Raw genomic sequence first — 57,671 nt, forward strand, 5'->3', positions numbered from 1 at the left:
GCGCCTTCTCGGCTTTGTCAAGCTCATCGTGCTGGCCGGTATGATCGGCCAGCTCGGCGATAGCGCCGATGCGTTCGCGCTGGCCAATCAGCTGCCCAACACCGTCTACGTCATCGTCGCCGGCGGAATCCTCACGGCTGTTCTGGTGCCGCAGATCGTGCGTGCCAGCCAGCACCTCGACGGCGGTACGGCCTACATCAACAAGCTCCTCACCCTCGCCCTGTCGATTCTCGCGGTGACGACGATTCTCGGCACGCTGTTCGCGCCGGCCATCACCGGATTCATCGGCATTAACCTGCCGGCCGACCAAAAGAACCTCGCCATCGCCTTCGCCTACTGGTGCCTGCCGCAAATGTTTTTTTATGGCCTGTACACGTTGCTCGGGGAGGTGCTCAACGCGCGGAAAATGTTCGGACCATTCACCTGGGTTCCGGTGCTCAACAACGTCGTGGCGATCGCCGGCCTGTTGGTGTTCGGCGCCATGTACGGTGCCGATGCCGCCGGCAACCGGGCGGCCGGTGAATTCAACCCGGCCATGATCGCGGTCCTGGCCGGCAGCGCCACCCTCGGCGTGATCGCGCAGGCCGTGGTGTTGTTCTACTTCTGGAAGCGCATCGGCCTGCGCTATCGCCCCGACTTTCACTTTCGCGGCGTCGGCCTCGGAGCCGCCGGCAAAATGGCCACCTGGACCTTCGGCATGCTGCTGCTGACCACCATCGCCGGGATCGTCGAGACGCAGGTCGTTTCGCTTGCCACCGGTGAGGCATCCATTGCGGTGCTCGCCACCGCCTGGCTCATCTTCATGTTGCCGCACTCGGTGATCACCGTCTCCGTCGCCACCGCCTATTTCACCCGCATGAGCGAGCATGCTGCGCTGGAAAAGTTCGATCTGGTCAGAACGGATGCGTCCTCCGCGATCCGAGGCACCACCCTGATCATCGTGCTCGCGACGGCCGTGATCGCCGTGTGCGCGTATCCGTTCGCCGCGGTATTCGTGGCACCGTTCGAGCAGGTTCAGGGCATCGGAAACGTCATCATCGCCTTCATTCTTGGACTGATCGCATTCTGCATCCTGTTCGTGCTGCAACGCACCTTCTACGCCCTCGGGGACACCCGTACGCCGTTCTTCTTCACTCTGTTCCAGGTGGTGCTGATTGTGCTCGGGGTCGCGGGCTGCGCGGGGCTGCCGGTGGAGTGGATCGCGGTCGGGATCGCCCTGGTCATCACCGTGTCCGGCGTGCTCCAGTGCCTGCTGGCCGCCGTACTGCTGCGCCGCCGTCTCGGCGGCATCGACGGCCGACGCATCGTGCGCAGCCTGGTGAAGTACCTCGCCGCAGCGATCATTCCGGTCGGCCTGGGAATCACACTGTTGTTCATTCTCGGCGGAAACGTCGAGGACGGATTTGCCGTCGCGTCCCGACTGACCGCCATCCTCTCTATGCTCCTCATCGGGCTCGTCATGGCCGCGGCGTACTTCGGCCTGCTCCTGGTCATGCGTAGCGCCGAGCTGACGGCCTTTCTCGCGCCCCTGCAGCGGCGCCTGGGCCGGTAAGGCCTTCGGTCCGGACACACGGCTCAGCGCTCCCGTGAGCGCTTCAGGATAGTCTTCCGCCAGCTGAACACCGCCTCGCAAGCTGAGAGGGCGTGGAATAGCATCCGATTAGGATGTGTTGTATCGAAATGTGAGGCGGGATATTGCCCGTCTCGCCCCCCCCACTGCAAGGAGCGTGCGCGTGCGTCAGATCATCATCATCGGTTCAGGACCGGCCGGTTATACCGCGGCGATCTATGCCGCCAGAGCCAACCTCAAACCGCTTCTGATCGCCAGCTCCGTTGAGGCCGGCGGCGAATTGATGAACACGACCGATGTTGAAAACTTCCCGGGTTTCCCGGAGGGCGTGCAGGGCCCCGATTTGATGACCAAGATGCAGGAACAGGCCGAACGGTTCGGCACCGAGGTCGTCTACGACGACGTCGAGTCGGTCGACCTGTCCGGCCCGATCAAGACGGTCACCCTCGGCAATGGCGATGTTGAACAGGCGCTCACGGTCATTTTCGCTACCGGTTCCGCCTACCGCAAGCTCGGTCTCAGCGACGAAGAGCGTCTGTCCGGCCGCGGCGTCTCCTGGTGTGCCACCTGCGACGGCTTCTTCTTCAAGGGCAAGGAAATCGCCGTCATCGGCGGCGGCGACTCGGCCATGGAAGAAGCAACGTTCCTGACCCGGTTCGCCTCCAAGGTGCACGTCATCCACCGCAAGGGTGAGTTGCGCGCCTCCAAGATCATGCAGGAGCGTGCCTTCGCCAACGACAAGATCGAGTTCATCTGGAACTCCGAAGTCGTCGGCATCACGGGCGCAGAGGCCGTCGATGGCCTGACCCTGCGCGATACCGTCTCCGGTACCGAGACCAGCCTCCCGGTCGGTGGCGTGTTCGTGGCGATCGGCAACGACCCGCGCACCCACCTCGTGCACAAGCAGCTTGACCTCACCCCCGAGGGCACCATCGCCGTCGCAGGCCGGTCGTCACTGACCAGCCAGCCGGGCGTGTTCGCGGCCGGTGACGTCATCGACTCCAGCTACCGGCAGGCCATCACCGCAGCTGGCTCCGGCTGCGCGGCCGCTCTCGATGCCGAGCACTACCTCAGCACACTTTCCCAGAACCTGCTGGCCTCGGCCAGCGAACCCGAGCTCGTTTAATTTACCCAAGAAGGAGATACACATGACTACACGCGCTGTAACAGAGGCCAACTTCGACCAGGAAGTCATTAACAACGAGAAGACCGTGCTGGTGGACTTCTGGGCCGAGTGGTGTGGCCCCTGCCGCGCCGTCAGCCCGATCCTCGACCAGATCGCGGCCGAGAACTCGGACAAGATCGACATCGTCAAGCTCAACGTCGACGAGCACCCGGCCCTGGCCGCCAAGTACCAGATCACCTCCATCCCCGCGATGAAGGTCTTCCAGAAGGGCGAGGTGGTCAAGACCGTTATCGGCGCCAAGCCGAAGCCCCAGCTGGAGAAGGATCTGGCCGATTACCTGGTCTAACTGATCCACCGCACCACCGACCCGCCCGGTTTCGACCGGGCGGGTTTTTTTGTGCCCGGTGTCACCCCATACGATGAAGTGAACAGCAGAACGGATGTGACGTGACAAATCAGGGTTCCACTGACGTCAGCGCTGTGCAGTCAAGTACTGTACAGGCCGGAAACAACCTCGACCCGTGGTACCACCACTACGCCGAACGAGCCGCGGGCCTGAAGGCCTCCGAGGTCCGTGCTCTCTTCGCCGTGGCCTCCCGCCCCGAAGTGGTGTCGCTGGCCGGCGGCATGCCGTACGTTGCGGCACTGCCCGAGGACCTCGTCATCAACGCCATGGACCGGGTCATGCGCGAGAAGGGTGCCACAGCCTTACAATATGGCTCTGGTCAGGGAATTCCATTATTGCGCGAGCAGATTCTCGACGTCATGGCGCTCGAAGGAATCAAGGCCAACGCCGATGATGTCGTCGTGACAACCGGCTCCCAGCACGCCCTCGAACTGGTCAGCAAACTATTTCTCGACCCCGGCGATGTCGTCATCTCCGAGGGCCCCAGCTACGTCACCGCCATGGTGATCTTCAAGTCTTACCAGGCCGAGGTCGACCACGTTCCGATGGACGAAAACGGCCTCATCCCGGCCGCGCTGATCGAGCACATCGCTGCCCTCAAAGCTGCCGGGCGCACGATCAAGTTTTTGTACACGATCCCAAGCTTTCACAACCCGGCCGGGGTCACCCTCAGCTGGGAACGCCGTCTGGAAATTCTCGAGATCTGCCGGTCGAACAACATCCTGGTCCTCGAGGACAATCCATACGGCCTGCTCTATTTCGACAAGCCAGCCCCGGATGCGATCCGCTCGCTCGAGCGCGACGGCGTCGTCTACCTGGGTACCTTCTCGAAAACCCTCGCCCCCGGCTTTCGGGTCGGCTGGGCGCTCGCCCCTCACGCGATTCGCGAGAAACTCGTGCTCGCCAACGAAGCCGCCGTGCTCTCCCCCAGCTCGTTCACGCAGATGGTCATCTCGGAGTACCTCTCCACGGCCGATTGGAAGGGCCAGATCAACACCTTCCGCGGCGTGTACCACGAGCGCAAGAACGCCATGCTCTCGGCGCTCGACGAGTACCTTCCCGACCTCACCTGGACCGACCCCACCGGCGGCTTCTACGTCTGGGTCACCCTGCCCGAACAGCTCGATTCGAAAGCCATGCTGCCCCGCGCGGTGAAGGAACTCGTGGCCTACACGCCCGGAACAGCCTTCTACGGCAACGGTGATGGTCGCCAGAACATGCGGCTCGCCTTCTGCTATCCCACGCCGGACAACATTCGGGTGGGTATCCGTCGGCTCGCCACGGTGATTCGCGGCGAACTCGACCTGCTCGACACTTTCGCCGGAACGGGCGCGCTCGGCGCAGCACCCGACCGGCCCGGAGCCAGGAATCAGCGCTTCGCTGGCCCGCCGGCCAATATCTCCTAAATTCACCACCTCACCCGTATTTAACTAGGAAAAGTCCTGATCATGAGCGAATTCATTTCCCTGAATATCACCATCCTGGCCGGTGGCATCTCGCACGAGCGCGACGTTTCGCTCCGCTCGGGCCGAAGGGTAGCGGATGCCCTCACTGACGCAGGTCACACGGTGACGGTGCTCGACCCCGGTGCCAACCTGCTCACGACCCTCACCGAACAAGCTCCCGACCTCATCTGGCCTACCCTGCATGGTGCCACCGGCGAGGATGGCGCCCTGCTCTCCCTGCTCGAAACAACCGGGATTCCTTTTCTCGGCTCCCGCGGGCCGGCCGCAGCCCTCGCCTGGAACAAGGCCACCGCCAAAGAACTCGTGCTGCGCGCCGGCTTTGCCACTCCCCCAGCCATAGCCCTCTCGACCGAGACCTTTCGGGATCTCGGCGCCACGAGCGTTCTCGAGCATCTGGTCAGCGCGATCGGCCTGCCCCTGGTTGTGAAACCAGCACAGGGCGGCTCTTCGCAGGGCGTCACGATCGTGCGTACGCCCGCTGATCTGCCCCGCGCCATGGTCGACGCGTACACCTACGCCGATACCGCCCTGGTCGAGGCGTACGTGGACGGCACCGAGGTCACCGTGGCTGTGATCGACTCCGGCGACGGCCCCACCGCCCTGCCCATCGTGGAAATCGTGCCCGTCGACGGCGTTTACAGCTTTGAGGCACGCTACAACGCAGGCGAAACGGACTTCTACACCCCCGCTCGCCTCGCCGACGCGGTCTCGGCAGCCGTCTCCGACACCGCAGTGGCAATTCACACCCTGCTCGGCCTGCGCCACCTGAGCCGAGTCGACCTCATCGTCGACGCGGCGGGCACCCCCTGGTTCCTCGAGGCCAATGTTTTCCCCGGTCTGACCGAGACATCCCTGGTGCCCCAGGCCATCGAGGCCGCCAAGCAGACCCTTGGCGCCACCTACTCGACCCTGGCCACCCACGCCCGCGTCGCCCAGTAACCCTCTTTCCTGCGTTTCACGTGAAACATCGCGGCAGCACCTTCCCCGGATCGTTTAACTGAGGGCGATGACGATCTCGGAAGGCTCGACCGACGGGATGGGCATTCGTGTACCTTCAGTCTGCCCAGCCTGCGGAACCGAGGCCACGCTACCGCGCAACCACCGTTGATCGAGCTTGCCGAGATTGAAATGCAGCCGCTTGACCGTGCTGACCGAATTCCGGGACAAACACACGCAACAAGAGCGGCATCAGCCATGTTTCACGTGAAACTTCAGTGACCACCTTGGCGCAGGTTCAGTCACCGAAAGTGCAGGCGGAATCAGGTCATGCGCCGGGTGCGAGTTTTCGGTGTTTGCGGGCAGTCTGCGCACGCTTTTCGCCAAGACTCCCCGCAAAGGCTAAATGTTCCAACTGAGGAGCGCGTTACCTTACACCGCAGACCAGAACGACTTTAACCGCAAAAATGCCTTTGCACAGCCAAAACGTGACGTTGCAGTGTTTCACGTGAAACACCACAACCGGATTCCCGCAAACAACTCACGCGAGGACAATGGCGATCTCGGCAGGCTCGACCAACGAAAATGGGCGGGTCTTGGAGATCACTCCGGGAGGACCATGGTGGTCTCAGGCGCAACCAACGAAACCGCCCCTTCCGGCAGGCAGCTCATGCGTCGCCGGTGGCGTTGGCGATGGCGCCAAAACCGACCAACGGATTGGGTACGTTTCACGTGAAACGTCGGTACGCGCTAGCTGGCGCTGAAGCCAGGCTCTCCCAAAACGGTCAGAATGCGATTCAGATCACCGATTGTCGCGAAATCTACTGTGATCTGGCCTTTTCGTGCGCCCAGATTGATCTTGACCCGGGTGTCGAGACGATCTCCGAGGTGTTCGGCGATCTCATCGAGGTGTCCCTGGCGCCGACCAGGCAACGGCTTCACAACAATTTTCTTGGGACCAGCCGACGCTGCCGCCTCCGCCGCACGAACCGACAGGTCCTCCTCGACAATCTTGTCGGCCAGGCGCAGCATGCCGGCCGGATCCCCGACCGAGAGAATGGCGCGAGCGTGACCCGCCGATAGCACCCCCGCTGCGACACGCAACTGGACCGGTTCCGGTAGTTTGAGCAGTCGCAAAGTGTTGGTGATCTGCGGACGCGAGCGCCCGATCCGGCTAGCCAGTTCTTCCTGGGTAATGCCAAAATCCGCGAGCAACTGCTGATAAGCGGATGCTTCCTCGAGCGGATTCAGCTGCGCACGGTGCAGGTTCTCCAGGAGTGCGTCGCGCAGCATGTCCACGTCGGCAGTGTCGCGAACGACGGCCGGGATAATGTCCAGCCCAACTTCCTTGGTGGCGCGCAACCGGCGCTCACCCATGACGAGCTCATACTTGCCGGGCTCGTTGGGCGCCGGGCGCACCACAATGGGCTGCAGCACCCCGACTTCGCGAATGCTGTTCACGAGTTCCGCGAGATCATCCTCATCGAAGATGGTGCGCGGCTGGGCCCGGTTGGGAACGATGTCCTGCGGGTTGAGGTGCGCGAGGCGCGCTCCGGGCACGGGAACCAGCACGGGGGAGGCATCCGCTTCAACGGTCACGGCGCGGGGAAAAAAGACGTCGACCGGACGCGGAGCCGAAGCGTCATCCTGCACCGGAATGAGTGCACCAATACCGCGGCCAAGCCCGGTTCTCTTTGCCATCAGTATTGCTCTCTCTTGTGGGGATTTTCTTTCGATTGGGGCTGATCTGCGGTTCTCGGCGCCCCCCGATGGGCCATTTCTGCTGCTGCTTCGAGATAGGAGAGGGATCCTGCCGAGTTCAGGTCGTAGCTGACGACGCTCTGACCGTAGCTCGGGGCCTCAGAAACCCGCACAGAGCGCGGAATTGCCGTATTAAGGACCTCTTTGGGGAAGTGATCGCGCACTTCCTTGGCTACCTGGGTCGCCAGATTGGTGCGGCTGTCGTACATGGTCAGTAGAATCGTCGACACGACCAGATCCGGGTTGAGGTGTTTCTCGATGAGCTTGATGTTTTTGAGCAGCTGGCTCAGCCCCTCGAGCGCGTAGTACTCACACTGAATGGGAATGAGCACTTCTCGCGCCGCGACAAACGCATTGATCGTCAGCAGCCCCAGGGACGGCGGGCAGTCAATGAAGACATAATCGTAGGGCTCGGTCATTTCGGCGAGGTACAGGTCGAGAGCACGACGCAGGCGCTGTTCGCGCGCAACCAGGGAGACCAGTTCAATCTCGGCACCGGCCAGGTGAATCGTGGCCGGAACGCAGAACAGAGCACCGAATTCGGGGCTCTTCTGCACGACCTCGATCATGGGCATGTCGTTAATGATGACGTCGTAAACGCTGGGCGTTTCGGCTCGGTGCTCAACACCAAGGGCGGTTGAAGCATTGCCCTGCGGGTCAAGATCGATGACCAGCACCCGGGCTCCCTGACGCGCGAGGGCCGCGGCAAGGTTGACAGCGGTCGTGGTCTTGCCAACCCCGCCCTTCTGATTGGAGATGGTCAGGACCCGGGTTTTCTCGGGTTTGGGCAGTTCGCCGGCAGCAATGACCTGGCGCCGGCGGGTCAGCTCAGCGATTTCGCGGGCGAGTGGCGGTGCAGCATCGATCCCGGCCGCCTTGGCAACGCGCTGATCTTCAGCAGGATGTTTCACGTGAAACCTTTACGTTCGACGGATGATGAGCCACCCGAAAGGGACCCCCGAACACCAATTCTTGAGGCATTCGGGACTAGTCCACTGTAGCCCGGATGACCCGGGTTACCTCCGGCAGCACGCCAGCACCGAGGGTAATGACCTCGACATCGCGCAGGCCGTACTTGCGAATGGCCTTCGCTGCGGCCTCAATTTCGCGCTGGGCGCCCTCGCCCTTCATGAGGATGAGCTCCCCGCCAGAGCGCACCAGGGGAGCGGTCAGTGGGATCAGCTTACCGAAAGCACTCACGGCTCGTGCCGTGACCTGATCAAGCGGATGCTTCAGGCGCGCTTCCTCCGCACGCGCCCGCACCACAGTGACATTCTTCAAGCCGAGCACCGCCACCTGGTCGTTCAGCCAGGCGACTCGCCGTTCCATCGGTTCGATCAGAACGAAGTTCACGTCGGGGCGAGCGATGGCTAGAACGAGGCCGGGGAGGCCGGAGCCGGAGCCCACGTCGCCCACGACGCCGGGGCGCAGCAGGGGCGCTACGATGGCGCAATTAAGAATGTGACGCGACCACAACCGGGGGAGTTCCAGCGGGCCGATCAAGCCCAGTATTTCCCCCTGATCAGCCAAATTACCCGTAAAAGCTCGGATCAGAGCGAGTTGGGCTCCGAACAATTTCGCAGCCTCCGCCGGTTCCTTCTCGAGTTCAACGAGCTCAGGCTCGGCAGTCCCCGGTGTGCGGGATTCGGGCACGCGCGGTCCCGGTGTGGCTGACTCCGACATAACGGCCGGAAACTACGCTGCAGTAATGACGGTATGGCGATCGCGGCCCTCGCCAGACGACTCGGATCGGTATCCGCTCGCCGACACGATGTCGTGCACGAGTTTGCGCTCGTAAGAGGACATGGCAGGCAGGTCGGCCTCGGTCCCGCCGGCTTCGATGCGGGCAATGGCACGGACAACGAGCGCCGCCAGCTCAGCTTCACGAGCCTCACGTGATCCGCCGATGTCGAGAATGAGACGGGAAAATGATCCCGTCTTGTTCTGCACCGCGAGGCGGGTCAGCTCCTGCAGCGCATTGACTGTTTCTGGCTTGGACAACACCCGCAGGTTGTCCGCGTCGGACGCCTTGACCGAGAGATAGGCCCGACCATTCCGAGCATCAATGTCGATGTCTCCATCGAGGTCGCAGATATCAAGGAATTCCTCGATATAGTCCGCAGCGATGTCGCCCTCACGTTCGAGTTGATCGGTCGTGAGGGGAGCCTCGATGCTCGCGACGGAACCCGTTTCTGGAACGTCGGGGAACGGATCCGTTGCAGCAATACCACTGGGGAACGCCGCGCTGTCGCCTTCGACAGCAGCGGCCGCAGTGATATCGGCCTCAGCGTTGTTGACCTCGGTGAGGTCGATCTTTTCCGTCACGGTGATCTCCACTACTTTTTCGGGCCGGTTTGCTTCTTAGCGCGGGCCTTGCCGACCGGCTGCTGACGCTGTACCGGCTTGGCGGGCTCGTCAACCACAATGATGTCACCATCGGTCGCGATGAGCTTGCCCTTGCGGGCCATGCGCTCTTCGCGAGCCTTGGCGGCCTCACTGCCGGGCGTCGGCATGTTTCGGATCACCAGGAACTGCTGAATCATGGTCCAGAAGTTGGAGGTGAGCCAGTAGAACATGACGCCGAGCGGGAACGCGACACCGGAAAAGGCGAAGACCAGGGGGAGCAGGTAGAGCATGATGCGCTGCTGCTTGAACATGGGGCTCGCCTTGGTTTCCGGCGACATGTTCTTGGAGACGATCTGCAGCTGGGTGATGAACTGCGACGCTGTCATCAGCACGACCATGGTGGCCGCGATGATCATGACGGTGCCGTTGAAGGGGTCACCCGCAGTCCACAGCGACCACTGGGAGGCGAAGGTGTCGTGCAGGGGTGCATTCCCAAAGAGGGTGGCATTGCCGAAGCTCTCGGCGAGGCTCTGATTGAGCGGTCCGACGCCGGCGTTGGCGCGCTGGGCGTCGTTGAGCACCGAGAACAGTGCGAAGAAGATTGGCATCTGCAGCAACAGCGGCAGGCAGGAGCTCAGCGGGTTGGTACCCGTCTTCTTGTACATCGCCATGGTCTCGCGGGACATTGCCTCACGGGAGAACTGGTCCTTCTTGCCCTTGTACTTGTCCTGAATCTTCTTAAGTTGTGGGGCGACCTCGAGCATCTTGCGCTGGCTCTTGATCTGCCGCACGAAGATGGGAATGAGGGCGGCACGCACAACCAGAACGAGGCCGACGATGGACAGCACCCACGTGAGACCGTCGTCGTAGCCCAGTCCCGCGATTCCGATCTGGGAAAACAGCCAGTGGAAGGCTACGAGCAGCAGCTCGACCACCCATTTCAGAGGCCAGAGGATCGTACCTATGAGGTCCATACTGTGGGTTAGCCCTTTCCGTGGCTGGGTGCAACGACAAAACCGAACGACGTCAAACGAAAGCGACGCGTGCTTTTGAGAGGTACATCATCGATGCCGCCTTCAGACCACGGATGACAGTGGCTCAGTCTCCGTGCAGCGAGGACGCTTCCCCACGCTAGTCCGTGTTCCTGAACGGCCCCCAGTGCGTAGGCCGAGCAAGACGGGTAAAACCGGCACACATCCCCGTAGAGGGGAGAAATCACGCCCCGATACACGCGAAGAATTAGCACGCCCACATTGCGCGGGAGCAGAATAATCGTCGCGAGTACGGGGTTCATCGGCCCGGGTTGCCTTTTCGCATCGGGAGGGGGCGAGACAGGGAACGTTGAACCTCGTCGTACAGCGTCTGCCACGCCGCATCGCGCGCCGTCGGCAAAGCCCGGATGACGATATCCGTTCCCGGCGTCACCGCGGGGAGCAGCTCGAACGTGACCGCCTTGAGGCGGCGGCGAACGAGATTGCGCCTCACGGCGTCACCCACATTCTTAGCGACGATGAATCCGAAGCGAACCGGGTCGACACTATCCGTTTGAGCGGATCCGGGCCGACCGTCACTTTTGCGTATGTACAAAACGGTGTGCGCACCAACGATCCGCACACCGCGCCGAACGACGCCCTGGTAATCACTGCCGCTCGTGATGCGATTTACGTGAGCAAGCACGAGAACCTGGCGACCACGAGAACTTACGCGGAGAGTTCGGTGCGACCCTTGCGACGGCGAGCACCGAGGATGGCGCGGCCCGCACGGGTGCGCATGCGCAGGCGGAAGCCGTGCACCTTGGCACGACGGCGGTTGTTCGGCTGGAAGGTTCTCTTGCTCATAGTTCAATCTCCACGTATTTGAATCACCGCTGGCCAATTTCTCTTCGGCCAGAACAGCGGCGCGCACAGAAGTTGGAAGCCCGCGGGATGGGGTCAACTGATTAAAACTACGGCCTCGGTAACGTCTGGTCAAACTCAGCGCCCGAATCGAGTGATTCTCCACAATAATGACTCCAACGCAGAAACCGAACGGTCGGGCGCAGGAACAGTAAAATTAGCCTCCACGACCGGGATTGACTACCGTAAAGTCAAGTTATCCACAGGCTTGTGCCCTAAACCTGAGAATTCGGCCGGTTTTATACACAAGCGGTGGATAACTTTGATCCAGTCCTGACGAACGCACCGGTACCACCCGAACGAAGGCGCGCCGGTCGTCACAGTTGAACAGAGATATCCCGAACCACACAGATTGTAGGAACCATGGCAGACGTTGAAGCGCCGATAGCCGAAACCTGGCGGTCCGTTCTGACCACCCTGGAGTCCGACGCCACGATTACGCCCATGCTCTACGGCTTTCTCAGTCTGGTCGAGCCGAAAGGTATCGCCGCTGGCACCTTTTATCTTGAGGTGCCCAACGAGTTCACGGCCAGCATGCTCAATCAGCGGATGCGGGTTCCCCTGCTCACCGCAATGGGTCAGCTCGACGAGGCTACCGCGGTGTCCACCTTCTACGTCGTCGTGAATCCCGAACTCGAGCAGGAGTCGTTGCGCCCGGTTCAGCAGACAATGACCCCGCCCGACGTCATTACACCGGCACCGCCGCAATCGGTGTTCGAGGGTGCCGCCCCCGCGGGGCCGCACGAGACGCGACTCAACCCCAAATACAGTTTTGACAACTTCGTCATCGGGCAATCCAACCGCTTCGCTCACGCGGCCGCTGTTGCCGTGGCCGAAGCCCCGGCCAAGGCCTACAACCCGCTCTTCATCTACGGATCGTCCGGGCTGGGCAAGACCCACCTTTTGCACGCGATCGGTCATTACGCTATGAGCCTGTATCCGGGCATCCGGGTACGTTATGTCAGTTCCGAAGAGTTCACCAACGATTTCATCAACTCCATCGCCAACAACCGTGGCTCGGCTTTTCAAGCTCGGTACCGCAATATCGACATTCTGATGATTGACGACATCCAATTTCTGCAGAACAAGGCGGAGACCCAGGAAGCCTTCTTCCATACTTTCAACACCCTGCACGACCACAACAAGCAGGTGGTCATCACGAGTGACCTGCCGCCGAAACACCTCACCGGTTTTGAAGACCGAATGCGCAGCCGCTTCGAGTGGGGTTTGATAACGGATGTCCAGGCTCCCGACCTCGAGACCCGCATCGCCATTCTGCGCAAAAAGGCGCAGAGCGAGAAGCTGCAGGTGCCCCACGACATTCTCGAGTTCATGGCGTCGAAGGTATCGTCCAACATTCGCGAACTGGAGGGAACACTCATTCGGGTCACCGCCTTCGCGAGTCTGAACAAGACTCCGGTCGACATGGACCTTGTTCAAACGGTGTTGAAGGACCTCATCACCCTGGACGAAGACAACGTCATTGCTCCGGTCGACATCATCACCAACACTGCTAATTACTTCAAGCTCTCGGTCGATGACCTGTACGGTTCGAGTCGCTCGCAGGCCATCGCCACGGCCCGCCAAATCGCCATGTACCTGTGTCGTGAGCTCACGAACCTGTCGCTGCCCAAGATTGGGCAGCTGTTCGGCAATCGGGACCATACGACAGTGATGTATGCCAATAAGAAGATCAGTGAGCTCATGAAGGAGCGACGGTCGATTTACAATCAGGTCACTGAACTAACCAACCGCATCAAGCAGGATCACCGGTACAAGTAAGCGCCAACGGTAAAATTTTCGGCCCCTCACGGCAAGCTCAGCTGAGTTTGACCCGGAGGGGCCGAATTTTTTTAGTTTTCACACCTGTGGATAACCCTGTGGAATTAACTCACACAACCGGTCGTCGCCTGTAGAAACTCGGGGCTTCCCTGTAGAAACTTGTAATTACCAAGAGTTGCGCTTACGCAAACGAATGACAAACTTCCACAGGTCGCCCACAAGTTACAAACGTGTAGTTCTCAGTGCCTGAGCCGTTTTCACAGAGTTATCTACAGTTTCCACAACGGTTAAGAAGATTAACAAAAATTCTTTAACCAGATTTAGCCGACAACCTTGACTGCCGAAGCCACCGATCGGGCCCGGTACCGAACCAGACGGTGAAGCCAGCTAGCATTGAGGCCCACCCATCCGCTTTCGCAACGCTAAGGAATGACATCGTGAGATTTCAGGCAAATCGGGATGTCTTCAGCGAAGCAGTTTCGTTCGCCGTAAAACTTCTACCCCAGCGAACGACCCTGCCAATCCTCAGCGGTGTGCTCATCGAAGCCACGGCGACGGGCCTGATCCTCTCCTCCTTCGACTACGAAGTCTCCGCCCAGACCGAGATCATCGCCGAAGTCGAAGAAACCGGCAAAATACTCGTCTCCGGACGTCTTCTGGCCGAGATCGCGAGCCGCCTGCCCAACGCGCCAGTACGTTTTTCCACGGAAAATTCCCGGATCAAGGTCAGTTGTGGTTCGGCGAGCTTCACCCTGCTGTCTATGCCGGTTGAGGAATATCCCAGCATTCCGCAGGTGAACACCCAGTCTGGTCTCGTGCCCGCCGAAGAATTTGCGGCCGCAGTAGCCCAGGTCGCCGTCGCCGCATCCCGTGATGATGTCACGCCCGTCATCACCGGCGTGCAGCTGGAAATAACCGAAAACAGCCTGAGCCTCGTTGCCACCGACCGTTACCGTGTGGCCGTTCGCGAAATCGACTGGGACCACGGAAGCAACACCACCGAGGGAACGATTACGGCCCTGGTGCCGGCTCGAACCCTGCAGGAAGTCGGCAAGACCTTCGGCCACAGCGGAACCATTTCGGTGTCGATCACCAACAGTGACGACCGCGAACTCATCGCCTTCACCGCCAACAAGAAAACCGTCACGTCACTGCTGATCAAGGGCAATTTTCCTCCGGTGCGTCGGTTGTTCCCCGAAACGGTCGACAACTACGCGGTCATGAACACAGCCGACCTGATCGAGGCAACGCGCCGCGTGCAGCTCGTGCTTGAGCGCGAAGCAGCCCTGCGTTTCACCTTCGCCGCTGACGGGCTCACCCTGGAAGCGGTCGGTTCCGAACAGGCCCAGGCCTCGGAGACCATCGACGCGATTCTCTCCGGTACCGAGACGATCGTGTCGCTCAAGCCGCAGTTCCTCCTCGACGGACTCAGCGCAGTGCACTCGGAATTCGTGCGCATCTCATTCACGAAGACGGAAAACCCGAATAAGCCCGGTCCCGTTCTGATTACCAGCCAGACGTCGCGCGAGCAGGCCGGAGCGGACAGCTACAAGTATCTGCTCCAGCCCAACCTGCTGCTGCGCTAACGACGGTGCGGGTCACCCACCTTTCGCTCACCGACTTTCGCAACTACGCGACGGCCGAGGTTTCATTCAACGCCGGGCCTAACCTCATCGTCGGACGCAATGGCCAGGGAAAAACGAACCTGGTCGAAGCCCTCGGTTTTCTCAGTACGCTCGGCTCGCATCGGGTCTCGACCGATAAAGCCATGATTCGGGCCGGGCAGGACGCCGGAATCATTCGGGCGCGACTCGAGTACAACGGTCGTGACATCTTGGCCGAGGTACAGCTCAACCGCACCGGACAGAATCGAGCGCAGGTCAATCGCTCGGTGATCAAGACCCGTGACCTGCCCCGCTATTTCTCCAGTGTGGTGTTCGCCCCGGAGGACCTCGCGCTCGTGCGCGGTGATCCCTCTGGTCGGCGTAAGTTTCTCGATCAACTTTTGGTGCTACGGACCCCGAGGCTGGCCGCGGTTCTCAGCGATTACGACCGCGTGCTCAAGCAGCGCAATACCCTACTCAAGTCGGCGCGCTCTTCCGGTATACGCGGAAATCAGCTGTCCACCCTCGATATCTGGGACGAACGACTCGTCGAGTTCGGCTCAGAAATTATCGACGAGCGGGCCAAACTCGTGCATCTGCTCGGGGATCCTTTGCGCGCGGCCTATCGGGCCGTTGTGAATGAAGACCATGGGCCTGCCTTGGTGGCAAGTTTGAGCATTCTCGGCGCCGATGAAGACGTCGATGGGGCTGCGCTCGGCGGCATCGGCTCGGCGGCCGGACCGGGTTCGGTGGAGTCCTCCACCACTGAGATCTTTCGTACCGCCATGGTGGGACTGCGCAAACGCGAACTTGAACGCGGTATTACCCTCGCTGGCCCGCACCGGGACGACCTCGTCTTCATGCTCAACGAGCTGCCGGCCAAGGGCTACGCGAGTCATGGGGAATCGTGGTCGTTCGCGCTGTCGCTGAAATTGGCATCCGCTCAGCTATTACGCCAGGATTCAGCGAGCGGGGATCCAGTGCTGATTCTCGACGACGTATTCGCAGAGCTGGATTTGGACCGCCGAGCCCGACTGGCCGCGGCGATCGGGTCTTTTGAGCAGGTTCTGATCACGGCCGCCGTACTGGAAGACGTTCCCCAGGCGCTGGTGGCGCACACCATCCACATTCACGCCGGCGCGGTCATCGATGGCTGACCAGAATGTTCCACGTGAAACACCCGAGAGCAGTGATTCACTGGAATCCAATGCCAGTGAAGCCAGCCAGGTTTACCTACGATTCAAGAGTATCTTCGGCGATCCGAACGCACGTCGCACCCGCGGACGCAAGCGCATCGCCCCGGCCGCCGGCTCGAGTGTGCCCTTTGGAATTGGACGCGATCCGCGTGGCCTCGGCGACACCATCAACTCGCTCACCATGCAACTCGGCTGGAATTCACCACTGGCTCAATCGGAACTGCTTGCTTCCTGGATGCTGCTGGCCGGTGAAGAAACCGCCAACCATTCCACCCCGGCGGGCATCGATGACGGCGTACTCACGGTGCACTGCGAGTCGACTGCCTGGGCGACACAGCTACGTCTGATGCGGAACGTCATCATGGAACACATCGCGACCCGCTACCCAGATGCCGGCATCCAATCGATTCGTTTCCAGGGGCCCAACGCCCCATCCTGGAAAAAGGGTCCCAGATCAATTCCAGGGCGTGGTCCACGCGATACCTACGGGTGATCCAGCAAATAAGGTCACCCCCTTGAACAAAAGGCGTCAAACGGCGATTATGGCCGGTTGTTCTCGCCTCATTTGGTAGACTGAATGGTCGCCCGTGCGATGGTCAGGAGCCTATTTTCAGATGACAGTTGAACCGACGCCCGAACGCACGTCCCCAGATATATCCCCAATAGTGGCGGAGCGGGAGCCGGAGCACGAATACGGTGCAGACGATATTCAGGTCCTCGAGGGCCTGGAAGCCGTTCGAAAGCGACCCGGTATGTATATCGGATCCACCGGACCGCGCGGACTGCACCACCTGGTCTATGAGATCGTTGACAACTCCGTCGACGAAGCCCTGGCGGGGCACTGCGACACGATTGATATTCGCATTCTGGCCGACGGCGCCATTCGCGTCGAAGACAACGGTCGCGGAATCCCCGTCGACATTCACAAGGCAGAGGGCCGTTCGACCGTTGAGGTCGTCCTGACGGTGCTGCACGCCGGTGGAAAGTTCGGCGGCGGCGGGTATTCCGTTTCCGGTGGACTGCACGGTGTCGGCAGCTCCGTGGTGAACGCCCTGTCGAGCCGCCTCGAGGTCGAGGTTCGTCGCCAGGGATTCATTTGGCGCCAGAGTTTCGCCAACGGTGTCCCCAACGCTCCCCTGGAACAGGGCGAAGCGAACGACGAAACCGGCACCACCATTACCTTCTGGCCGAGCGCTGAGACCTTCGAGACGATCGATTTCGATTACGAAACGCTGCGCGCTCGTTTTCAGCAGATGGGTTTTTTGAACAAGGGCCTGCGTCTCACCCTCACCGACGAGCGTGAAGCCCACCGCACTGACGACGGCACGGTTGTCAGTAACACCTTCAAGTACGATCAGGGACTCGTCGACTACGTCGAGTACCTCAACCGTGCCAAAAAGGCTGACCTCGTCAACGAAGAGATCATCTCGTTCGAGTGGGAAGACCACGAACGCAAGATGGCGCTGGAAGTGGCCATGCAGTGGACCACGGCCTATACCGAGAGCGTGCACACCTACGCGAATACGATCAACACCCACGAGGGCGGCACCCACGAAGAGGGTTTCCGCGCCGCGCTGACCACACTCGTGAACAAGTACGCCCGCGAAAAGGGCATCCTGAAAGAAAAGGATGACAACCTCACCGGCGATGACGTGCGTGAAGGACTGACCGCGGTCGTGTCGATCAAGCTCGCCGAACCGCAGTTCGAAGGCCAGACCAAGACCAAACTCGGCAACACCGAGGCGAAGTCGTTCGTACAAAAGGTCGCCAACGATCAGCTCACCGACTGGTTCAACCGCAACCCGAACCCGGCCCGCGAAATTATTCGTAAGTCCTTGCAGGCATCGAACGCTCGTATGGCGGCCCGCAAAGCTCGGGAAACCGCCCGTCGCAAGGGACTGCTCGAGGGCGGCGGCATGCCGGGCAAGCTCAAGGATTGCCAGAGCAAGGACCCCTCCTTGTCCGAGATCTTCATCGTCGAGGGCGATTCGGCCGGCGGCTCCGCCGTGCAGGGGCGCAACCCGGAGTTCCAGGCGATCTTGCCGTTGCGCGGCAAGATCCTCAACGTCGAAAAGGCTCGCCTCGACCGTGCCCTCGGTAATGCAGAGGTTCAGGCCATGATCACGGCCTTCGGTGCTGGGATGGGCGAAGAATTCAACCCAGACAAGGTTCGGTACCACAAGATCGTGTTAATGGCCGACGCCGATGTCGACGGCCAGCACATCACGACCCTGCTGCTGACACTGCTGTTCCGATACATGCGTCCGCTGATCGACCTCGGCTACGTCTATCTGGCCCAGCCGCCGCTGTACCGGCTCAAGTGGACCAACTCGCCGCACGAATACGTGTACTCCGATGCCGAGCGTGACGCCCTCCTTGCCGATGGCGCGGCCTCGGGCAAGCGGATCCCGAAAGACAACGGCATTCAGCGCTACAAGGGCCTCGGCGAGATGGACTACAAGGAACTGTGGGAAACCACGATGGCCCCCGAATCTCGCACCCTGCTGCAGGTCACCCTGGATGACGCGGCATCCGCCGACGAAATCTTCTCCACCCTGATGGGTGAAGACGTCGAATCCCGACGCAACTTCATCCAGAAAAACGCGAAGGACGTGCGTTTCCTTGACATCTGATGACACCACGGGCAACTCCGACTCGAATACGCCCGAAGCAGTGACCCCTGAACTGAGTGCAGCGAACGCGGCTGCGGCGGCGGCCCACCTCGTGCAGCACGGCAAGATCGACCAGGTCGACCTGCAGCTGGAAATGCAGCGCTCCTACCTCGACTACGCGATGAGCGTCATCGTCGGGCGTGCGCTGCCTGACGTGCGCGACGGTATGAAGCCGGTGCACCGTCGCGTGATCTACGCCATGTTCGACGGCGGCTACCGCCCGGACAAGGCGTTCTCCAAGTGCGCCCGCGTCGTCGGTGACGTGATGGGACAGTTCCACCCGCACGGTGACTCGTCGATCTACGACGCGCTCGTGCGTCTGGTTCAGCCGTGGAGTCTGCGGTATCCGCTCGCCCTGGGCCAGGGAAACTTCGGTTCCCCCGGCAATGACGGCGCAGCAGCCCCGCGGTACACCGAAACCAAGATGGCGCCGCTCGCCCTCGAAATGGTGCGCGACATCGACGAAGACACCGTCGATTTTCAGGACAACTACGATGGCCGCACGCTCGAGCCGACCGTGCTGCCGGCCCGCTTTCCGAACCTGCTGGTCAACGGCTCGGTCGGAATCGCCGTCGGTATGGCCACCAACATTCCGCCGCACAACCTGCGCGAGGTCGCCGCCGGCGCCCAGTGGTACCTTGAGAACCCCGACGCCACCCGCGACGAGCTGCTCGAAGCGCTGATTTCGCGCATCAAGGGACCTGATTTTCCTACCGGCGCTCAAATTCTGGGCACCAAGGGTATTCAGGACGCCTACCGCACCGGGCGTGGTTCGATCACGATGCGTGCCGTGGTCAGCATCGAAGAGTTGCAGGGTCGCACCTGCCTCGTAATTACCGAGCTGCCCTACCAGGTGAACCCCGACAACCTCGCGATCAAGATCGCCGATCTGGTCAAGGACGCCAAAGTAGCCGGCATCGCGGACATTCGCGATGAGACGTCTGGTCGCACCGGCCAGCGCCTCGTCATCGTGCTCAAGCGCGACGCCGTCGCGAAGGTTGTGCTGAACAACCTTTACAAGCACACTCAGCTGCAGGAGAATTTCGGCGCCAATATGCTGGCCATCGTCGACGGCGTGCCGCGCACGCTCGCCCTCGACGGTTTCATCTCGGCCTGGGTCGCGCACCAGATCGAGGTTATCGTTCGGCGCACCCAATTCCGCTTGAACAAGGCCGAAGCGGATGCCCACATTCTGCGCGGCTATCTCAAGGCGCTGGACGCTCTCGATGAGGTTATCGCGCTCATTCGTCGGTCGAACACGGTCGACGACGCTCGCGAAGGCCTGATGGCTCTGCTCGACGTGGACAAGCTTCAGGCCGACGCGATTCTCACCATGCAGTTGCGCCGCCTGGCAGCTCTCGAGCGCCAGAAGATCATCGACCAGGCCGCCGAACTCGAAGTGCAGATCGCCGAATTCAAGTCGATCTTGGCCAGCCCCGAGCGTCAGCGCACGATCATCAGCGAAGAACTCGCCGAGATCACCGCGAAGTTCGGTGACGACCGCCGCACCGAAATCATGTTCGGTTTCGACGGCGACATGTCGATCGAGGATCTCATCCCCGAAGAGGAGATGGTGGTCACCGTCACCCGCGGCGGCTACATCAAGCGCACCCGGAGCGACAACTACCGCAACCAGCACCGAGGTGGCAAGGGCGTCAAGGGCGCCCAGCTGCGCGCCGACGACGTGGTCGAACACTTCTTCGTGACCACGACACACCACTGGTTGTTGTTCTTCACCAACACCGGTCGGGTCTACCGGGCCAAGGCGTACGAGGCGCAGGAATCCGGTCGCGATGCCAAGGGCCAGCACGTTGCCAACCTGCTCGCGCTGCAGCCGGGCGAGGAAATCGCACAGATTCTCGACATTCGTGACTACGGGGTTGCCCAATATCTGACCCTCGCCACCCGCGATGGACTGATCAAGAAGACCGCGCTTAGTGAATACGACACTAATCGCACTGGCGGCATCATCGCGATCAAGCTGCGTGAGGGCGACGAACTCGTCTCTGCCCTGCTGGTCGAAGATGATTCCGACCTGCTGCTGGTATCCCGCAAGGGCATGTCGATTCGCTTCACCGCCACCGACGAAGCGCTGCGCCCGATGGGCCGCAGCACGTCCGGCGTGATCGGAATGCACTTCCGCGGTGAGGATACGCTGCTGGACGCATCCGTCATCAATGATGACGGCTACGTCTTCGTAGTCACCGAGGGTGGCTACGCCAAGCGCACCGCGGCAGACCAGTATCGGCTGCAGAATCGTGGTGGTCTGGGCATTAAGGTGGCCAAACTCAACGACGATCGCGGCGATCTGGTCGGCTCGTTGATCGTCAATCCCGAGGACGAGGTCCTTGTGGTACTTGCCAGTGGCAAGGTGGTACGCTCTGACGTCGCCGAGGTTCCGGCCAAGGGCCGGGACACAATGGGTGTTGTTTTCGCAAAGTTTGCGAATGAAGACAGAATCATTTCCATCGCGAAAAACATTGAACGTAATCTGGTCGCCACGGATGAAACCACCGACGAAGAAGATGTGACGGATGTCGACGCACCAGCTGGTGCGGTCGACAGCAGTGCTGCAGACGGCGCTGTTCCTCACGCGGATTCAGGGAAAGTAGAGACACCGAATGAGTAGCGTCGCCGAAAAGCTCGCCAAGAAGTCCACTCGTAAGACCACAAGCAAGCAGGTTCGACTCAAACTGGTCTACGTCGACTTCTGGTCGAGCGTGAAACTGTCGTTCCTGGTGGCGGTGTGCCTGGCGATCGTCACCATCGTCGCTACCTTCCTCACCTACACCGTGCTCGTGCAGACCGAGGTGCTGACCAGTGTCGACGAGCTGTACGCCACCGTGGCGGGAGAATCGGCCGACCTGACGGCCATTCTCTCGATCGGCAACGTTATGGGCTTCGCGGTCGTTGTGGCCGTGCTGAACCTGGTCGTGATCACCGCGCTCGGCGCCATCTATGCCGTTCTGTACAACCTGAGCGTCAAAATTACCGGCGGTTTGCTCGTCGGCTTCACCAACAACTAAGCCGCAGTCAAGGCTTTGTAGGCACGATCGAGGGCTGTTTCTCCGCGGAAACAGCCCTCACACTCGAATTTGGGTAAATCCGCCGCACCGCGGCGTGACTCGATTTCAGGTTCCGGCCAGATTCCGATAGTCTTCAATCTGCCCAACAGGGGGATATAGCTCAGTTGGTTAGAGCGCTTCACTGATAATGAAGAGGTCCCAGGTTCAAATCCCGGTATCCCCACGCAGCACCAGATTCATAAGTTCTCACTCGCTATAAACGGGGTGAGAAAGCGGGGCCATAGCTCAATTGGTAGAGCGCCTGCTTTGCAAGCAGGAGGTCCGGGGTTCGATTCCCCGTGGCTCCACAATTCAAGGCTCGTCTTCGGACGGGCCTTTTCTTGTACTTCCGGGGATTTTTCCGTACCAGGGCTGGGCATCCGCTTAGACGGCGTCGCGGCGGTCATTGCGGGCCGCTACGGCCGTTAACGCGGCAGGGCCCGCATCCACTGGATGCGGGCCTTGCAAGCGGGTGGTGCTGCGGCGCTAGTCTTCCTGCGACGTGGCCGGTTCAGCCTCGTCATCGGCGACCCAGAGCTCGTCGTCGGCGCGGAACGTCTGCCAGACGGCGTAGGCGACGCCTGCAGCGGCGACGACGGCCAGACCGAGGGCGAAGTAAGTTCCCGCCCCCACGCCCTTAGGTTCGACCACGACGGGCTTCTGTAAGCGGATACGGCCCAGCGCGGCCCGCACGCGGGCGTCGCGCGCGACGTCGCCGACCGACAAGACCGTGCCGATGGCGGTACCGATGCCGGGAAGGACATCGTTCACCACGCGGCGTCGAACGCCGTCGGCGGCTTCCTGGGTGGCGTTCACGCCCGGGCGAACGTAGTGGTCGTAGCTCTCGCGAACGCGCGGAGCAACTTCTTCGCGGGCGAGGACGCCGGCCTGGTGACCGGCCTGGCGAGCAAGCACGTTAGCGCGCTCCAATACCTCTTGTTGGTGGCTCCATAGTTCGTCTGCGCTTTTGCGCAGCCGAGTGAGTTCCTTGCGGCGCTTGCGTGACAGGCTCATCTGGACCCTCCATCGATGTCGTGTGTGGCGAATGTGTGTCTATCTTGCCACTGAGTGCCCATCTTGCCACTGAAACCTTGGCGCGCAATCGATGTCTTGCCAGCGAATGCACTGGGAACGCACCGGAAGCACAGGGGGTCGAGCAGGGTGGGCGACGGTTGCTGTGCAAGAATCGGTGTATGTCTAAGCACACCGCTGTCGCCACCCTGAACACCACACTCGGACCGATCAAGGTCAATCTCTTCGGCAATCACGCGCCGAAGACGGTCAAGAACTTCGTCGGCCTCGCGACCGGCGAGATCGAGTGGAAGCACCCCGCCACGGGCGTCGCCTCCACCACGCCGCTTTACGACGGCACCGTTTTTCACCGCATTATCAAGGACTTCATGATCCAGGCCGGCGACCCGCTCGGCCAGGGCACCGGCGGTCCCGGCTACCAGTTCGACGATGAAATCAGCCCCGACCTCGACTTCACCCAGCCCTACGTGCTCGCCATGGCGAACGCGGGAATCCAGGGTGGTCAAGGAACCAACGGCTCGCAGTTCTTCATCACCGTCGTGCCGACCACCTGGCTGCAGGGCAAGCACACCATCTTCGGTGCCGTTGAAGACGAGGACAGCCGCGCAATCGTCGCGAAGCTCGCGACCGTCGCCACCGACGGTCGCGACCGCCCGCTGGAAGACGTCATCATCCAGAGCGTCTCCGTCGAATCCGTCTAACCCGTATTTCAGACCAATATGAGTGATCTGCCGGCCTCGGCGGCGAATTTTTGCTACCGCCATCCGGGGCGGCAGAGCTTCATTCTGTGTCAGCGCTGCGGGCGCACCGTCTGCGCCGAGTGCCAGACCCAGGCTGCCGTGGGCGTTATCTGCCCCGAATGCATGAAACTGCAGCGCAAGAACGCACCCCGCATCAAACCCGCCGTGCTCACCCGGCTGACCGGGAGCGGTCAGCCCACGGTGACCTACGCGCTCATCGCGATCACCGTCTTCGTCTTCATCCTGCAATGGATTCCCGGTCTCGGGATCACCCAACGATTCGCCTACGCGCCAGCCCTCACCCTCATTGAGCCGTGGCGCATGCTGACCAGTGTTTTTCTGCACTCGCAAGGTGGCCTGCCGTTTCACGTGCTGCTCAACATGTACGTGCTCTGGATCTTCGGTCCGATGCTCGAGGGGATGCTCGGCCGTGGTCGCTTCCTGGCGCTGTATCTGATCAGCGGTTTCGCCGGGTCGATCGGTGTTCTGGTGCTGGCTGCTCCCTACACCTACGTCGTCGGGGCATCAGGGGCCCTGTTCGGGCTCATGGGTGCCTTCCTGGTCATTCAGCGCAGTCTTGGCGGAAATTCGAAGCAGCTGCTGGTTCTGCTCGGCATCAACGTGGTCGTGAGCTTCATTCCGGGGATCGCCTGGCAGGCTCACTTCGGCGGCATAATCGGGGGCGCACTCATCGGGTTCGTTCTCATGCGTACCCGGCGGCCGGCACAAAAGGGGCTGCAGATCGTCTTGATCGCGGGCGTCGCCGCTCTCCTCGTGGTGATCGGAGTCCTCAAAATTGTGAGCCTGCTCGCCCCGATCAACTGACCACCCGGTGCACCGGGAAGTTATCCACAGGTCTATCCACATGGGGATAATTACACCGGTGTCATTACCCGCACTGCTGGATTCCGGCAGCCGGTCAGCATCCACTCAATGACCGTTGCGCGGGCGGTTTGTGACTCGGCGGTGCGGCCGAACTAGCGCCAGCGCGTGGTCATCAGAAAGCCGATAAATGCGATTCCGAAGCCGACCAGAATGTTCATGGCGCCGAGACCCGCGATGGGAAGCTGGCTGCCACTGACGTAAAACACGATGATCCAGGCCAGGCCGAGCAGCATAAAGCCGAACATGACCGGCTTGAACCAGACGGCGTTGGGCGCGTCCTCGTTCGAGCGGGCAACTTCGGTGCGGGCGGGCTTGGTGCGAGAATTCTTACGTGCCATGCTGCGATCCTAGCGTCTCCGCCTGTTTTCGTGGCTTTGACGCGGGGGCCGCGCACAACTCTGGTCAGTAGACTCGTAGTATGTGTCCACAGGCAGACGATCGCACCGCGCCGGTGCCCGATGGGTCGGAGTCGCCCGGCGCTGGCACCAAACGTCGGCACCGCTCAAGTACAGCCCCGTCCGCCAAGGTCACACTCCTGGGCGTGCTCGGTGAACTGCTGATCACGGCCAGTGCACTCGTGCTGCTGTTTCTGGGCTGGCAGCTGTGGTGGAATGACATGATCATGGCCAATTCGCAGTCCTCGGCTGCGAGTGAAATCAGCCAGAACTGGATCGCCCAGGACACGTCGACGACGCTCCCCGAAGCGACGTCTGATCTGGCGGAACCGGACGCAGCCCGCGTAGCGGTGGACTACGGCGAGCCCGTCGTTGCCGCTGCACCCGGCAATGCCACGGCCTTCGCGGTTTTGTATGTGCCGCGTTTCGGTGCCGACTACCACCGCAGCATTGCCGAAGGCACCGGCCATGACGTCTTGAACAGCAACCGTTTGGGCATCGGACATTACGCTGGCACTCAGATGCCCGGCGAAGTTGGAAACTTCGCGATTGCCGCGCACCGCAGCGCCTTCGGCGGTGGCATGCACCTGATCAACGAGCTGCAACTCGGCGACGCCATCTACGTGCAGACGGCCGACGGCTATTACACCTACCGGTACCGCGATACCGAGTACGTGGCACCGTCGCAGGTGCAGGTACTGGCATCCGTTCCCAACTTTCCGGACGGAACCCCGGTCGACCGCATCATCACGCTCACCAGTTGCAATCCGCTGTACTCCACCGCAGAACGTATCATCGCCTACGGGGTGCTTGAATCGTGGCAGCCACTTTCGGCCGGCGCTCCCGCCGAGCTCGCACCGATCATCGCCGCTCAGGGCTAGGAGACTCTTATGTACGCAGCACTGTGGCGTGTTCTACCCGGACCGATCTGGGTGCGCATCATTTTGGTCCTGATTCTGCTGGTGGCTGTACTGGCCGTGCTGGCCACCTGGGTGTATCCGTGGATCGATGGAATTCTGAGCAGCGAGGAAGCGACGGTAGACGGCCCATGACCCGAATTCTGGTTATCGATAATTATGACAGCTTCGTCTATACCCTCAACGGGTATCTGATGGAGCTCGGCGCGGACACCGACGTTGTGCGCAACGATTCCTTCGAGCAGACCGATGCGGCCGCTCGGATTGCCGACTACGACGGCGTGCTCGTTTCGCCGGGCCCCGGGAAGCCCTCAGACGCCGGTGTGTCCATCGCCGTCGTCGAGGCCGCGCTGGCGGCCAACCTGCCCCTGTTCGGCGTCTGCCTCGGCCATCAGGCCATCGCCGAGGCCTTCGGGGCCACGGTGACCAATGCTGAAGAACTCATGCATGGCAAAACCTCGCTCATCACGCACGACGGCAGCGATTTCTATGAGGGTGTGCCGCAACCGTTCACGGCAACGCGCTACCATTCCCTCGCCGTCGTTGCGTCGACCGTGCCGAGTGACCTGATCGTCACGTCGCGCACGCAGGGCGGGGTCATCATGGGATTGCGGCACCTAACCGCTCCTATTTTGGGCGTGCAGTTTCACCCGGAGTCGGTCCTGACCGAGGGCGGCTACCGGATGTTGGGCAACTGGCTCGCCCTGACCGGCCTGTCGTCTGCCCAGGAGATCGCGAAGGGCCTGCACCCGCTGTTGCGCCTGAGCTGACTTCGCGCTGGGCTGTTCGGCTAGGAGCGGGCGCAGTAGGTCAGCTCGATCTCGGAGCGCTGGGGGACGTCTCCGGGGGCCAGTGACTGGGCTCTGATCGGGGAGCCGGACTCCTGGTCACAGGTGTAATCAGGCTTGGAACTCGGCGTGAGTCCGTCGGCGCTGACCAGATCGATCGCGGCGACCAGAGACTGGCCGGTGAGGTCTCCGAGGGTGACCAGGCCACTCGACACGATGTAGTTGATGGTATCGCCGGCGAATTCGGAGGACGCCGCGGGCGGATCGGTGCGCAGAACGATATCGGCCGCCACGGTCGGGGAGTTCTCGGTGGTGACCGACCCGGAAACGAAACCGAGTGCTTCGATCGCGGCCTGGGCATCCGTTATGGGCTGATTGGTGACATCGGGAACCGCGACGGGCACCGGACCGGTAGAGACGAAGACCTTGATCACGTCGGAGGGATTGACGATGGTATCGGCCGGAGGATCCGTGCGAATAACCTGGTCGGCCGGCACTGTCGTGCTCGACTCTTCGGCACGCGTGGCCGCGAGGTCGAGGTCGAGGAGAGTATTTTGGGCGTCGTCATAGGTTTGCCCGGTGAGTGCGGGAATCTGGCGCGAACTGTCGGGCAGTTCCACCGAAGGCTGCAGATTGGCCACCCAGATCATGACTGCGACGACGATGACCACGACGCAGACGATTCCGGCCCAGACCCAGATCACCGGGGGGCGACGCTGGGTGCGCACCATAGTCTGGTCTTCGGACAACTGTTTGAGGGCCAGCGCCGAACCGGTGATCGCCGTGGGCGCAGCCCCGAACAGGCCGGCACCAACCTCGTCGCCGGCCCGGTGAACGGGAATCTGGCCGGATCCGGCGGTCTCGACATCATTGCGAAACTCGACGGCGCTTTGATAGCGGGCGAATCGGTCCTTGGCCATGGCGTGCAGCACGACCGAGTCCAGGGCCGGCGACACCTTGGGATTGAGCGCTGAGGGTTTCGCCGGCAGTTCGCTGACGTGTTGGTAGGCGACGGCCACGGGCGTGTCACCGCGGAACGGCGGCCGCCCGGTGAGCATCTCGAACAGCACCACGCCCGTGGAATACAGATCGGTGCGCGCATCGACGGACTCACCCTTGGCCTGCTCCGGCGAGAAATAGGCGGCGGTACCGAGGATGGCCGTGGTCTGCGCGACGGTCGTGGCCGAGTCGGAGATGGCACGGGCGATGCCGAAATCCATCACCTTGACCTGTCCGGACTTGGTGATCATGATGTTGCCGGGCTTGATGTCGCGGTGCACCACACCGGCGCGATGCGAGTATTCCAGCGCGGTCAGGACCCCATCGATGATGCGTACGGCCTCGGTCGCCTCGATCGGGCCCTCACGAATGATGTCCTTGAGCAGCCGACCATCGACGTGTTCCATGACGATGAACGGAACCTGGGAATCGTGCCCGGCATCGTCGGTGACGGTCTCCTCGCCGGCATCGAACACCCGCACGATGGTCGGGTGGGCCATGCGAGCTGCGGCCTGGGCCTCTTGCCGAAACCGGGTGCGAAAGGCCGGGTCGGAGGCCAGGCTCGACTTGAGTAGCTTGATGGCCACCGTGCGACCGAGCCGGGAATCGGTGCCTATATGTACGTCGGACATGCCGCCACGGCCGAGGAGCGCCCCGACACGATAGCGGCCCGCGATCAAACGGCCAGAGTCAGGCACGAGCGCACTCCCCCACAATAAAACGGATGCCCGGGTTAGGCACAGTGAGCGCTACTTTACCGCACGGCATTGGGGAATTACTCCCCGACAGCGGGGTCGCCAGTTACGCTCACGCCTGCCGTGGGGGAAAACTCAGAGCTGACCTGGCCACAGAAATAGCGGAACTTGACCTTGAAATTCTCTGTTCCGGCGGTGATCGTGGCCGTCGTCGTTTCAGCGGTGGTGGGGTTGGCCGAGGTGATAACGGCGGCACCGCCCTCCGTTGCGATCTCATAGCCAGCCAAAGTCTGGCCGGCCGGGCAGGTCTGGGCGTTCCAGTTCACCGTGACAGTACCCGCGGCAGCGACGGGCGAAGGCGTCGCCGTCGGGGCTGACGTCGGTGTGCTCGGCGTGGGGAACGCGCCGTAGACAGTCAGGGTCACGGTCGTCCCGGCCGGAACCGGCCCCCGGGGGTTGACTCCGTACACCGTGTCAACTTCTTCCTCAGACCCGGCCGCATTTCCGGGTTGGACGTCAGCCACGAATCCCATCTCAACGAGCAGGGCGGCGGCATCGGCGCTGGGCTTACCCACGAAATCTTCCGGATTGACCGACGTGTTCGCATTGGTGGGCGACGGCGTTGGCGTTGGCGACGGGGTCGCCGATGGCGTTGGCGACGGGATCGACGAGGGTGGCGCTGACGTGGTCTGGGCCGGTGCCGGGGTCTCGTTGTTCTGCGTGAACAGGGCGATGAGCGTGCCGGTGAGCACGATCACCAGCAGCGCGACCAGGGCGATCAGCGGCCAGGTCCACGGACTGCGCTTCTTCTTCTCCGCTTCGGCAGCGGCCGCGGAGGCCCGCGTGATGGGCGCGCCGGTGGCGGGCAGAACGGTCGTGGCCTGGTCGGAGCCGGCACCGGGCATGAGCATGGTGGCGCTCGTGGCCGAGAGGCCGCCCAGAACGGACGGCACGGCAACCGCGGCTGCAGCGACGTCACCGCGACGCAAAGCGGATGCCGCGCGCGCCAGGTGGGCAGCAGACGCCGGCCGGTCGGCCGGGTTCTTGGCCAGGCAGGCGAAGACCAGATTGCGAACCGGCTCGGACACCGTCACCGGCAGGTCGGGCGCTATCTCGTTGATCTGAGCCATGGCAATCGCGACCTGCGACTCGCCCGTGAACGGACGACGTCCGGCCAGCGACTCGTACGCGACGATGCCGATCGAGTAGATGTCGGTGGTCGGCGATGCGGGGTGGCCGCTCGCCTGTTCCGGTGAGAGGTACTGCACGGTGCCCATAACCTGGCCGGTCGCGGTGAGCGGAACCTGGTCGGCGATGCGGGCGATGCCGAAGTCGGTGATCTTGACCCGGCCCTCCGGCGTGATGAGCAGGTTTCCGGGCTTGATGTCGCGGTGCACGAGACCGGCGGCGTGGGCGGCGTGCAGCGCGGTCGAGGTCTGCGCGACAATGTCGAGCACCTTGTCGGTCGGCAGAACGTGCTCGCGCTCGAGAATGGTCGACAGAGCTTCGCCGGGCACTAGTTCCATGACCAGGAAGGCGCTGCCGTCTTCTTCGCCGTAGTCGAAGACATTCGCGATGCCTTCGTGGTTGACCAGGGCCGCGTGGCGGGCCTCAGCGCGAAAGCGCTCGAGGAAACCGGGGTCGCCGAGATACTCGTCCTTCAAAATCTTGATGGCGACGCTGCGACCGATTACGAGGTCGGTGGACTTCCACACCTCGCCCATGCCGCCAATCGCAATGCGCGACTGCAGCTCGTATCGTCCCCCGAAGGTGAGGCCTGCTGTGGGTCTCATTTGTTAAGCACCGCCTCTAGTACTTTCTGTGCGACAGGTGCGGCAAGTTTGTTGCCGAACCCGGTTTGTCCTTCTCCTCCGCCGTCCTCGATCAGAACGGTGATGGCAAATTGTGGGTCGTCCGCCGGTGCGAAACCGGTGAACCAGAGTGTGAACGGATCGGTTGACCCGTTCTGCGCAGTGCCGGTTTTCCCCGCCACTTCGACCCCGTCTATTCTTGCATTGCTCGCGGCGCCATCCTGAACGCCGTTGATCATCATCGCGGTCAGTGTTGCGGCTGTTTTTTCGCTCATCACCCGCCCAAGTTCTGCCGGTTTGAAGGTTTGGATGGCGCTGAGATTGGGCGCGAGAATCTCCTGCACCAGGTTGGGCTGCATCACGACACCCCCGTTGGCGATGGCACCGCTGACCAGGGCCATTTGCAGCGGGTTCGCCCGCACGTCGTACTGACCGAAGGCTGACTGCGCGGTCTGTGGATCGTCGAGCCCGTCGGGGTACACGCTCTCGGTCACGCTCAGGGGAATGCTGAAGCTGCTGTTGAAGCCGAACTTCTCGGCGGTCTCCCGAATGGCCGTGTCGCCGAGCGCGACGCCCAATTCGGCGAACGGGATATTGCAGGATAAGCGCAGTGCTGTGGCGAGGGTGACCGTCTCACCGGCACCGCAGGTTGACCCGCTGGAGTTTTCAATCTTGCTCGTGGTGCCCGGCGCGGTGTACACGGCCGGGTTCGGAAAGATGCTCTCCGGCGTGAAGTTGCCCGACTCCAGGGCGGCCGTCGTCACGACGAGTTTGAAGACCGACCCGGGCGGGTTGAGCGAATTGATCGCCCGGTTGATCAGCGGGTCGTTCGGGTCGGCCAGCAGGGCCTCGTAGCTCGCGGTGACCTCGGCGTTGTTGTGCACGGTGAGTAGGTTCGGGTTGAAACTCGGCTTGGAGACCATCGCCAGGATGCGGCCGGTCGTCGGTTCGGTCACGACGACCGATCCGGTGTAGTCGCCGAGGGCGTCCCAGGCTGCCTGCTGGGCCACCGGATCGATGGTGACCTCCACGGCGGCGCCCTTCGGGTCCTGGCCGGTGACGAGGGCGCTGATCTTGTCGAAGAACTGTGAGTTGGACGTTCCGGTCATCTCGGCATTGAGGGCGAACTCCAGCCCGGTCGGCTCGCCGTTGATCGGAATGTATCCGGTGATCGGCGCATACAACTCGGGGTTGGTATAGGTGCGGAGAAATTTGTAGTCGTCGTCGGCCGGCATGGACTGGGCGATCGGGTCGCCGGCCACGAGGATGGCGCCGCGCTCGACCTGGTAGCTGTCGTACAGCGTGCGGGTGTTGCGCGGGTCGGCCGACAGATTGTCGGCCTGAAAGGCCTGCACGATCGACGTGGAGCTGAGCAAGGCGATGAACATCAGCATCACGACGATGCTGACGCGCTTGAGTTCGCGGTTCATTAGACCACCAGCCTGGGTTGATTGCGCACTGTGTCGGAGAGCCGCAGCAACAGGGCCACGATGATCCAGTTGGCCACGAGCGAGGAGCCGCCGGCGGCCAGGAACGGCGTGGTCAGGCCGGTGAGCGGGATGACCCGGGTGACGCCGCCGATGACGATGAAGCACTGCAGCGCCACAACGAAGGCCAGGCCGACGGCGAGAAGCTTGCCGAAATCATCCTGACCGGCGAAGCCGATGCGGAATCCGCGGGCCACGAATAGAAGGTACAGGGCGAGGATGGCGAAGATTCCGGCGAGCCCGAGCTCCTCGCCGAGGCTCGCAATGATGTAGTCACTCTGCGGTACCGGGGTCAGTTCGGGGCGCCCCTGGCCCCAGCCAGTGCCGAGCAGGCCGCCCTTGGCGAGGCCGAACAGGCCTTGCACGAGCTGAAAGCTGCCGCCCTCGGCTTCGTAGACTTTGGGGTTGAGCGCATCGAGCCAGTTGGTGAACCGGCCGTTGACGTAGTTCAGGGTCTGGCTGGCCAGCAGGGCACCGCCGAGGAACAGGCCCATGCCCATGATGACCCAGCTCGCCCGCCCGGTCGCGAGGTAGAGCATGACGAGGAACAGACCGAAGTAGAGCAGCGCGGTTCCGAGGTCGCGCTGGAAGATGATGACCGACATCGACAGGGCCCACACCACGAGAATCGGACCGAGGTCGCGCAAGCGCGGAAAGCGCGCGCCCAGAAACTTCTTACCGACCATGGAGAGACTGTCGCGGTTGCGCACGAGGTAGCCGGCAAAGAACACGGCGAGGGCGATCTTGGCGATCTCACCGGGCTGGAACGTGCCGAAACTGCCAAAGCCGATCCAGACCCGAGCGCCGCTGATTTCTTTACCCAGGCCGGGCACGAGCGGCAGAAAGAGCAACACTACACCGACGAGACCGAAAATGTAGGTGTAACGAAACAGCACCCGGTGATTGCGGATCACGAGCAGCACGACGATCGCGCTGAAAATGGCCAGGGCGCTCCACACCGTCTGGCGCACGGCGGCGCTCGCCCAGCCGCTGTCCTGGTCGGCGATGTCGATGCGGTAGATCATGGCGATGCCGATGCCATTGAGCACCGTGGCGATCGGCAAAATGAAGGGATCGGCGTCGCGAGCGACAAATCGCAGCACCACGTGCAGGCTGATGACCAGAACCGACAGGCCGGTGCCGAGCAGCACCAGGGTCGGGTCGAGATCGCCGAGTGCACCAAGCTGCACGAGCACGACCGCGCTCGCGTTGATGAGGCAGGCGATCAGCAGCAGGAACAGTTCGAGGTTGCGCAGTTTCTGCGGCAGGTGCAGACGACGCACCGGCTCGGTTCCCTGACGCGCTTGCAGAGCGGATGCTTTACTCAACGACCGCACCCTTCAGCCGTTCGACGATGGCCTGCGCATCCGCGAGGGAGCCGGCACTGATGGTCTGCTCGACCTGCTGGCGGTCGTAGACGCGCAAATCGGACAGATTGATGTCGGTGGCCTCGTAGACACTGGACAGCTTGATCGGGCCGATGTCCTGCTGGACGCCCTGGTAGATCGCGACGGTCGAACCCTCGGAGCCGACGAAATAGCGGGTTTGGGTCCACTGGTAGCTCAGGATGCTGGTGCCGACGATCGCGAGTACGAGCAGAATAACGCCGAACAGCCAGGTGGCCTTGCGGCGGCGCGCGCGGCGGGCATCCTCTTCGATCAGTTCGGAGAGGTAGTCCTGGGAATCGGGCTCGAAGTGCGTCTCGCGTACCGGGTGCAGCCGCAGGGCCGGGATGCGCAGCGAGCGGTTGCGGCCGGGTTCCTCACCGAAGGCGAGCGGATTGGCCGCCGAGCCGACGACGACGGGACTGTCTGTGCGCGTGCTGCCGTCGCCCGCGCCAATGTCAACGATGACGACGGTGACGTTGTCTGGGGCGCCGCCGTCGAGGCTTTCCTTCACGAGCAGGTCGGCGACATCCTGCGCGTTGGCGCCACTGGCCAGGGCGGAGGCTATACCGGTGTGCGAGACGACACCGGTGAGACCATCGGAGCACAGCAGCCAGCGGTCGCCGTCGATCGTGGCCAGGATCGACGTGTCGATTTCGGGGCTCGCCTCGACGTCACCGAGCACGCGCATGAGCACGGAGCGGCGTGGGTGCACCATGGCTTCGGCCTCGGTGATGCGACCGCTGTCAACCAGACGCTGCACGAAGGTGTGGTCGATGGTGATCTGGGAGAGCTCGTTGTCGCGCAGCAGATAGATGCGCGAGTCTCCGATGTGGGCGATCGCGACCTCGTTCTCGAGCACGACGATAGCGCTGACGGTCGTGCCCATGCCGGTGAGTTCGGCATGCTCGAACACGGTTTCGGCCAGCTGGGCGTTGGCGCCGATCAGGGCGGCCTGCAGGGCGAATTCGGCGTCCTGGGCACTCGCATAGGGCTTGTCGGCCTCGATGATGCGTTTCGTGGCGATCGACGACGCGACGTCTCCGCCGGCGTGGCCGCCCATGCCGTCGGCGACCACGAACAGGGTGCGTCCGGCGTAACCGGAGTCCTGGTTATTGGAGCGAACCTTGCCGACGTGGGACGTGGCTGCGCTGTGACTTACCGTCGCCATGACTTACCGCCGAAGCTCGAAGCTGGTGGCGCCGATCTTCACGGTGGCGTTCAGTGGAATTTTGGTTGGCACGGTGACGCGGGTGCCGGCCAGGAAGGTGCCATTGGTGGAATCGAGGTCTTGCAGCATCCACTCGTCATGCCAGAGCATGAGTCGGGCGTGGTGGGTTGAGGTGTAATCATCGCGGATGACCAGACTCGAGTCGGCCGAGCGGCCGATCGTGATGGTTTCGGTGCTGAGCGGAAACTCGGTGCCGGACTTCGGGCCGCTCGTGATGACGAGGCGCGTGGTGTTCTGGGCGGTGGCGAGTGCACCGTCGGCGGCCGGGCTGGCCCGCGCGATCGGTGCTGGTGCTGGCGTTGGTGCGGGGGCTGCAACGGGAGCAGCGGCGGCCGGGAAGGCTGCGGCGGGGAAGGCTGCGGCGGGGGCCGGCGCGGCGGCATCCGTTTTCAGGCGGCGTACGCGCTGGCCGAACAGGTCACTGCGCAGCGCGTAGACGATGCCGAAGATAAACATCCAGAGCAGGAGAAGGAAGCCGATGCGCAGCACCAGCAGGGTCAGTTCGCTCACGTTCATGCGTTCGGCCCCCAGAATCCGCCCATGTCGTGGCGTTCGGTGGCGGGGTCGGTCGGTGCGGCCGCGCGCGGAGTCTCGTTGGAGGCCTGCGCGAGCACGCGGAAGACGATGCGGGTGCGGCCGATGGTGACGATCGAATCGGGTTCGAGGATGGCCTGGCTGACCGGGGCGCCGTTGAGCTGGGAACCGTTGGTGGAGCCGAGGTCGCGCACCTGGGCGCGGGCGCCGTCCCAGATAATCTCCACGTGACGGCGGGAGGTGCCGGTGTCGTCGATGGTGATGTCGGCGTCGGAGCCGCGACCGATCACGGTGCGGGCCTTGACCAGCGGATGCCGGGTGCCGTTGATGTCGAGCACCGGGGTCCAGGCGACAGTGGTCGCGACCGTGCTGGAGTCGATCTGCACCAGACCCTCGCTGAGGCTGCCGTCGTCTTGCAGGGTGATCGCGATTCCCCCGGTGAACTGGTAACGCTGCTCGGTGCCGTGTTTTTGCAGCAGGGCGGTGAGCTCATCGGTGAGGGTCACGCCGAGCGCGCTCATTCGGGCGTAGTCGGTGTGGGACATGCGCACGGTGAACCGATTGGGCGCGAGAATGCGATCCCGCGCGACAACCGCGGCTTTGGTGTCGAGCTCACGACGCAGCGCGGAGGTAATTTCCACCGGCTGCAAGCCCGATCGAAAGGTCTTGGCGAACGCTCCGTTGACGGCGCGCTCCAATCCCTTTTCAAAGTTATCCAGTATGCCCACAGGTCTCCCGATCCGGTCCGTTTGGCTATGAGCATGTTACTTGTCTCGGGTGACAACCCGCCTTTGAGGCGCAAACGGCACGAATAGTCATACTACCTGCGGAGGGTCCTGGACCGAATTCGGGGCCCATTATGGGCATTCCTTTGGACTTTTTTTGGAGCGGATGCGGCGCGCGCGGGCGTGCGGATGCGGTGGGGGCTGGCCGGCGGATCTGGTGGGTGCAGTCGAGCGGCGGCATCCGTTGGGAGTGCGCCCGATGTGGGTGCTTGCTCCGGTAATTACCGTAGCGGCCACCGATATCGGGCGCGATCACGCTCAATCTGGCCCCGACGGTCCGCGCGGCGCGCCGTCGAATGGCGCTGACCCCCCTCACAGTGTTAGCATTCCTAAGTTCGCGCGAGTGGCGGAATTGGCAGACGCGCTGGCTTCAGGTGCCAGTGTTCGAAAGGACGTAGGGGTTCAAGTCCCCTCTCGCGCACTGCGGGTGTTTCAGGAAATTGAAGTCTCGTTTTCATGAAATCCAAGCGAACGGGCCGGTCGAGTAGAAATACTCGACCGGCCTTCGGTCTTTAACGATGTGATCGGGCCGGTCTGGAGCTGCTGCGGCGGCTGCGCGTTAAACGCAAAAATACCTGCGGTGGGCAGGCTAAAGGTTTCGGTGTGCAGTGGGAGTCGTGCTGGAGTCGAGGCCGCGGGGGCTAGCGCGGGGGTGCCAGGGCCGGTAGTGAGGTGTGTGCGCTCAGCGGTGTTCCGGTGGCTTCTTTGCGGCGGCGTTCGCGGGAAAGCTGATGGCCGGGGTCGAGTTCGGCGGCCTTTATGAAGAAGTCGTAGGTTTTGCGTAGGTTCGCTGAGACGGCGGCGAGTGTCGCGGCGAGGTCGTTGAAAGCGAAGCCGAGGCCTGAGCGTTTGCTGACGTTGGCTAGGTCTTCGAAGTTCTTTGCCTTGAGCGTCTTGTTGGCAGATTCAACCAGACTGCGCATGCCGAAGTGCTCCCGGTGCTCCGGCGACTTGTAGGCAAATTTTTGCAGGTGCTTGACGGCGAGCCTGGGGTCTTGGTTTCGTTCGGCGGGTGCTCCGGCGTCGAGAGGGATTGTGACGCTGACAGGTGTAGTCGGTTTGGCGACTCTTTTGCTGCTGGCACGGTCGATAGCCATGTACGTGCCGGGAACGGGTAAAGGAATCGTTGAAAGCCGTCTCGTTGAGCCGGCCTTTGGGCTTCATACGGTAGGCATCGCGGTTTTCGAGATGAGCCCTGTGGGGTTGGGTCGCCCGGTTCCCGAAATCAGGGTCGCATCGGCCGGAAGTATTCGCACACTGGTGTGTCGGAGTTGTTCGCACAGCCAGTCCAGACGCTCAAGGTTGCGTTCAGACTTTCGTACGGCCTTTGGCGTTGATTGCTTCGCGAGCAACTTTGCGTAGGTCTTCGGCTTCAGTCGCTTGTTTCGGGGACCGGGGTACGGACAACACGAGCCATCGTGCGATTCGCTGAGCGCCACAGGCGTGGGTACCACGCGTCGTGGTCACCGGCGTGGTTTTGTATGCCGAGCAGGGCGAACTCTTCGGCGCGGAAGTGAACATCGAGGGTTTCTGCGATGCGGTGATAGTTGATGCCGTCGCCCAGTTGAACGTGCAGGCGGAAGTGAACGAGGACGGCTCGTAACGGGATGGTTGGTTTGACCCCCGCATTTGATTTCAGGCGTGCGTGCCGCCATTGGTTGAGTTTGGTGACGACGGCCGAGTTGCCGACGATTCGAATGGCGTTGTTGAGGTACGCGTGAGACGGGGCCGCGGGCGCGTTCGCGTTTGTAGTTCAGTCGGGTCATGCCGAACGTGGACTGCATCCGTTCTTCATGCAGGGCGGCATCGGAGGGGAGCGCACTCAAAGTACCGGGCCGCGTGTCGCGCCCGTTATGGCAACGGCGACGCATTTTTACGGCCGGTGCGTGACCCTCCGACCCGTTTTTTGCGTCGATTTTGATTTTTTCGCGGATGGTGGCGGCGATCTCGCGCAGGTTGAAAGTTGGGGAGCAGCATGGTGACGGTGATTTGGGCAGCGACGGATTTGCGCACGCGGTTCTCTGATGTTCTCGGTTCAGTATTGTCTGCCGCGACATCTTCCATTGTGGGGATGCAGGGGCCTAGTGTAAAACAAACGATTGATTTATCACCTCCGGACAATAAGCTATATGAGGACAACATGGCGGCGGACGATGGACTGCATTTTCTTGCGAATCTCTATAAAGATTGGTCCGTGCGCATGGCTGTCGAACCGGCGTTGTCGCTTTCTGCCGTTCGGGAACTTTTTGAAGAGTGGCAGCGGCCGACCATGGAACCGGAAGATGTTTGCTTTCGAAGCGAAACCGTTGGCGGCGTCGACTGTGTGTGGGCAGTTCCGGCCGGAGCGGATCTCCGAAAAGTGGTCCTCTGGGCGCATGGCGGTGGCTTCATTGCGGGCTCAGCAGCCAGCCATCGTAAGCTTGGCGGTCATGTCGCGAAAGAACTGAACGTGACTGTTCTCCTTCTCGACTATCGGCTAGCCCCCGAGCACCCGTTTCCGGCGCAGATGGAAGACTTCACCACAGTGTATTGCGAGCTCCTCGACAGGGGCTTTCTGTCAGAGAACTTGACCTTGGGCGGTGACTCGGCAGGCTCCAGTGTGGCTGTTTCGACTGCGCTCAATCTGAGGGACCGCGGCATTCCGGGTCCGCGGCATATCATCTGCTTCTCTCCGTGGGTTGATGTCGAGTTGATGAGCCCGTCGCTGTGGACGAGCGGTGAGACGGACTATCTCGTTCCTAGGCCATCGGGTCCTGAGCTCGTCGCTATGTTCCTGGGCGGCATCACACCGGCGGACGATCCGTTGGCCAATCCTCTTTACGCTGACTTCGCAGGTTTCCCCCGTCTCTATATCAACGTGGGTTCGGGAGAGGCGCTGCTTGACGACGCCCGCCGACTCCATGAACGTGCACTCGCTGCCGGGGTCGATTCAACGCTCAGCCAGGTTGCCGGCATGCAGCATGTTTTCCCCATTCTGGCCGGGCGGGCGACGGAAGCCGACGAGGAGCTCAAACGACTCGCGCAATGGTTTTAAGGAAGAAGATGATTGACAGGTTGAAATATCTGGATCAGGATATGAATCATACAAACGATTGGTACATCTCAATGGTGAGAACATATTAACTTCTCTTCGTGGTGGGCCCCAGCTATGAGGAGAAACTCATGACGTTCGAACTGCCTGATAGCTTTGCGATCGTCGGAGCGGGCCCTGCCGGCCTCGTCACCGCCCGCGCATTCCTCAACTATGGGCTCAAGATTGAAATCCTCGAGCGCCACAGCCGTGTCGGCGGAATCTGGGACAAAAGCAACCCCGGATCTCCTGTCTACGAGAGCTGTCATTTCATCTCTAGTCGAGACTACGGGGGATTCATCGGCTACCCCATGCCCGCCACCTACCCCTTGTATCCCAAGTGGCACCAGATACGTGACTATGTTCGGGGCTTTGCCGATACATTTGGTCTGACCGCGTTTATCCGGACCGATTCAGACGTTGTCAGTGCCGTGCCAGTGGACACCGACGTCGGCCGATACTGGTCGGTCACGCTGGGTTCCGGTGAGACGCGAAATTACCGAGGCGTCGTTAGCGCAACGGGAGGTCAGTGGGTTCCGGTCATTCCCAAGTTCTCCGGGTCCGAACGGTTCACCGGCACCATCATGCACAGCTCGGAGTACGACGACATCGATGTCTTCCGAGGCAAGAAAGTGCTGGTCGTCGGCGCCGGCAATAGCGGCGTTGACATCGCAGCGGACGCGGCGTTCATGGCGGAGAAAGCTGTTCTTTCGACCCGTCGGGGATATTGGTTCCTCCCCAAGCTCGCCTACGGCGTCCCGGTGGGAGACCTCTTGCAGGGAAACATCCCCGATGAGAAACTGCCCGCTGAACTTGTCGGGCTGGATTCAGCGGGAATCATTCAGAAAGTCCTGGACGCCGTCGTGGGTGACGTCACAAACTACGGTCTGCCCGCGCCGGATCACCCATTGGGCGCGACGCACCCCATCACCAACTTCCAGGTACTGCACGCTCTGGCGCACGGCTTGCTCTCCTATCGCCCCAATATTCAGGAGATCACTCCAACCGGGGTGCTATTCGAGGACGGCAGCTTCGAAGCGATCGACGTCATCGTCTTTTCAACGGGGTACGACAACAGCATTCCCTGGCTGCCCGAAGGAATGCTCGAGTATGAAGAGGGGCAGCCGAAGTTCCTGCTCGGGGCACTCGTCGACAACGTGGAGGGACTGTACGGCGCGGGAGTGCTGCACTTCGCGGGCAACACCTACCCGGTCTTCGATCAGCTCGTTCAGCTTGCGGCAGCAGACGCGAAGGCACTATTGTCTGGCGAAAATGGAGCTCGTCTCAAGGAATTACGGGCGTCATATCGGCCCAGCTTCAAGCACGACGGTACGTTCCTGGATGTGCGGCGCAACGCGAATCATGTCGATATAGAGGCTGTCAACACCTATCTCAAAGAACTGGAAGAGGACTTCGGGGTTCCCGTCCCCTACTTCAACACTCCTGACTTCTATGTGTAAGTTCGACGGATGGCCCGTCGAGCCGGGGCTCTCGAAGGTGGCACGCGCATGAACCGGGCTCTGCCAATTCTCGACTGGGCTTTCTCACAACCGGACAAGGCATGCCTGGTCACCGATGAACGTTCCTACAGCTACCGCGAAGTCAGCCTCGCGATCCAACAAGTCGCGGCCAGCCTCATGAGCGCTGTCGGCATCGGGACGCGCGTGGGCCTGTTCATCGACAGCACGCCGAACTTCATCGTCTATCAACACGCGGTTTTCTATCTTGGTGGAATCGTGATGCCCCTGAATCGGGCGTTGACGGAGCCGGAAGTTGTCGAAGTCGTGACACTCGTCGGTCTGACGATCGTCGTGAGCGATACGCCGTTAGAGCTTCCTCACGGCGCAACAAACATCGTCGTCGCGGGGGAGTTCGATGTGCCGCCGCCGGGCGCCGTGATCCCCACCCCTGCCGTTCTTCACCCTGACGCTGGCGCCTGCCTCCTGCAGACATCGGGGTCGACCGGCCGTCCCAAGGGCGTGCTCCTATCCATGGGAAACCTCAGCTCCAACTATGACGCGACCTATCGTTGGATAGGCATCGGCAAGGAAGATCGCATTCTGCTCACCCTTCCGGTCTTCAACACCTACGCGCTGAACCAGGGCATTAATATGATGGCGATGACCGGTGCCACGCTGCGCTTGGTTCGTCGCTTTTCACCCGAGCGTCTGCAAGAAGTAATGAATGAATTCCTGCCCACATTCATCCCTCTCGTCCCCACCATGGTGACGCGCCTGCATCAAGCCGGCGTGCGCTTTGACGGTCACGTGCGGGTGGGTATCGGCGCCGCTGCGTCGCCGTCTCAAATCTCAGCCGATGCATGGTCGGTGTTTCCCAGAGCCCATATTTACTTCGGCTATGGATTGACGGAGGCCACCGCGATCGTCAGTACGAACCACGTGGGCACGAAAGAGAACAACACCGGGGACTATCTCTCAGCGGGCGCAGTCGTACCGGGCGTGCGGGTCACGATCCGGGACCCATCCGGTGAAGACGCCCGCGGCGAAGTTCTGGTTTGGGGTCGAGCCGTGTTCAGCGACTACGTGGGGACTGCTGAGCCGCGCCCCGTCGAAGATGGATGGTTGCTCACGGGGGATATCGGTCTCTTCGATGAGAAAAGACGATTGCACATCGTCGACCGAAAGCGGGAGTTGATCATTCGCGGTGGACAGAACATCTACCCCGGTGAGATCGAACGCGTCCTGTCGTCCCATCCAGCCGTGAGTGAGGCCGCAGCAGTCGCCCGCGTTGATGCCGACTTCGGCGAAGTCCCTGTTGTGTACGTCGTGCTGCGTCGCGGGGAAAACGTCTCCGGCGCTGAACTCTTGACGTGGGCGGCGGCCCGGCTTGCGCCGTTCAAGGTGCCGGAGGATGTCTTCGTCATCGATGTGATGCCGAAGACTCCCACCGGCAAGATTCGCAAATTGGATCTGCGCCGAGGCAGGGAAGTGGAGAACGCCGTCAGCTGAGGGGAGAGCCCACTGCGGCCAGCAGGGCGACAACTTCTGGGGGCATGACGCCCGTGGTCGCAGGCCGGGCCAAGGCGAAGATCAACGGGCAGGAGTGGTAGGACGCTGCGAGCCCCTCCATCAGCCAGGTGGGGGACTGCGCGGCGGCGAAGCGGATGGGGCCGCCCAGCGCTTTGGGAAATGCGAAACCTGCTGTCATCACCACGTCGATGTCGCTGGCGCGCTGAGCAACGCCGCTCGCGAGAACTTCTGCGGCTCCGACCAGCATGGAGGAGATGATGCGCTGCTGGATCTCGGCCGATGTAAAAAGGCGAGGCGTGATGCACTGGGCGGCTCGGCTTTCCGCGATGACCTTCGCGGTGTTTTCACTGGGTATTCCCCGTTTCGCTCCATCGGGATAGACGTACCAGCCCTCGCCCGTCTTGGTGCCCAGATGGCCTTGCTCGCAGAGAGAATCGGCGATGGTCACGTAACGCTCGAGCGGATTTCGAGAGCTACTCAGACGTTTTCTTCGCGCCCAGGCGATGTCGAGGCCGGACATATCCGACACGGCGAAAACGCCGATGGGGAGGCCGAGATCCACCATGGCAGCGTCGACGTCCTGAGGTGTGGCGCCCTCTTCGACAAGGAATTCTGCCTGCGCTCGGTAGTCCGTGTAAATGCGGTTACCGATGAAGCCTTCACCGACCCGCGCCGGAACGCCGGTTTTCCCTAGCTTGCGAATAAGATCCGCCAGGGTGGACGCGGTGGCGTCGTTTGTGAAGCGTGTTCGGATGACTTCGACGAGTGGATTCTTCTCTGCGGGGTTGAAGAAATGAAAGCCGGCCAGGCGCTCCGGATAGCGAAGGCTCTGGGAGATTTCATCCAAATTCAGGTACGACGTATTGCTGGCCAGAACCACGGTGGACGAAACAACGGTTTCAAGAAGCCCCAGAAGGTCCTTCTTCACCTGCATGTCTTCAAAAACGGCATCGATGATTAGGTCAGCGGTGGCCAGATCCTGGGCATTCAACGTCATGGTGATGGTGCCGTTGTTTGTTACGTCGCTGTGGTCCTGTGCCAGCGATGTCATTGCGCGGTCGAGTACCTCTGGGTTGGAGTCGAAGAGCGTGACCGCGAAGCCCGCCGTTCGGCACACCTGAGCGATCGAGGAGCCCATTGTTCCCGCGCCGGCGATTCCGATATGTGACAGTTGTGCGGCGGTCGCAGTTGTGCGAAGGCCTTTTGCGGCGGCTCTCGTGGCGAAGAATAGATACCGGAGGTTGATCGCTTCGGTGCCGGATCGCAGCTCGTTAAACGCCTGACGCTCGAGGGCTAAAGCCTCGGCTGAGTCGCGGGTGAGCGAGCCAATAGTGAGTTCGACCGCCCGGGTGATATTGGGGCGAGCGCGGCCCCGGCCGGAGGCTCTTTCAACGGCACGCTCAATGAGATCGGGCGGGTCAACGGGGGGGATCAGATCGAGGGTCCGTCGTTTGGAGGCCATGGTCCGTGCGGCGGAAATTGCTGAATCAAGGAGGGCCTCTGCGGGGACGATGCTGTCGACCAGCCCCATGCCGAGTGCCTCTCTGGCCGTGATGTGACGCCCGGATGAGATGAGGTCAATCGCCGCCGCGACTCCCACAAGGCGAGGGAGCCTGACGGTGCCGCCGGCGCCGGGGAGGATTCCCAGGGTCACCTCTGGGAGACCCAGCACCGCCGTGGAATCGGAGATTCTGGCGTCGCATCCCAGAGCGACCTCCAGGCCGCCGCCGAGAACGAAACCCGTGAGCGCTGCAACTACAGGGCAGGGGAGTGCCTCCAGCGCTGCGATGACGGTCGGGAGTTGGGGTGCCTCTATGGCGTTCTCGAATTCCTTGATGTCAGAACCTGTATAAAAATGTGCACGCCCGCTGGCCAGGACGACCGCACGGACATCGGACATGGTCGCGACGAGTTCCAGCGCTGCGAGCAGGTGTCGCCGCAACAGGCTGTTGCCCATGTTCATGGGGGGACTGTCCAAGGTAATGATCGCCACACTGGAGCGTACGAGCATTGAGACGACTGTCATGTGGTGATGCCTCATCCTTGAGCTAGTTTCAATTCACCCGATCGATACGCGGTGCACGGATCATATTATCAAACAATCATTTGGTTGTCATCGCGTGGAAAAACAAGTTTGAGATACCGACTGAACACCAAACAATCGGTAGTATGTCTTTCTAAGTACTAGAGGTATCGCGGCGCAGTCAGCCCTGGCTGAGAAATGGGTAATCATGAAAACGAAATCATCTGAACGCCCCTCCGCGGAGGGCCGGAACAGAGACGGGAACGTCATCGCTGCAGCTATTTCCGTCATGTCGGAAAAAGGTTATTCCGGCACCTCAATTCAAGAGGTCGCCGATCGCGTGGGTGTGCTCAAGGGCAGTCTCTACCACTATTTCTCCTCCAAAGAAGAGCTCCTGTTTCGCATCCTCGACGAATCGCACTCGGAGTCAATGGTCATCGCCGACGCGGTTGCCGCTTTGGGCCTGGATCCGATCGACGAGTTGCTGGAATACGTGACGCGACAGAGCTTGTGGTACCTGGCCAACGTTGAACGCGCCAACATCTTCTTCACGGAGTCGCGGAACCTCACGGGGGAGAGGAAGGCGCTGACGAAAGACCGCGGCCTGCAGTTTGAACGGCATGTGCGTGATCTGATCACCGCGGCGCAGGAAAGCGGACAGATTCGCAGTCAGCTGGATGCGAGGCTGCTGACCCGCTTTGTGATCGGCGCGATGAACAACGTTCGTTTCTGGCCATCGCGAAGTGCGGGGAGCTTCTCGGACGAACAGCTCGTTTCCGCCCTTGTCGAGCTGACGTTCAACGGGCTGGAAGCCCAACCGGCCGCGCACGATTAGCGGTCGGCCGCCGGATGAGGGGCTGCCTCACTCTGGCCAGGGCGCCGCGTTCGCCTGACGTAACCCGGCTCAGGCGGAGGTGAGTTCCGCCGTGTCATAGAAAGACCGGACGGCGGCGAACTTGCCGCCGATCACCGTCATGCAGTTAATGCCCCGAAGCGGGTATCTGATGCCTGCCGACGTGATGAGGACGGACTGCCACTCAAATGCGGACTCGGCACCCGATGTGGTTTCGTGCACGATAGCGACCTCAAGGCCCGGATAGAGGTCGCTCGCGTTTGCATAGAAGCCACGAATGGCGTCGTGACCCTGGAGGTTCCAACCCGGTGCCACAAAAGTTGCATCGTCTCGGTAGAAGGCCATTATGGCATCGAGATCTCGCGTGATTTCGGCATCCCAGTAGGCACGGGCTATGTCGAAGTTCGTTGGCATGTCAGTTCCTTACGGTTGCGGACGTTGTCGCGTCGATGAGGGTGAATCCCACCAGCGTCGAGAGCTGACCCGCATCCAGATCATCGAAGATTTCGAGAATCCGAACGCCGGCAGGAATGACGTCGAACACGGCCACGTCCGTGTATATCCGTTCCACGCACTCGGCGCCGGTGAGCGGGTAGCTGCAGTTCTGCACGAGTTTGCTCTCGCCGGTCTTAGAAAAGAGGTCCATCACGACGTAGACGTGTTTCGCTCCCGCTGCCAGGTCCATCGCCCCGCCAACGCCGGGAATGGACGTGGTCGAGTTCGTGCGCCAGTTGGCAAGGTCGCCCCGCGCCGACACTTGGTAGGCACCCATGACGCAGAAGTCGATGTGTCCTCCACGCATCATCGCGAAGGAATCGGCATGATGGAAATACGACGCGCCGATCTCTTCGGTGACGTAGACCTTTCCCGCGTTGGTCAGGTCCGCATCTTCTTGTCCCGGGAGCGCGGCGCCACCCATTCCCAGCATCCCGTTCTCTGTGTGGAGAATGATCTCCCTTTCCTCGGGTAGATAATCCGCCACGAGTGTCGGTACGCCGATACCGAGGTTCACATAGGCGCCGTCGGGGATGTCTTTCGCCACTCGTGCTGCAATTTGGTGGCGAGAAAGCCTCATGATGTCACTTTCGGGTTGGTCGGGGCGTAGCCCGTGCTTATGAACCGGTCCACATAGATTCCGGGGGTCACGATGATCTCGGGATCCAGTTCGCCGAGTGCCACCACGTGATCGACTTCGGCAATGGTTACCTTGGCTGCGGCAGCCATCACGGGGCCGAAATTTCTCGCCGTCTTGCGGTAGACGAGGTTGCCCCAGCGATCTGCTCGGGATGCCCGGATTAGGGCGAAGTCTGCATGCAGGGGTGTCTCGAACACGTAGTGTTCCCCGTCGATGAGGCGCACTTCCTTGTCCGCGGCCAGCTCTGTGCCATAACCGGTCTTGGTGAAGAAACCTCCGATTCCGGCACCCGCAGCACGGATGCGTTCGGCCAGGTTGCCTTGAGGGACGAGCTCGAGCTCAATCTTGCCGGCGAGAAAAAGTTCATCGAAAACAGTGGAGCCAATTGCTTTGGGGAAGGAGCAGATCACTTTGCGAACGCGGCCGGCTCCAAAAAGTCGGGAGATGGCGTCCCCGCCCGCCCCGGCATTGTTGTTGATGACCACGAGGTCGCTGACCCCGCGGTTCAGGAGTGCCTCTATCAGCGCGATGGGCTGGCCGGGAGGGCCGAACCCGCCGATCATGATCGTGGCGCCGTTTTCGATTCCCGAAACGGCTTCTCCCGCGTCGTGGACTTCTTTGTCAATCACCGGACACCTTCACTTCGTGTTCTTGGCTGGGTCTTAAGATAGTCAACCATACGTCTGTTCGATAAACCAGAATCAGTATGTCGAACTTCGTATTGACAACAATGCTTGACCGCCTTGTTCTGGTGACCATATACTAAAACTGCCAACCGATTGTTTGATTCAAGCACGTCGGTCTTAATCCGGCAGACCGAGAATGGCAAAGGAGCCCACAGTGAGTCTTTCGTCCGCTGATATCAATAGCATCGTCGCAGCCCTGCACGAATCGGACTGGGATGAGGCCGTCGTGAGCGTCGGCGACGTAAAGATTTCCGTTGCTCGTAACGGCGCCCACCTTCCCGGCGGATCAACCGCGATGACGACTCCTGCACCGGTCGCGGAGCCGGTCGTCGCCCCTGTTGCGGCCCCCGCAGTGGCGGTTTCCGCTCCGATTCCGTCCTCGCCGGCAGCAACGGCATACGCTCCGGCCAATGCCACGGACTTCGCCATCACGGCACCCAGCATTGGGGTTCTGTGGCGTTCCCCCGAACCCGGCGCCACTCCCTTCATTGAGGTCGGTCAGCGCGTCGAGGTCGGGGACACGGTGTGCATCGTTGAAATCATGAAGCTGATGAACAACGTTGCCTCCACGGTCACCGGGATCGTGACGGCTGTGCATGCCGAAAACGGGGCGACCGTTGAATATGGAACACCCCTGTTCAGCGTTGACGTCACCGCGAACTGACCCCGTGCGCAGCATTCTGATTGCCAATCGCGGTGAAATCGCCGTTCGTATCATCAAGGCTTGCTTCGACGAAAATATCGAGAGTGTCCTCGCCGTCTCGGCCGCCGACGTTGATTCGCTCGGGGCCAAACTCGCAGATCGAATCGTCGTCATCGGGCCGGCAGCAGCGGGGGAAAGCTACCTCTCCGTTGAACGGGTCGTGGCAGCGGCGCGTCACGCGAATTGCGATGCACTCCACCCTGGCTATGGGTTTCTTTCCGAGCGGCCGACTCTTGTTGACGCCTGTGAAGAAAACGGGATCACGTTCATCGGGCCTCCGGCTGAGGTCATGCGTCGCGCGGGCGACAAGCTTCAGGCACGCGCGGTGGCGGAGTCCATTGGTATTCCCACGGGCAAGGGATCTCCGGGGCTGACCAGCGTCGAAGACGCGATCCGGACGGCCGAGCACTTGAACGCATACCCTCTCCTGCTCAAAGCGTCGGCCGGCGGTGGTGGACGTGGAATGACGGTCGTGAGGAATCCCGATGACCTCAGCCAGGGTTTTGTCCGGTCGAGCACCGAGGCACTGCGTGCCTTCGGTGACGGAACCCTCTATCTCGAGCCCTACATCGAGAAGGCTCGACACATTGAGATTCAGATCCTCGCCGACTCCCAGGGGACCGTCTGCCACCTCGGCGAACGTGACTGCTCAGCGCAGCGTCGATACCAGAAGATCATCGAGGAGGCACCCAGTGTCGGTCTTCCGGATGACCTCATCATCCGGATCAGGCAGGCTGCAGTTGACCTGGCGACAGCCCTCAACTATGTCGGGGCAGCAACAGCCGAGTTCCTGGTTGACGTAGAAAGAAACGCCTTCGTCTTTCTGGAGGTGAATGCCCGAGTTCAGGTTGAGCATCCCGTCACTGAGGCAGTATCGGGAATCGACATCGTGCGCGAACAGATTCGTATCGCCCAAGGCTTGCCCCTGTCGTTTTCGCAAGAGGATGTTTCTATTACCGGGCATGCCATCGAGTGCCGGATTAACGCCGAGAATTCTCGCAATAATTTTCTGCCCAACCCCGGACTGATCGAGGAGTGGACGATGCCTCAGGGCACGGGCATTCGCGTGGATACCTACGCACACAACGGAGCTCACGTGCCCCCTTACTATGACTCGCTGATCGCGAAGATAATCGTTCATGCGCCCGACCGACGGCAGGCAGTAGACCTGATGGCCCGCGCGCTGGCCAAAGCGACCGTTCGCGGCGTCGACACGACAATCGACCTTCAGCTCGACATTATGCGTAACGAGACTTTCCGCACCCAACCCATCACCACCAAATGGCTTGAAGAATCATTTCTTCCGGCCCGGCCCGCAGCCTAAGCACGTTCCCTTGTCACCGCTCACTATGTGTGCATGCCCCGACGCTTCGAAGGAAATAGCATGAATGTCGAATTTGTAGACCAGACCCTGCGCGATGGAACTCAGAGCCTCTGGGGATTGCGGATGCGCGCCTACGATGCCGCAGATGCCCTGCCGTACCTGGCCAAGACGGGATTCGAGACCATTGATCTGACGGGCCCAGGTGTCTTCACCGTCCTCGTTCGGGAGTTCAACGACGATCCATGGGACACGATGGACTTCCTCGTCAAGGGCCTGCCGGGCAACAAAACGCGCTGCGGAATGCGCACCCACAGCGTGATGGGATTCGCCCGCGCCCCTGAATCGATCATCGACCTGTGGGTCCAAACGCTGATCAAGCACGGCGTTGAGAATTTTTGGATTTACGACTGTGCCTTCGACCTCCCGGTGATGAAGCGCTTGGTCGATGTGATTGCCGCGGCTGGCGGGGAGGCGCTCCCGTCGATCATGTACGGCTTGACCTCGATTCACGACGACGCGTTCTTCGCCGCCCAAGCAAAGGAAATGGCATCGTGGGCAGGAGTGCGTTCCATCTATGTAGAGGATGCGCCCGGCATTCTGAAACCGGAACGCGCAAAGACCCTGTTGCCGGCAATCCGCGCGGCGGCCGGCGATATGCCTCTTGAGCTTCACTGCCATAACAACGCCGGGATGGCCCAGCACAACTACATGGTGGGGATTGAGAGCGGTTTTAACCGTATCCACACCGCGTCACGCCCTCTCGCCAATGGGGCATCTCTTCCGTCGACGGAGAGCATGGTCGACATCGTCGAATACATGGGCCACACCCATTCGCTCGACCGGAACATGTTTGCGCCCGTTGCCGAGAATTTCATTCGAGCAGCCAAGGCCGGAAACCACTTACTTGGAGTGCCTGCCGAGTTCGACCCCCGGATCTACGATCACCAGCTTCCCGGTGGCATGACGGGCACGCTCATCAACCAGCTCGGCAAGCATGGGATGGCTCACCGGCTGAATGAGGTCCTGAACGCGATCCCTCAGGTTCGTTTGGATTTCGGCGAACCGATCATGGCTACTCCGTTCTCCCAGTTCGTCGGAATACAAGCGGTGCTCAATATTGTTACGGGCGACCCCTACAGCCTGGTTCCTGACGAGGTCATCCACTACCTTCTCGGTCACTATGGGCCCATCCACGGCACCGTGAACCAGAACGTGCGCGACCGCGTTCTCTCCAGTGCGCGCGCCAAGCAAATTGCCCAGTGGGAGCGCCCCGAGCCCAGCCTGAAGGAGATTCGTTCGCGCTTTGCCGCCGGGATCTCGGACGAGGAGCTGCTGCTTCGCTACATGAACTCCGAAGATGAGGTGAACAAGACCCTCGCGGCGGGACCTGTGCGCAAGGACCCTCGCCGGAGTGCAAACAGGATCGTCGAGAACATCGTGGACTTGGTCGGAGAGAAGAGCACGGCCACAGCCTTCTCGGTGTCATCTCCTGACTTCAGCGTTCACCTCAGCAAATTGACCGGAAGCAAGTAAGGCCATGACCGCAGACTACGAAGCCATCACCCTCCTCGAGGAAGACAACGTCGCCTGGATCACGTTCAACCGGCCTGATCGGCTGAATGCCCTGAATGATCAGCTCTTGGAAGAACTAGGCCACGCGTTGGATTTCCTGGCAACGTCAGACAGCAGGGTCATCGTCCTCAGGGGCAGCGGCCGAGCATTTTCGGCGGGCTACGACGTCGGTTCGGACTCTAATGAAATCGGCTACGCGCACGAGCGAAGCCCGGTTGAAGACCGTGACCGTCAGCTCGCGAACATCGATCTGTTTCTGAAAGTGTGGCGCCACCCGCTTCCTGTCATTACGTCCGTTCACGGCTTCTGCATGGCCGGAGCGACGCAGCTCTGTGTGTTCTCCGACATCACCATCGTGGCTGAAGATGCCGTCATCGCCGCTTCCCCGGCTGTTCCCATCGGGGGTGGGTTCATCTCCCCGTTGTGGGCCACCATCGTCGGTCCCAAGCGCGCAAAGCTCATGAGCTTCGACGCCGGCCATCGCATCAGCGGTGTGACGGCTGTCGAATGGGGCTGGGCCACGGAAGCGGTCCCTGCAGATGCTTTGGATGAACACGTGCGAGCGCTCGCGGTCTCCATCGCTCGCACGCCGACGGCGATTCTGAAGCTCAAGAAGGAGGCCATTAATCGGGTTTCCGAACTTCAGGGTCTCGTCACGATCGGGCGGATGGGCGCCGAAACAGATGCGCTCCTCCATCTCACGCCCGAGGTTCAGCTCCTGCAGAACCTCATCAAGGAACGTGGCCTCAAGGGCGCCATCGCTCACTTCAACTCCGGCGAAATGAAATTCTAGCCAAGAACGGATCCCATGATTCCCGCATTCGATGACCTCCCTGAAATCGGCACCATCGGCATCAAGCACTCGTGGGGGGTCCTTCCCGTTTCGTTGGGAACGCTCGCGTTTCTGAGCCCGGCGGCCACGCTCGAGGCCAGCCATGCCGTCCGTACGGGGGAGACGATTTCTCTCAATGTTCCCTTCGACGACTTCGCACCGCCCCTCTTCGGCCGCCCCAGCCTGGGGCATCTCGTGACGGAGACCGGGAAGAACACGTTCGAAGACACCTTGAACGATTTCAATCCTCAGTCCGCATCACAATGGGACGGCCTAACCCACATCCGGGCCCGAGAATTCGGATTCTACGGTGGCATCACCGACGGCGACGAAGCCCGAACAACATTGGGAATGCACCACTGGGCCCAGCACGGCATCGTTGGCCGCGGATTGCTCGTCGACGTCGTTCGGTATCGGGCCGCGCAGAATATCGCGTGGGACCCGTTCGTGGAGGACGCCGTTGAAGCGTCTGAAATCGCCGACATCATCGCCTGGCAAGGACAGCATCTGCAGCCCGGAGATATCCTCTGTGTTCGCACCGGGTGGATGGGTGAATATCGACGTCGAGCTTCCACCGACGGAGATGTCTCCCGCGTCGGAGACCAGTTTGCCGGAATAGCGTCCACCGAGGCAATGGCGCGATTCCTCTGGGACAACAAGGTTGCTGCCGTCGCATCGGACAACCCCGCTGTGGAGAGCGCTCCTGGCGATCCTCGCAATGGCTCGCTTCACCGGCGACTGATCCCCGGGTTGGGCTTCGCCTTGGCAGAGCTCCTCGATCTGGATGCCCTCGCTGACAGGTGTTTCGAGCTCAACGCATACGACTTCCTCTTTTCCGCCGCACCGCTTCCCCTGACCGGGGGAGCGAGCTCAACGGCAAACGCACTCGCCATTCTCTAGACGAACGACCGCTGCTCTGGCTGCTTTCGCTGCTCGGCGCGGTCGTTTGGCGCGCCTGCGTGTCTCCGCGATCGCGAACATGGCAGCCCATCGGGGTGTTGTCGCAAGCCGGTTCTGATCCGGCTTCCGCTCGTGAACCGGACACCCCGCGCGGGCCGAACGCACTACAGCCCCGGACCTTCAGGTCCGGGGCTGTAGTGCGTGGTGTGTGGTTCGTTACGCTTCCGCGGGGAACCGCTCGAAGATACCGGGACGACTGGACTGAACCAAGGGGTGCCCGTCCAGGGTGACGTCGACCACGAGCGAACTTGCGCAGCCCGGGCAGCTGTTTTCGCGAAGAACAACCTCTTCGAACTGCACACGCTTGCGAACGTTCGACTTGAGCTCCGCGAAACGGCCGGAAATCTCTTGTTCCTTCGTCACCGCCTGGGTGCGCCAGTTGCCCGTACTGGCGCCTAGGTCCTCGCCGCACATGTTGCAGGCCCAGCGCTCATTGACGATACCCAGAGGCGCGAAGGCCGTCGCGTTGCTCAGGATCGGGCGCTTCACTTTGCCGCCGATTCGCGCTTCACGGATTGACTCACGAAGAGCCATGGTTCCGAGCTCATCAACGCTGCCATTTTCGGCGAGCTCGACACCATAGACATCGTGGGCGACTCCAGCGGAGACGTAGCCGTCAGAGACGTCCGCACTCACACGGTGCGTTTCCCGCAGGAGCGGGTCACCGGCACCGCCGCCGCCGCCGTGGATAACGGTGTAGACGTCACCTCGGTTGAGCGTGAGCGACGCGGATTGCGTGGGGCCGGGGATGGAGTGTCCCTGAAGCGATTCTTCAGTGGGGTAGGTTCCCGTCTCCAGGAGATCAAGAATGTTCGTGTCGCGAAGAAGCTTCCACGTTCCGGCCGAACCGGCGAATCCGCCGGCAACGCCACGAGGAGGAACATAGGCGCTGTTCGTGTAGGCGCCGGCATTCATCCGGTCACAGTGCAGGATGGCGAGACAGGTGTTGACGCCGTTGCCACCTCGGAACACTCCGGCACCACCGGTGTCGGGCTCCACGCGGCGCCAGAGGATCATTCCGGGCTGGCTCATCTCTTCAGCCTCAACGTCGGGCATGTCGCACCCGGCCATCGCCTGTGCGGCATAGATTTCCATGCCGTCGCCAACGCTTTGTCCCGCTCCGCCCGAGGACATACCCACGGACATTGAGAACGAAACAGTGGGGTTCCCTGTCCGGCGATCAACGCCGAAGGCGGTGAAATAGGTTTGATTCTGGGCAGGCTGTCCGGCAACACGAGCGCCGATGACGGGATTCTTGCTGAAGGAGCAGGCCTGGGAGAACACATCGATGAGCAACTTGTTGACGCGCATTCCCGTCTGGATGTGTGACATCGTGACGGGAGCCGGGGCCACCGCGTTGACAATGGAACCCTTGGGTCCCAGATCGAAGTGGACCGGACGCCAAATTCCGGCATTGATGGGGATGTCATAGGCCAGCTGCGCTAAGATCGTCGTCCACGACTGGCCGAGAACCGACGGTTCGACACCGTTGACGAATGAATCCGTCTGAGGTCCACCGCGGAATTGCAGTGTTATCTCATCATCTTCCACGATGAGGCGGCAGTGAATTTCGTGGAGTTCTTCAATGCCGCGGGCGTCGAATTCGACCCAGTCGCTGCTGTCATACGTGCCGTCCGGCATTGACTTGATGATGGCACGCAGGCCGATCTCAGAGAGCCGCTTGCTCTCTTCGTTCAACGTTGTGAAGCGGTCAAGGCCGATTTCAGCCAATGTCGCTTCGAGACGGCGTTGGCCGGCGTTGTTGGCGGCGATCATGCTGCGAATGTCATTGAGGACTGTTCCCGCCATGCGTACGTTATTAGCGATGAAACCTTCCCATTCAGGATCGATGGCGCCATCACGAGCAATTCGCGTTCCGGGGAACGCGAGGGATTCCGAGAAGGAGTCCACGGCACCCAGCGCGAAACCGGAAATGGCAGAACCGCCGATGTCGAGGACGTGTTCGTTCACATAGCCCCAGGCCACGAGCTTGTCCTCGAAGAAGAAGGGCATAACGATACCCACGTCGCCCTGGTGCACGGCGCCGGAGGTGTGCGGGTCGTTGCAGGCGAAGGCGTCGCCGGGCCGAAGGTTGGCGGGGTCGACTCGACGCATAACGGCCTGAACGCCCAGGAGAGCGGTGCTGACGTGGAACGAGACGAATCCCGAGAACGCGAGCTGCTCACCGTTTGCATCCAGGATGCAGGTGCTGAAGTCTTTGGCGTCGGTGACGACCGGGGAACCCGATGTCCGCATCAGGGTGATGGCCATTTCGTTGGCAATGTTGCGAATCGACTTCTGGTGAACCTCGACATCGATTAGATCGTATTCGAGGGTTCCCTGCGTCTTTGCAGAATTCATGACTGTCTTCTCTCTGGTTCTTTACGCGGTGAGCGTGAAATTGAAGTACTGGTCACGGCCACATTCGGAGCCTTCGGGTACGTAGATTGTCGTATCTCCGACGTCAACGATGCAGGGGCCGTTGACCACGGCGCCGGGGATGAGGTCTGCTTCGGCGTAGATGGGGAGCACTGCGTCGCGTCGCTCGCTGGGCAGAAAGACGGAGCGTTCGCCGACAGGCTGCGGCGTGGGAGCCCCGACGACAACCGCCTGCTGACGCTCAGTCGGCTTCGGGCGGTGGTGGATGACACGGGTCGAGAGGGTCATGAGAACAACAGGTGAGCCCTTCCATGCCGTTCCTTCGCCGTAGTTGCGCTCGTAGACGCGAGGGAAATCCTCCGCGAGGCGAGCAGCGTCGGCTGGAACGAAATCCACGTCCTGCAAAGGAACGGTCACTTCATATGTCTGTCCGAGGAAACGGAAATCACCGCTTCGTTCAACCGAGAGATCCTCTGGAGCAATCCCCTCGAGACCAGCGTCGTGCTTGGCCTGGCTGAGCATGACCGCCATGGCTTCGTTGATCCGATCGGCCTGGCTTGGGTCGCTGAGATCCCAGTTGACTGTTTGCTCGTACTGACGCACGTAGTCCGCGATCAGAACGCCATACGCGGAAAACGCCGAGGAATTATCGGGGATGACGATACTGGGGCAGCCCAATCGGCGGCAGATTTCCACGGCAAACAAGCCGAGCCCTCCCCCGTACGAGAAGAACGTGAAATCACGAGGGTGATGGCCTCGTTCGATGCTGACCACACGCAGTGCATTAGCCATTTCGATGACGGCAAGGTCATAGATGCCTGCTGCGGCTTGCTTGACATCCCAGCCCAGCGGATCCCCAATTCGGTTCTTCACAGCTGCTGACGCATCCGCGACGCTGAGCTGGTGGCGACCATTGAGGTAGTTTCCTGGATCGATCAACCCCAGGATGACGTTCGCATCGGTAACCGTCGGTTCTGTTCCGCCGCGTCCGTAGCAGGCGGGGCCGGGCTCGGAACCCGCGCTGTGCGGGCCCACCTGGGGAACGCCTCGTCCGTCGAGCCATGCCACGCTGCCGCCGCCGGCGCCGACTGAGACGATGTCCAACATGTTGATTCCGGTGTGGAACGGTCCGAATGTTGCCTGCTTGGCGATGGACGGCTCGAGGTTGGGGAGAACCGCCGTGTCGAAACTCGTTCCACCCATGTCACCGACGAAGATATTCGTCAGTCCGAGTCGGGCGGCAGCGTGCCGGGCCCCCATCACGCCGCCCGCCGGGCCGGATTGCATCAGGGTGACAGGCTTGGCCTGAACGGCCTCGGCGCCGACGGATCCACCGATTCCCTGAAAGAAGGTGAGGGTGCCGGTGAAACCCGCATTGCCGAGCTGTGTCTGCAGGCCTTCGACATATCGTGTCGTTGCCCGGTGGGACAGGCAGTTGAAAACCGCGGTCATGAATCGCGGATACTCGCCGACGACGGGGTGAACCTCAGAAGAGAGGGTGATGAAAATGCCGGGGATCTCTTCGAGAACAATCTCGCGGGTTCGCTTCTCGTTCGTGCCGTCGCTGAACGACCACAGGTAGCAAATTGCAATGGCTTCAACACCATTGTCGCGAAGACGACGGACGGCGGCACGGACTTCGACTTCATCGAGGGGAACGGCGATCTCGCCATTGCTCATCACGCGTTCACTTATTTCTTCAATGCAGTCCCGCGCAACGACGTCCGGCGGGGGAGTCTGGAGATGGTCGTCGTATTCAACGCGGCGGGCGCCGCTGGCCAGACGAAACGTGTCCTTGAATCCGCGTGTGATGAGCACGCCTACTTTGGCACCACGCAACTCGGTGATGGCGTTGGTGACAATAGTTGAACCGTTGATGAACGCATGGCATTGGGCAAGAACTTCATCGCGTTCCTGGCCGAGCTGGTTCGCTGCAAGCTCAAGCGCATTGAAGATGCCGACACTGTAATCACCATGTGTCGTGAACGACTTACTGCGTACGAGACCATTGGGCCCCGAGAGGACGAGGTCGGTATGGGTCCCCCCGACGTCGACTCCAACGGCATAGTCACCTTTTTCAACCAGCTGCGATTTCATAGTCCTTGTGTTCTCCATTTCATAGCAACGCCTCGCTGCGTCATGATCACATTTGCCCTGTTGCGCTTCGACCGCTTGCGCGGAAACGACGGGTCTGTAAGCTCTCGATAAGTGTCGCAAAGGCGAGATAAATCTGTCAAGCGTTTGTTTGAATTACAGTTTGTTTCCGCAGGGATGCCGGCCAGAGAATCCCGGCGTGATCGAGTAGAAACAATAGTTGACTTTCCACCATACGATTGGTAGAAATATCAGGTAGCCTGTGGGATCGTGCAGCAGGTCGCGCGTTGACCCCTGTCCAACCCCGATCAATGAGGATCGAAAGGAGCTTCATGCCCTTCCGGCCTTTTGTTGAATCTGAATTTGATGGAAGAAGGACCTGATGGAAGAAGTTCTGCGGTTTGCACTGATCGGCCTTGGGCTGGGTGCAATGTACTCACTTGCCTCGCAAGGTCTTGTTCTCATCTACCGAGGTTCGGGTGTTCTCAATTTTGCGCAGGGTGCCGTCGGCATGCTCGGGGCCTACGTCTATTACGAGGCTCGCACGACGTTCGAGCTTCCCTTCCTGGTATCGGCATTGATCGGCATCGCCGCTTCGGGAATTGTCGGTGTTCTCGTGCAGGTCGTCATCATGCGCCGGCTCAAGAACGCCTCGCCGCTGGCGCGAATCGTGGCGACCCTCGGGATCCTGCTCACCCTGCAGTCCCTCGCAGTCTTGAAATACGGCGGCCGAACGACATTCGTGACGCCCGAGTTGCCCCAAGGCGTCATTCCCCTATCCGGATCGATAGTTCTTCCTTGGGACCGACTCATCATGGTCGTCATCGCCGTGGTCTTGACGGTCATCCTCTGGGCTGTCTACAAATACTCACGATTCGGACTCGGCACCTCAGCGGTGGCTGAAAATGAATTGGCGGCCTCGACCCTGGGCTGGTCGTCTGATCGCATCGCCATGATCAACTGGGCCGTTGGTTCCGCACTGGCCGGTCTTGCCGCAATCCTCGTTTCGCCCATCATCACCCTTCAGGTCTCGGTGATGACGAACCTTGTACTTGCGGCCATGGCGACGGCGCTGATTGCCGGCTTCCGTTCGTTCCCGATCGCACTGGTGGCAGGGCTCGTCATCGGCATGATGCAGACCGCTGTGGGACGCTTCTCAGCAGACATCCCAGGGCTGGCGGACTCGCTTCCCCTTGTCGCCATCGTCATCATCCTGCTGGTGCGGGGCAAGTCTCTTCCGCTCCGCGATTACATCTTCCAGAAGCTTCCCCTGGTTGGCTCGGGACGCATCCGCTGGAGAATCGTCGTTCCTGTTCTCGTTGCTGCCGCAATCCTGATCATCGCCGTTCCGCCTCGCTGGCAGGATGCCTTGACCATCACCATTGCCGCGGCCATGATCACGCTGTCCATCGTGCTTCTTACCGGCTATGCCGGACAGATTTCGCTGGCCCAATTTGCGATGGCAGGTTTTGGCGCATTCATCGCCGGTCGGATGGTTTCCATTTGGCATGTCTCCTTCGAAGTGGCTCTCATCTCCGGCA

The 57,671-nt window shown here is 61.3% G+C and carries 52 protein-coding genes and 3 tRNA genes (2 of these 55 only partly in view); 31 read left to right on the forward strand and 24 right to left on the reverse strand.

What is annotated here, in order from left to right:
* From murJ to E3T31_RS07430, 5 genes are all read left to right on the forward strand, one after another.
* Positions 1-1,552 carry the 3' portion of a murein biosynthesis integral membrane protein MurJ gene (gene murJ, locus E3T31_RS07410; protein ID WP_134468170.1) on the forward strand. The gene continues 77 nt to the left of window position 1, outside the view, so the window shows 1,552 of its 1,629 coding nt (coding positions 78-1,629); the start codon falls outside the window, past its left edge; its stop codon occupies positions 1,550-1,552.
* A gap of 181 nt (positions 1,553-1,733) precedes the next feature.
* Positions 1,734-2,696 (forward strand): thioredoxin-disulfide reductase, encoded by a 963-nt coding sequence (gene trxB / locus E3T31_RS07415; RefSeq protein WP_092448008.1) that lies wholly within the window; start codon positions 1,734-1,736, stop codon positions 2,694-2,696.
* A 22-nt stretch (positions 2,697-2,718) separates the two neighbouring features.
* Positions 2,719-3,042: a thioredoxin gene (gene trxA / locus E3T31_RS07420; protein ID WP_134468171.1), complete on the forward strand. Its 324-nt coding sequence runs from the start codon at positions 2,719-2,721 to the stop codon at positions 3,040-3,042.
* A gap of 101 nt (positions 3,043-3,143) precedes the next feature.
* Positions 3,144-4,508, forward strand: a complete 1,365-nt coding sequence (locus E3T31_RS07425; RefSeq protein ID WP_241977736.1) for a PLP-dependent aminotransferase family protein — start codon at positions 3,144-3,146, stop codon at positions 4,506-4,508.
* A gap of 42 nt (positions 4,509-4,550) precedes the next feature.
* Entirely contained in the window at positions 4,551-5,507 is a 957-nt protein-coding gene (locus tag E3T31_RS07430; RefSeq protein WP_134468172.1) for a D-alanine--D-alanine ligase, read from the forward strand.
* Between the two features lie 747 nt (positions 5,508-6,254).
* Here the strand turns inward: E3T31_RS07430 and E3T31_RS07435 are convergent.
* The 8 genes from E3T31_RS07435 to rpmH all read right to left on the reverse strand — a co-directional run bounded on the left by E3T31_RS07435 (position 6,255) and on the right by rpmH (position 11,449).
* A complete protein-coding gene (locus E3T31_RS07435) occupies positions 6,255-7,205 on the reverse strand; it encodes a ParB/RepB/Spo0J family partition protein (protein ID WP_166788416.1) in 951 nt (316 codons plus the stop codon).
* The gene (locus E3T31_RS07440) at positions 7,205-8,176 is read right to left on the reverse strand and encodes a ParA family protein (protein WP_174844859.1); all 972 of its coding nucleotides are present in this window, start codon (positions 8,174-8,176) and stop codon (positions 7,205-7,207) included. The genes E3T31_RS07435 and E3T31_RS07440 overlap by 1 nt, the downstream gene beginning before the upstream one ends.
* A gap of 76 nt (positions 8,177-8,252) precedes the next feature.
* Positions 8,253-8,918 (reverse strand): 16S rRNA (guanine(527)-N(7))-methyltransferase RsmG, encoded by a 666-nt coding sequence (gene rsmG / locus E3T31_RS07445; RefSeq protein WP_241977738.1) that lies wholly within the window; start codon positions 8,916-8,918, stop codon positions 8,253-8,255.
* Positions 8,919-8,960: 42 nt separating this feature from the next.
* On the reverse strand, positions 8,961-9,437 hold the full coding sequence (locus E3T31_RS07450) for a R3H domain-containing nucleic acid-binding protein (protein ID WP_241977759.1): 477 nt from the start codon (positions 9,435-9,437) through the stop codon (positions 8,961-8,963).
* A 164-nt stretch (positions 9,438-9,601) separates the two neighbouring features.
* A complete protein-coding gene (gene yidC / locus E3T31_RS07455) occupies positions 9,602-10,585 on the reverse strand; it encodes a membrane protein insertase YidC (RefSeq protein WP_134468175.1) in 984 nt (327 codons plus the stop codon).
* An 8-nt stretch (positions 10,586-10,593) separates the two neighbouring features.
* The gene (gene yidD, locus E3T31_RS07460) at positions 10,594-10,905 is read right to left on the reverse strand and encodes a membrane protein insertion efficiency factor YidD (protein WP_134468176.1); all 312 of its coding nucleotides are present in this window, start codon (positions 10,903-10,905) and stop codon (positions 10,594-10,596) included.
* Positions 10,902-11,288, reverse strand: coding sequence for a ribonuclease P protein component (rnpA, locus tag E3T31_RS07465; RefSeq protein ID WP_134468177.1), 387 nt, complete (start codon positions 11,286-11,288; stop codon positions 10,902-10,904). Before rnpA ends, yidD begins: the two co-directional genes overlap by 4 nt.
* 23 nt (positions 11,289-11,311) lie before the next feature.
* The gene (gene rpmH, locus E3T31_RS07470; RefSeq protein ID WP_010204566.1) at positions 11,312-11,449 is read right to left on the reverse strand and encodes a 50S ribosomal protein L34; all 138 of its coding nucleotides are present in this window, start codon (positions 11,447-11,449) and stop codon (positions 11,312-11,314) included.
* Between the two features lie 420 nt (positions 11,450-11,869).
* Here rpmH and dnaA point away from each other — a divergent pair, with 420 nt between their 5' ends.
* From dnaA to E3T31_RS07515, 9 genes are all read left to right on the forward strand, one after another.
* Complete coding sequence (dnaA, locus tag E3T31_RS07475; RefSeq protein ID WP_134468178.1) at positions 11,870-13,288, forward strand: chromosomal replication initiator protein DnaA; 1,419 nt, start codon at positions 11,870-11,872, stop codon at positions 13,286-13,288.
* Positions 13,289-13,725: 437 nt separating this feature from the next.
* Entirely contained in the window at positions 13,726-14,874 is a 1,149-nt protein-coding gene (dnaN, locus tag E3T31_RS07480; RefSeq protein ID WP_134468179.1) for a DNA polymerase III subunit beta, read from the forward strand.
* Positions 14,875-14,879: 5 nt separating this feature from the next.
* Positions 14,880-16,049, forward strand: a complete 1,170-nt coding sequence (gene recF, locus E3T31_RS07485) for a DNA replication/repair protein RecF (protein WP_134468180.1) — start codon at positions 14,880-14,882, stop codon at positions 16,047-16,049.
* Entirely contained in the window at positions 16,042-16,581 is a 540-nt protein-coding gene (locus E3T31_RS07490) for a DUF721 domain-containing protein (RefSeq protein ID WP_134468181.1), read from the forward strand. Before recF ends, E3T31_RS07490 begins: the two co-directional genes overlap by 8 nt.
* Positions 16,582-16,702: 121 nt before the next feature.
* Entirely contained in the window at positions 16,703-18,721 is a 2,019-nt protein-coding gene (gene gyrB / locus E3T31_RS07495; protein WP_134443457.1) for a DNA topoisomerase (ATP-hydrolyzing) subunit B, read from the forward strand.
* 40 nt (positions 18,722-18,761) lie between these two features.
* Positions 18,762-21,389, forward strand: a complete 2,628-nt coding sequence (gene gyrA, locus E3T31_RS07500) for a DNA gyrase subunit A (protein ID WP_370304366.1) — start codon at positions 18,762-18,764, stop codon at positions 21,387-21,389.
* Positions 21,382-21,786 (forward strand): DUF3566 domain-containing protein, encoded by a 405-nt coding sequence (locus E3T31_RS07505; RefSeq protein WP_134468183.1) that lies wholly within the window; start codon positions 21,382-21,384, stop codon positions 21,784-21,786. The genes gyrA and E3T31_RS07505 overlap by 8 nt, the downstream gene beginning before the upstream one ends.
* A 149-nt stretch (positions 21,787-21,935) precedes the next feature.
* A tRNA-Ile gene (locus tag E3T31_RS07510) sits at positions 21,936-22,009 on the forward strand.
* Between the two features lie 51 nt (positions 22,010-22,060).
* Positions 22,061-22,133: transfer RNA gene (locus tag E3T31_RS07515), tRNA-Ala, on the forward strand.
* Between the two features lie 178 nt (positions 22,134-22,311).
* On the opposite strand, the gene E3T31_RS07520 is transcribed toward E3T31_RS07515, so the two are convergent.
* Positions 22,312-22,839: a hypothetical protein gene (locus E3T31_RS07520; RefSeq protein ID WP_092448023.1), complete on the reverse strand. Its 528-nt coding sequence runs from the start codon at positions 22,837-22,839 to the stop codon at positions 22,312-22,314.
* A 179-nt stretch (positions 22,840-23,018) separates the two neighbouring features.
* Here E3T31_RS07520 and E3T31_RS07525 point away from each other — a divergent pair, with 179 nt between their 5' ends.
* Both E3T31_RS07525 and E3T31_RS07530 read left to right on the forward strand, forming a co-directional pair.
* Entirely contained in the window at positions 23,019-23,558 is a 540-nt protein-coding gene (locus E3T31_RS07525; protein ID WP_134468184.1) for a peptidylprolyl isomerase, read from the forward strand.
* A 162-nt stretch (positions 23,559-23,720) separates the two neighbouring features.
* Positions 23,721-24,422, forward strand: a complete 702-nt coding sequence (locus E3T31_RS07530; RefSeq protein WP_370304369.1) for a rhomboid family intramembrane serine protease — start codon at positions 23,721-23,723, stop codon at positions 24,420-24,422.
* A 152-nt stretch (positions 24,423-24,574) separates the two neighbouring features.
* Here E3T31_RS07530 and E3T31_RS07535 read toward each other — a convergent pair whose 3' ends face one another.
* Positions 24,575-24,820, reverse strand: a complete 246-nt coding sequence (locus E3T31_RS07535; protein ID WP_092448026.1) for a cell division protein CrgA — start codon at positions 24,818-24,820, stop codon at positions 24,575-24,577.
* Positions 24,821-24,900: 80 nt separating this feature from the next.
* Between E3T31_RS07535 and E3T31_RS07540 the strand changes: the two genes are divergently transcribed.
* The 3 genes from E3T31_RS07540 to E3T31_RS07545 are packed head-to-tail and all read left to right on the forward strand — an operon-like array spanning position 24,901 to position 26,564.
* On the forward strand, positions 24,901-25,758 hold the full coding sequence (locus E3T31_RS07540; RefSeq protein WP_134468186.1) for a class E sortase: 858 nt from the start codon (positions 24,901-24,903) through the stop codon (positions 25,756-25,758).
* Between the two features lie 9 nt (positions 25,759-25,767).
* Positions 25,768-25,929, forward strand: a complete 162-nt coding sequence (locus tag E3T31_RS17695; RefSeq protein WP_166788417.1) for a hypothetical protein — start codon at positions 25,768-25,770, stop codon at positions 25,927-25,929.
* Positions 25,926-26,564: an aminodeoxychorismate/anthranilate synthase component II gene (locus tag E3T31_RS07545; protein ID WP_134468187.1), complete on the forward strand. Its 639-nt coding sequence runs from the start codon at positions 25,926-25,928 to the stop codon at positions 26,562-26,564. Before E3T31_RS17695 ends, E3T31_RS07545 begins: the two co-directional genes overlap by 4 nt.
* Positions 26,565-26,584: 20 nt before the next feature.
* Here E3T31_RS07545 and pknB read toward each other — a convergent pair whose 3' ends face one another.
* The 7 genes from pknB to E3T31_RS07580 all read right to left on the reverse strand — a co-directional run bounded on the left by pknB (position 26,585) and on the right by E3T31_RS07580 (position 35,452).
* Positions 26,585-28,279 carry a Stk1 family PASTA domain-containing Ser/Thr kinase gene (pknB, locus tag E3T31_RS07550; protein WP_134468188.1) on the reverse strand — a complete coding sequence of 565 codons (1,695 nt, stop codon included), beginning with the start codon at positions 28,277-28,279 and terminating at the stop codon, positions 26,585-26,587.
* A 77-nt stretch (positions 28,280-28,356) separates the two neighbouring features.
* Entirely contained in the window at positions 28,357-30,069 is a 1,713-nt protein-coding gene (locus E3T31_RS07555; RefSeq protein ID WP_134468189.1) for a protein kinase, read from the reverse strand.
* Positions 30,066-31,517 carry a penicillin-binding protein 2 gene (locus E3T31_RS07560; protein WP_134468190.1) on the reverse strand — a complete coding sequence of 484 codons (1,452 nt, stop codon included), beginning with the start codon at positions 31,515-31,517 and terminating at the stop codon, positions 30,066-30,068. Before E3T31_RS07560 ends, E3T31_RS07555 begins: the two co-directional genes overlap by 4 nt.
* The gene (locus E3T31_RS07565) at positions 31,517-32,902 is read right to left on the reverse strand and encodes an FtsW/RodA/SpoVE family cell cycle protein (protein WP_241977740.1); all 1,386 of its coding nucleotides are present in this window, start codon (positions 32,900-32,902) and stop codon (positions 31,517-31,519) included. The genes E3T31_RS07560 and E3T31_RS07565 overlap by 1 nt, the downstream gene beginning before the upstream one ends.
* Complete coding sequence (locus E3T31_RS07570) at positions 32,895-34,130, reverse strand: PP2C family serine/threonine-protein phosphatase (RefSeq protein WP_134468191.1); 1,236 nt, start codon at positions 34,128-34,130, stop codon at positions 32,895-32,897. Before E3T31_RS07570 ends, E3T31_RS07565 begins: the two co-directional genes overlap by 8 nt.
* Positions 34,131-34,133: 3 nt before the next feature.
* A complete protein-coding gene (locus E3T31_RS07575) occupies positions 34,134-34,700 on the reverse strand; it encodes an FHA domain-containing protein (RefSeq protein WP_134468192.1) in 567 nt (188 codons plus the stop codon).
* A 2-nt stretch (positions 34,701-34,702) separates the two neighbouring features.
* A complete protein-coding gene (locus E3T31_RS07580) occupies positions 34,703-35,452 on the reverse strand; it encodes a DUF3662 and FHA domain-containing protein (protein WP_134468193.1) in 750 nt (249 codons plus the stop codon).
* A 394-nt stretch (positions 35,453-35,846) separates the two neighbouring features.
* Between E3T31_RS07580 and E3T31_RS07585 the strand changes: the two genes are divergently transcribed.
* Positions 35,847-35,930 (forward strand) — tRNA-Leu (locus E3T31_RS07585).
* 220 nt (positions 35,931-36,150) lie between these two features.
* Here the strand turns inward: E3T31_RS07585 and E3T31_RS07590 are convergent.
* Positions 36,151-36,606: a hypothetical protein gene (locus tag E3T31_RS07590; RefSeq protein WP_134468194.1), complete on the reverse strand. Its 456-nt coding sequence runs from the start codon at positions 36,604-36,606 to the stop codon at positions 36,151-36,153.
* A 362-nt stretch (positions 36,607-36,968) separates the two neighbouring features.
* Here E3T31_RS07590 and E3T31_RS17700 point away from each other — a divergent pair, with 362 nt between their 5' ends.
* From E3T31_RS17700 to E3T31_RS07605, 4 genes are all read left to right on the forward strand, one after another.
* Positions 36,969-37,112 carry a hypothetical protein gene (locus E3T31_RS17700; RefSeq protein ID WP_166788418.1) on the forward strand — a complete coding sequence of 48 codons (144 nt, stop codon included), beginning with the start codon at positions 36,969-36,971 and terminating at the stop codon, positions 37,110-37,112.
* Between the two features lie 372 nt (positions 37,113-37,484).
* On the forward strand, positions 37,485-38,543 hold the full coding sequence (locus tag E3T31_RS07595; RefSeq protein ID WP_198416991.1) for an alpha/beta hydrolase: 1,059 nt from the start codon (positions 37,485-37,487) through the stop codon (positions 38,541-38,543).
* A gap of 128 nt (positions 38,544-38,671) precedes the next feature.
* Entirely contained in the window at positions 38,672-40,039 is a 1,368-nt protein-coding gene (locus E3T31_RS07600; RefSeq protein ID WP_134468195.1) for an NAD(P)/FAD-dependent oxidoreductase, read from the forward strand.
* Positions 40,040-40,087: 48 nt separating this feature from the next.
* Positions 40,088-41,548 carry a class I adenylate-forming enzyme family protein gene (locus tag E3T31_RS07605; protein WP_166788419.1) on the forward strand — a complete coding sequence of 487 codons (1,461 nt, stop codon included), beginning with the start codon at positions 40,088-40,090 and terminating at the stop codon, positions 41,546-41,548.
* Here the strand turns inward: E3T31_RS07605 and E3T31_RS07610 are convergent.
* The gene (locus E3T31_RS07610) at positions 41,541-43,610 is read right to left on the reverse strand and encodes a 3-hydroxyacyl-CoA dehydrogenase NAD-binding domain-containing protein (RefSeq protein WP_134468197.1); all 2,070 of its coding nucleotides are present in this window, start codon (positions 43,608-43,610) and stop codon (positions 41,541-41,543) included. The genes E3T31_RS07605 and E3T31_RS07610 overlap by 8 nt on opposite strands.
* Positions 43,611-43,800: 190 nt before the next feature.
* On the opposite strand from E3T31_RS07610, the gene E3T31_RS07615 reads away from it, so the two are divergent.
* A complete protein-coding gene (locus E3T31_RS07615; RefSeq protein WP_134468198.1) occupies positions 43,801-44,427 on the forward strand; it encodes a TetR/AcrR family transcriptional regulator in 627 nt (208 codons plus the stop codon).
* 69 nt (positions 44,428-44,496) lie between these two features.
* Here E3T31_RS07615 and E3T31_RS07620 read toward each other — a convergent pair whose 3' ends face one another.
* The 3 genes from E3T31_RS07620 to E3T31_RS07630 are packed head-to-tail and all read right to left on the reverse strand — an operon-like array spanning position 44,497 to position 46,209.
* A complete protein-coding gene (locus tag E3T31_RS07620) occupies positions 44,497-44,859 on the reverse strand; it encodes a nuclear transport factor 2 family protein (RefSeq protein WP_134468199.1) in 363 nt (120 codons plus the stop codon).
* 1 nt (position 44,860) lies between these two features.
* On the reverse strand, positions 44,861-45,520 hold the full coding sequence (locus tag E3T31_RS07625) for a 3-oxoacid CoA-transferase subunit B (RefSeq protein ID WP_198416992.1): 660 nt from the start codon (positions 45,518-45,520) through the stop codon (positions 44,861-44,863).
* Positions 45,517-46,209: a 3-oxoacid CoA-transferase subunit A gene (locus E3T31_RS07630; protein WP_092448041.1), complete on the reverse strand. Its 693-nt coding sequence runs from the start codon at positions 46,207-46,209 to the stop codon at positions 45,517-45,519. The genes E3T31_RS07625 and E3T31_RS07630 overlap by 4 nt, the downstream gene beginning before the upstream one ends.
* 211 nt (positions 46,210-46,420) lie before the next feature.
* On the opposite strand from E3T31_RS07630, the gene accB reads away from it, so the two are divergent.
* Genes accB through E3T31_RS07655 form a run of 5 tightly spaced genes read left to right on the forward strand, consistent with a single transcriptional unit; the run spans position 46,421 to position 51,597 of the window.
* Positions 46,421-46,930 (forward strand): acetyl-CoA carboxylase biotin carboxyl carrier protein, encoded by a 510-nt coding sequence (gene accB / locus E3T31_RS07635; RefSeq protein WP_166788421.1) that lies wholly within the window; start codon positions 46,421-46,423, stop codon positions 46,928-46,930.
* Between the two features lie 4 nt (positions 46,931-46,934).
* Positions 46,935-48,293 (forward strand): acetyl/propionyl/methylcrotonyl-CoA carboxylase subunit alpha, encoded by a 1,359-nt coding sequence (locus E3T31_RS07640; protein WP_134468202.1) that lies wholly within the window; start codon positions 46,935-46,937, stop codon positions 48,291-48,293.
* 60 nt (positions 48,294-48,353) lie between these two features.
* Complete coding sequence (locus E3T31_RS07645; RefSeq protein WP_092448044.1) at positions 48,354-49,826, forward strand: carboxyltransferase; 1,473 nt, start codon at positions 48,354-48,356, stop codon at positions 49,824-49,826.
* 4 nt (positions 49,827-49,830) lie between these two features.
* On the forward strand, positions 49,831-50,658 hold the full coding sequence (locus E3T31_RS07650) for an enoyl-CoA hydratase-related protein (RefSeq protein WP_092448045.1): 828 nt from the start codon (positions 49,831-49,833) through the stop codon (positions 50,656-50,658).
* A gap of 15 nt (positions 50,659-50,673) precedes the next feature.
* The gene (locus tag E3T31_RS07655; RefSeq protein WP_134468203.1) at positions 50,674-51,597 is read left to right on the forward strand and encodes a cyclase family protein; all 924 of its coding nucleotides are present in this window, start codon (positions 50,674-50,676) and stop codon (positions 51,595-51,597) included.
* A 216-nt stretch (positions 51,598-51,813) separates the two neighbouring features.
* On the opposite strand, the gene E3T31_RS07660 is transcribed toward E3T31_RS07655, so the two are convergent.
* A complete protein-coding gene (locus E3T31_RS07660; protein ID WP_092448047.1) occupies positions 51,814-54,018 on the reverse strand; it encodes a hydantoinase B/oxoprolinase family protein in 2,205 nt (734 codons plus the stop codon).
* A 21-nt stretch (positions 54,019-54,039) separates the two neighbouring features.
* Complete coding sequence (locus E3T31_RS07665) at positions 54,040-56,133, reverse strand: hydantoinase/oxoprolinase family protein (RefSeq protein WP_158251672.1); 2,094 nt, start codon at positions 56,131-56,133, stop codon at positions 54,040-54,042.
* A gap of 379 nt (positions 56,134-56,512) precedes the next feature.
* Here E3T31_RS07665 and E3T31_RS07670 point away from each other — a divergent pair, with 379 nt between their 5' ends.
* Positions 56,513-57,671, forward strand: partial view of a branched-chain amino acid ABC transporter permease/ATP-binding protein gene (locus tag E3T31_RS07670; RefSeq protein WP_134468204.1) — the 5' end (the start) only. Its footprint extends 1,553 nt past the window's final position; the window shows 1,159 of its 2,712 coding nt (coding positions 1-1,159); its start codon is at positions 56,513-56,515; its stop codon lies off the right edge, out of view.

This window comes from Cryobacterium sp. TMS1-13-1 (assembly GCF_004403125.1).
Taxonomy (GTDB): domain Bacteria; phylum Actinomycetota; class Actinomycetes; order Actinomycetales; family Microbacteriaceae; genus Cryobacterium; species Cryobacterium levicorallinum.

Excerpts from the sequence above, each read along its gene's own strand:
- trxA (WP_134468171.1), top strand. The coding sequence starts at position 2,719 with ATGACTACACGCGCTGTAACAGAGGCCAACTTCGACCAGGAAGTCATT.
- E3T31_RS07430 (WP_134468172.1), top strand. The coding sequence starts at position 4,551 with ATGAGCGAATTCATTTCCCTGAATATCACCATCCTGGCCGGTGGCATC.
- E3T31_RS07435 (WP_166788416.1), bottom strand. The coding sequence starts at position 7,205 with ATGGCAAAGAGAACCGGGCTTGGCCGCGGTATTGGTGCACTCATTCCG.
- yidC (WP_134468175.1), bottom strand. The coding sequence starts at position 10,585 with ATGGACCTCATAGGTACGATCCTCTGGCCTCTGAAATGGGTGGTCGAG.
- yidD (WP_134468176.1), bottom strand. The coding sequence starts at position 10,905 with ATGAACCCCGTACTCGCGACGATTATTCTGCTCCCGCGCAATGTGGGC.
- rpmH (WP_010204566.1), bottom strand. The coding sequence starts at position 11,449 with ATGAGCAAGAGAACCTTCCAGCCGAACAACCGCCGTCGTGCCAAGGTG.
- dnaA (WP_134468178.1), top strand. The coding sequence starts at position 11,870 with ATGGCAGACGTTGAAGCGCCGATAGCCGAAACCTGGCGGTCCGTTCTG.
- E3T31_RS07490 (WP_134468181.1), top strand. The coding sequence starts at position 16,042 with ATGGCTGACCAGAATGTTCCACGTGAAACACCCGAGAGCAGTGATTCA.
- gyrB (WP_134443457.1), top strand. The coding sequence starts at position 16,703 with ATGACAGTTGAACCGACGCCCGAACGCACGTCCCCAGATATATCCCCA.
- E3T31_RS07505 (WP_134468183.1), top strand. The coding sequence starts at position 21,382 with ATGAGTAGCGTCGCCGAAAAGCTCGCCAAGAAGTCCACTCGTAAGACC.
- E3T31_RS07520 (WP_092448023.1), bottom strand. The coding sequence starts at position 22,839 with ATGAGCCTGTCACGCAAGCGCCGCAAGGAACTCACTCGGCTGCGCAAA.
- E3T31_RS07525 (WP_134468184.1), top strand. The coding sequence starts at position 23,019 with ATGTCTAAGCACACCGCTGTCGCCACCCTGAACACCACACTCGGACCG.
- E3T31_RS07530 (WP_370304369.1), top strand. The coding sequence starts at position 23,721 with ATGAAACTGCAGCGCAAGAACGCACCCCGCATCAAACCCGCCGTGCTC.
- E3T31_RS07535 (WP_092448026.1), bottom strand. The coding sequence starts at position 24,820 with ATGGCACGTAAGAATTCTCGCACCAAGCCCGCCCGCACCGAAGTTGCC.
- E3T31_RS07540 (WP_134468186.1), top strand. The coding sequence starts at position 24,901 with ATGTGTCCACAGGCAGACGATCGCACCGCGCCGGTGCCCGATGGGTCG.
- E3T31_RS17695 (WP_166788417.1), top strand. The coding sequence starts at position 25,768 with ATGTACGCAGCACTGTGGCGTGTTCTACCCGGACCGATCTGGGTGCGC.
- E3T31_RS07545 (WP_134468187.1), top strand. The coding sequence starts at position 25,926 with ATGACCCGAATTCTGGTTATCGATAATTATGACAGCTTCGTCTATACC.
- E3T31_RS07555 (WP_134468189.1), bottom strand. The coding sequence starts at position 30,069 with ATGAGACCCACAGCAGGCCTCACCTTCGGGGGACGATACGAGCTGCAG.
- E3T31_RS07560 (WP_134468190.1), bottom strand. The coding sequence starts at position 31,517 with ATGAACCGCGAACTCAAGCGCGTCAGCATCGTCGTGATGCTGATGTTC.
- E3T31_RS07570 (WP_134468191.1), bottom strand. The coding sequence starts at position 34,130 with ATGGCGACGGTAAGTCACAGCGCAGCCACGTCCCACGTCGGCAAGGTT.
- E3T31_RS07590 (WP_134468194.1), bottom strand. The coding sequence starts at position 36,606 with ATGGCTATCGACCGTGCCAGCAGCAAAAGAGTCGCCAAACCGACTACA.
- E3T31_RS07595 (WP_198416991.1), top strand. The coding sequence starts at position 37,485 with ATGGTGACGGTGATTTGGGCAGCGACGGATTTGCGCACGCGGTTCTCT.
- E3T31_RS07600 (WP_134468195.1), top strand. The coding sequence starts at position 38,672 with ATGACGTTCGAACTGCCTGATAGCTTTGCGATCGTCGGAGCGGGCCCT.
- E3T31_RS07605 (WP_166788419.1), top strand. The coding sequence starts at position 40,088 with ATGAACCGGGCTCTGCCAATTCTCGACTGGGCTTTCTCACAACCGGAC.
- E3T31_RS07610 (WP_134468197.1), bottom strand. The coding sequence starts at position 43,610 with ATGAGGCATCACCACATGACAGTCGTCTCAATGCTCGTACGCTCCAGT.
- E3T31_RS07615 (WP_134468198.1), top strand. The coding sequence starts at position 43,801 with ATGAAAACGAAATCATCTGAACGCCCCTCCGCGGAGGGCCGGAACAGA.
- E3T31_RS07620 (WP_134468199.1), bottom strand. The coding sequence starts at position 44,859 with ATGCCAACGAACTTCGACATAGCCCGTGCCTACTGGGATGCCGAAATC.
- E3T31_RS07625 (WP_198416992.1), bottom strand. The coding sequence starts at position 45,520 with ATGAGGCTTTCTCGCCACCAAATTGCAGCACGAGTGGCGAAAGACATC.
- E3T31_RS07645 (WP_092448044.1), top strand. The coding sequence starts at position 48,354 with ATGAATGTCGAATTTGTAGACCAGACCCTGCGCGATGGAACTCAGAGC.
- E3T31_RS07650 (WP_092448045.1), top strand. The coding sequence starts at position 49,831 with ATGACCGCAGACTACGAAGCCATCACCCTCCTCGAGGAAGACAACGTC.
- E3T31_RS07655 (WP_134468203.1), top strand. The coding sequence starts at position 50,674 with ATGATTCCCGCATTCGATGACCTCCCTGAAATCGGCACCATCGGCATC.
- E3T31_RS07660 (WP_092448047.1), bottom strand. The coding sequence starts at position 54,018 with ATGAATTCTGCAAAGACGCAGGGAACCCTCGAATACGATCTAATCGAT.
- E3T31_RS07665 (WP_158251672.1), bottom strand. The coding sequence starts at position 56,133 with ATGAAATCGCAGCTGGTTGAAAAAGGTGACTATGCCGTTGGAGTCGAC.